The following is a 57,671-nucleotide window of genomic DNA, read 5'->3' as shown; positions in this document are numbered from 1 at the left end:
CTGGACCGTCAGCGCGTCCGCGCCGTTCGGCGCGATCCGCACGCGCAGTGCCGAGGCACCCGAGGCGTGCAGCACCAGCCCGTTCCACGCGAACGCCAGCACCGGTGCCGCGGAGTCGTCCGCCGCCGCGCCCGCCGCGTTCCCGATCGTGGCTGCCTGCAGCGCCGCATCGAGCAGCGCCGGATGGATACCGAACCGCCCGGCCTCCTTGCGCTGTTCCCCGGGCAGGGCGACCTCGGCGAAGACCTCCTCGCCGCGCCGCCACACCGCCCGTACGCCCTGGAACGCGGGGCCGTAGCCGTAGCCACGCTCCACCAGGTCACGGTAGAAGTCGCCGACCTCGACGGGCTCCGCACCCTGCGGCGGCCACGCGGCGAAGTCGGCCTCGGTCTCCTGCGCCGACGGCTCGGCCGACAGCGTGCCGGTGGCGTGCCGCGTCCACGTCTCCGCGTCGTCGGGAGCGTCCTCGCGCTGCGAGTACACCTCCACGGTGCGCGAACCGCTCTCGCTCGGCGCGCCCACGGCGACCTGGACGCGCACACCGCCCTGCTGCGGCACCACGAGCGGCGCCTCGATCACCAGCTCGTCCAGGACACCGCAGCCGGCCTCGTCACCAGCGCGTACGGCCAGCTCGACCAGGCCCGTTCCGGGCAGGATGACGACTCCGCCGACAGCGTGATCGGCCAGCCAGGCGTGCGACTTGAGCGACAGGCGCGAGGTGAAGACCAGCCCGTCGGACTGCGGCAGCCGCACCACGGCACCGAGCAACGGGTGGTCGGCCGCCGCCTGCCCCAGGGACGCCGCGTCCGTCGCCGTGCCGGTCTCCTGCAGCCAGTAGTGCTTGTGCTCGAAGGCGTACGTCGGCAGGTCCACGCCCGCCGACATGGCTCCGTCCGGCAGCACCCCGGCCCAGTCCACCGGGACGCCGCGCACGAACACCTCGGCCATCGAGGCCAGGAGGCGACGCAGGCCGCCGTCCTCGCGGCGCAGCGAACCGGTCACCACCGTGGTGGTGTCGTTCTCGTCAAGGGTCTCGGTGATCGGCTGGACGAGGACCGGGTGGGCACTGACCTCGACGAAGGCGTTGTGGCCCTGGCGGATCAGCTCGGCGACGGCCGGTCCGAAGCCGACCTGGCCGCGCAGGTTGCGGTACCAGTAGCCGCCGTCGAGGACACCGGCCTCGTCGACCCAGGTGCCGGTGACCGTGGAGAAGAAGGGGATCGCCGGCGCCTGAGCGTCGATGCCGTCCAGCGTCTCGGCGAGGGCGTCGCGAATGTCCTCCACGTGGCGGGTGTGCGAGGCATAGTCCACCGCGACCCGGCGCACCCGGACACCGTCGTCCGAGAGAGCCTGAAGTGCCTCGTCCAGCGCCTGCGCGTCACCCGCGATCACCACGGAGGACGGGCCGTTGACGGCCGCGACCTCGACCCGGTCCGACCAACGCTCCAGCCGCTTAGCGGCCTCGTCCTCGGTCAGCGCGACCGAGGCCATGCCACCACGCCCCGCCAACCGCTCACCGATCGCCTGGCTGCGCAGCGCAACCACCTTCGCGGCATCCGCCAGCGACAGCGCACCCGACACACACGCGGCCGCGATCTCACCCTGCGAATGACCCAGCACAGCATCAGGACGAACACCCACCGACGACCACACAGCCGCCAGACCGACCATCACCGCGAAGCTGGCGGGCTGCACCACATCGACCCGGTCCAGCAGTTCGGGCTCGGCCTCGCCACGCAGCACATCGACGAGAGACCAGTCCACCCACCGCTCCAGCGCGACCGCACACTCCGCGATCCGCTCGGCGAACACCGGAGAAGACTCCAGCAACTCCCGGCCCATTCCGACCCACTGCGAGCCCTGACCCGGGAACACCCACACGACCTTGCCCGGCGTCCCCGAGCCGGATACGACACCCGCCGCGCTCTCACCGCGCGCCAGCGCACGCAGCCCGGCAAGCGCCTCCGCATCCGAGCCGGCCACGACCACCGCACGCTCGCTCAGCACCGCACGGGCGGAGGCCAGCGTCCCAGCGACACCCGACAGCGACGCCAGACCGGCGCTCTCGATGAACGCCGCGAGCCGCTCGGCCTGCCCCGACAGCGAGGCCTCACTGCGCGCCGACACCACCAGCGGCACCACACCCGCAGACACCAGCGGCTGCGCCGCCTCCTCGGGCGCCTCCTCCAGGATCAGGTGCGCGTTGGTCCCGCTGACGCCGAACGCGGACACGCCCGCACGACGCGGACGACCGTCGCGCGGCCACTCCCGGGACTCGGTCAGAAGCTCCACCGCACCCGCGGACCAGTCCACCTGGGACGTGGGCGCGTCCACGTGCAGAGTCGCCGGAAGCGTCCCGTGCCGCAGCGCCTGCACCATCTTGATCACACCGGCCACACCCGCAGCAGCCTGCGTATGCCCGATGTTCGACTTCAACGACCCCAGCCACAGCGGCTTCTCCGGGTTCCGGCCCTTGCCGTACGTCGCGAGCAACGCCTGCGCCTCGATCGGGTCACCGAGGACCGTACCCGTGCCATGGCCCTCGACCACGTCCACATCGGCCGGGCTCAGACCCGCGTTGGCCAGGGCACCACGGATGACTCGCTGCTGCGCGGGCCCGTTCGGAGCCGTGAGGCCGTTCGACGCGCCGTCCTGGTTCACGGCGCTGCCGCGCAACACCGCCAGGATCTTGTGCCCGCGCTCCCGCGCCACCGACAGACGCTCCAGCACGACGACACCCACGCCCTCGGCCCAGCCCGTGCCGTCCGCGCCGTCCGCGTACGCCTTGCAGCGGCCGTCGGTGGCCAGGCCGCGCTGGCGGGAGAACTCCACGAAGGCGCCGGGGTTGGCCATGACCGTGGCGCCGCCGGCCAGCGCCATGGTGCACTCGCCCTGCCGCAGCGCCTGCGCGGCCAGATGCATCGCCACCAGCGACGACGAACACGCCGAGTCGATGGTGACGGCCGGGCCCTCGAAGCCGAATACGTACGACACCCGGCCCGATGCGACGCTCGTCGACCCGCCCGTGCCCGCGAAGCCCTCCAGTTCCGGAGTGACCACGCTGGCGCCGGGTGCGACATAGCCCTGGCCGAAGACGCCGGAGAACACGCCGACATCGGTGCCCTTCAGCGAGACCGGGTCGACACCGGCGCTCTCCAGGGCCTCCCAGGAGGTCTCCAGGAGCAGTCGCTGCTGCGGGTCCATCGCCAGCGCCTCACGCGGCGAGATCCCGAAGAACCCCGCGTCGAAGAGGCCCGCCTCGTGGAGGAAGCCGCCCTTGCTGGTGTACGTGGTGCCCGCGCGCTCCGGGTCCGGGTCGAACAGGCCCTCCAGGTCCCAGCCGCGGTCCTCGGGGAACTCCGTGACGGCGTCGCGGCCGTCTCGCACCAGTCGCCACAGGTCCTCCGGACCCGCCACCCCGCCGGGCAGCCGGCACGCCATGCCCACCACGGCCACCGGCTCCCGGGAAGCGTCGATGAGCTGGCGGTTCTGCTTCTTCAGCGAGCCGACCTCTTCGAGCGATGCCCGGAGCGCCTCGACGACCTTTTCGTACGACGCACTCACTTGAAATCCCCAATCATTCAGGTGTCGCAGGGTTAGTTGTCGCCGAGCGCCAGCTGCACGAGATCGTCGACGTTCAGGTCGGCGATCGCCGTCTCGTCATCGGCGTCGTCCAGCGCGCCGGTCGCCGGTTCGCCGTCGCCGAGGGCGACCAGCGCGACCAGGGCGTCCAGCACTCCGGCTGCCCGGAACCGGGCGAGCGGGAGCGACGCGAGTGCGCGCCGCAGCTGTGCCTCGTCCACGTCCGGGTCGGCCGCGCCGCCGTCCGGGAACAGTTCGGTGTGCAGATGGCGGGCCAGGGTCTGCGGGTTCGGGTAGTCGAAGACCAAGGTGGCGGGCAGTTTCAGACCCGTGGCCTCGCGCAGCCGGTTGCGCAGTTCCACGGCCGTGAGCGAGTCGAACCCGGTGTCCTTGAACGCCGTGTCCGGCCGGACCCCGTCCGGCCCGGCGTGCCCGAGCACGACCGCGGCCTGGGTACGCACCAGGTCGACGAGGGCCTTCTCCTGTTCGGCGGCGGGGAGCCCGGCGAGGCGGCGCATCGGCTCGCCGTCCCTGGCGGACCCCGTCCGTGCCTGCTGCCGGCCGGCGCGGACCAGGCCGCGCAGCAGGTGCGGCACGCCGCCGCTCGTCGCCGCGTCGGCGCGTACGGCCCGCAGATCCAGCTTGGCCGGCACGAGGAGCGACTCCTCGGATCCGACGGCGGCGTCGAACAGCTCCATGCCCTGCGCCAGGGTCATGATCTGGAGGCCGCCGCGGCGGCTCATCCGGGACCGGGTGAGGTCGTCGGTGCCCGCGGCCATGCCGCTGGTCTGCTCCCACAGGCCCCAGGCCAGGGAGAGGCCGGGCAGTCCGGCCGCCCGGCGCTGGGCCATCAGGCCGTCCAGGAAGGCATTGGCCGCCGCGTAACTGCCACTGCCCGCACCCATGAAGACCGCCGAGACGGAGGAGTAGACGACGAACGCGTCCAGCTCCAGACCGCGCGTCAGCTCATCCAGATGCCGTACGGCGTCCACCTTCGGCCCGAACACCCGCGCCAGGCGCTCGGGGGTCAGTGCCCCGATCACACCGGCGTCCAGGACACCGGCCGTGTGCACCACTGCGCGCAGGCGGTGCTCGTCCGGCACCGAGGCCAGCAGGGCCTGCGCCTGGTCGCGGTCGGAGACGTCACAGGCCACGACGGAGACCTCCGCGCCCTGCCCGGTCAGCTCGGCCACCAGCTCCCGCGCGCCCTCGGCGTCCGGGCCGCGACGGCTGGCGAGGACCAGGTGGCGTACGCCGTACCGGGAGACCAGGTGCCGGGCCGCCAGCGCGCCCAGCGAGCCGGTACCACCCGTGATCAGAACCGTCCCCTCAGGGCCGAACACCGGTTGCGCGTCCGCGACTTGGGCGGTGACGCGGGCCAGCCGCGGTACGGAGACAGCATCGCCGCGCACCGCGAGCTGAGGCTCGCCGCTCGCCAGCGCCACGCCCAGCACGGGCACCGCAGCGTCGCCGGAGACCGGAGCCGCCGGATCGGTGTCGACCAGGACGATCCGGTCCGGGTTCTCGGCCTGCGCGGCACGCACCAGACCCCACACGGCAGCTCCGGCCGGGTCCGTCACCGCACCCTCGCTGCCGGCGGGGACCGCGCCCCGCGTGGCCACGACGAGGCGCGACTCCTCCAGACCGACGGCGCTCAGCCACACCTGGACCACTTCCAGGACCTGAGAGGTCAGGGCGAGCACAGAGTCCTCGCCGTCACCGCCGACGGCCTGGAGGACCGCCACCGCCGGAATCTCCTCAGCACCTGCCAGATCCGCCACGTCATCGGCCGAGGCCACCGGCGCCCACGACGGCGCGGGCTCGGCACCCCGGTCCGGGGGCAGCTCGGTCCACTCCACTCGGAACAGCGAGTCGGCGACCGCCGCGTCACCGGAACCCGCCAGGTGCTCGGCGGACAGCGCCCGCATCACCAGCGAGTCCGCCGACACCACCAGGCCACCGGTCTCGTCCGCCGCCTCCAGCGAGAGGACGTCGGACCCGTCGAGCAGCAGCCGCACCCGCAGCGCCGAGGCGCCCGAGGCGTGCAGCACCAGGCCGTTCCAGTCGAGCGGCTGACGCACCGTGTCGCCGTCCGCCGACGCACCGCTGAGCGTGTGGGCGTGCAGGGCGGCGTCGAGCAGCGCGGGATGGATGCCGAACTTCACGGCGTCCTTGCGCTGCTCCTCGGCCAGGGCGACCTCGGCGAACAGCTCCTCGCCACGCCGCCACAGGGCGCGCACGCCCTGGAACGCGGGACCGTACTCGTAACCCTGCCCGACCAGGCCGGTGTAGAAGTGGCCGACCTCGACGGACTCCGCGCCGGGCGGCGGCCAGGCCGCGAAGTCGAACTCCGCGCCCCGGTTCGCGGCCGAGTCCGACAGCGTGCCGGTGACGTGCCGCGTCCACGTCTCCCCGTCACCGGGCGCGTCCTCGCGCTGCGAGTACACCTCCACGGTGCGCGAACCGCTCTCGCTCGGCCCGCTCACGGCGACCTGGACCCGTACGCCACCCTGTTCGGGCACCACGAGGGGCACCTCGGTCACCAACTCGTCCAGGACACCGCAGCCGGCCTCGTCACCGGCCCGTACGGCCAGCTCGGCCAGGCCCGTGCCGGGGAGGACGACGACTCCACCGACCAGGTGATCGCCCAGCCAGGGGTGGGACTTGAGCGACAGGCGCGAGGTGAACAACAGCCCGTCGGTTCGGGGAAGCCGCACCATGGCGCCGAGCAGCGGGTGGTCGACCGCCGCCTGTCCCAGCGACTTCGCGTCGGTGGCGGTCGGTGCCGTGTGGAGCCAGTAGTGCTGGTGGTCGAAGGCGTACGTCGGCAGCTCGACCCGCGCCGACTCGGCCGCGCCGCCCGGGAGTACGCCGCTCCAGTCCACCGGCACGCCGCGCACGAACACCTCGGCCATCGAGGCCAGGAGACGACGCAGGCCGCCCTCTTCACGCCGCAGCGAACCGGTCACCACAGTGTCGGCGTCGCTCTCGTCGGCGGTCTCGGTGACCGGCTGGACGAGGACCGGGTGGGCACTGACCTCGACGAAGACGCCATGGCCCTGACGGATCAGCTCGGCGACGGCCGGACCGAAGCCGACCTGTCCCCGCAGGTTGCGGTACCAGTAGTCCCCGTCCAGAACCCCGGCACCCTCCACCCAACCGCCTGTGACGGTCGAGTAGAACGGCACCAGCGGCACCTGAGCATCGATACCGGAAAGCGTCTCGGCGAGCGTGTCGCGGATGTCCTCCACATGCCGGGTGTGCGAGGCGTAGTCCACCGCGACCCGGCGCACCCGGACACCGTCGTCCGAGAGAGCCTGAAGGGCCTCGTCCAGCGCCTGCGCGTCACCCGCGATCACCACGGAGGACGGGCCGTTGACGGCCGCGACCTCGACCCGGTCCGACCAACGCTCAAGACGCGCGACCGCCTCGTCCTCGGTCAGCGCGACCGAGGCCATGCCACCACGCCCGGCCAACCGCTCACCGATCGCCTGGCTGCGCAGCGCGACGACCTTCGCGGCATCCGCCAGCGACAGCGCACCCGACACACACGCGGCCGCAATCTCACCCTGCGAATGACCGACCACGGCATCCGGCAGCACACCCACCGAGGACCAGACGGCAGCCAGACCGACCATCACCGCGAAGCTGGCGGGCTGCACCACATCGACCCGCTCCAGCAGCTCGGGCTCGGCCTCGCCACGCAGCACATCGACGAGAGACCAGTCCACCCACCGCTCCAGCGCGACCGCACACTCCGCGATCCGCTCAGCGAACACCGGAGACGACTCCAGCAACTCCCGGCCCATACCGACCCACTGCGAGCCCTGCCCCGGGAACACCCACACAACCTTGCCCGGCCCACCCGAACCGGAGACGACACCCGCCGCACTCTCACCGCGCGCCAGCGCACGCAGCCCGGCAAGCGCCTCCGCATCCGAGCCGGCCACGACCACCGCACGCTCACTCAGCAGCGCCCGGTCGGCGACCAACGCCCCGGCGACACCCGACAACGACGCCAGACCGGCGCCCTCGATGAACGCCGCGAGCCGCTCGGCCTGCCCCGCCAGCGAACCGGCACTGCGCGCCGACACCACCAGCGGCACCACACCACCGGGCGCCGTCTCCGCAACAGCCGCCTCCTCGGGCGCCTCCTCCAGGATCAGGTGCGCGTTCGTCCCACTGATACCGAACGAGGACACGCCCGCCCGGCGCGGACGACCGTCGCGCGACCACTCCCTGGCCTCGTTCAGCAGCTCGACGGTGCCGTCCGCCCAGTCCACCTTCGTCGTGCGCTGCTGTGCGTGCAGCGTCGGGGGCAGCACGCCGTGCCGCAGCGCCTGCACCATCTTGATCACACCGGCCACACCGGCGGCGGCCTGCGTGTGACCGATGTTCGACTTCAACGAGCCGAGCCACAGCGGCCGTTGGGGATCGCGGTCCTTTCCGTAGGTCGCGATCAACGCCTGCGCCTCGATCGGATCGCCGAGGACCGTACCCGTGCCATGGCCCTCCACGACGTCCACGTCCGCCGGGGCGAGCCCCGCGTTGGACAGCGCCTTGCGGATCACCCTCTGCTGCGAGGGACCGTTCGGAGCCGTGAGACCGTTCGACGCGCCGTCCTGGTTCACCGCGCTGCCGCGCAGCACCGCCAGGATCTTGTGCCCGCGCTGCCGCGCCACCGACAGGCGCTCCAGCACGACCAGGGCCACGCCCTCGGAGAGCACGGTGCCGTCGGCGTCGTCCGCGTACGCCTTGCAGCTGCCGTCGGCGGCCAGACCGCGCTGGCGCGACATGCCGAGAACGCCGATCGGTGATCCCATCACGGCGACGCCGCCGGCGAGTGCCATGGAGCACTCACCCTGCCGCAGCGCCTGCGCGGCCAGGTGCATGGCCACCAGCGACGACGAGCACGCCGTGTCCACCGTGACGGCCGGGCCCTCGAAGCCGAAGACGTACGACACCCGGCCCGAGGCCACGCTTCCGGCGGTGGCGGTCGTGGCGAAGCCTTCGAGTTCCGCGGGCATGCTGGTCAGGGACTCGACGTAGTCGTGGATGGAGACACCGGAGAACACGCCGATGTTGTCGCCCCGGGCCGCGGTCGGGTCGATGCCCGCCCGCTCCAGGGCCTCCCAGGTGGCTTCGAGGAGGAGCCGCTGCTGCGGGTCCATCGCCAGCGCCTCGCGCGGCGAGATCCCGAAGAAGCCCGCGTCGAAGAGGCCGGCGCCTTCCAGGAATCCGCCCTTGGTGGAGTACGACGTGCCCGCGTGGTCGGGGTCGTCGTCGAACAGGCTCTCCAGGTCCCAGCCGCGGTCGTCCGGGAAGGTGGACATGCCCTCGCGGCCCTCCTGCACCATGCGCCACAGGGAATCGGGGCTCGTCACCCCGCCGGGCAGTCGGCAGGACATGCCCACGATGGCGATCGGCTCGTCGGGGTCCGCGACGGGGGCCATGGCCTGGGCGGGCGTGCCGGCCGCCGCGGTGTCCCCGAGTTCCTCGCGCAGATAGCGGGCGAGGGCCTGCGGGGTCGGGTAGTCGAAGATCAGGGTGGCGGGGAGCTTCACTCCGGTCGCCGCGCTCAGCCGGTTGCGCAGTTCGACGGCGGTCAGGGAGTCGAAGCCGATGTCGCTGAACCCCTTGGTGCCCTGTGCCAGTTCGGGGCTGGTGAAGCCGAGCACGGCTCCCGCCTCGGCCTGGACGACGGACAGCAGGACGGTCTCCTGCTCGTCCGGGGACAGCCCGGCGAGCCGGCGGACCAGCGTGCCGTTGTCCCCGGCGGCCGCCCGCGCCGTGCGCCGGCCGGCACGGACCAGGCCGCGCAGCAGGTGCGGTACTCCCCCGCCGGCCGTGGCCTGGCCGCGCAGTGTCTTCAGGTCCAGCTTGATCGGTACGAGGAGTGCCTGGCCCATGTGCAGGCCGGTGTCGAGGATGCGCAGGCCCTCGGCCTGGGTCAGGGCGAGGACGCCGCCGCGGCTCATGCGGGCCTGGTCGACGGCGCTGAGGTGCGCGGTCAGGCCGTCGCTCTGCTCCCACAGGCCCCAGGCCAGGGAGAGGCCGGGCAGGCCCGCCGCGCGGCGCGCGGCCATCAGCCCGTCGAGGAAGGCGTTCGCGGCCGCGTAGTTGCCCTGGCCCGCCGACCCCATGAGGGCGGCGGCTGACGAGAACACGACGAACGCGTCGAGGTCCAGGTCCCGGGTCAGCTCGTCGAGGTGGCGTACGGCGTCCACCTTCGGCGCGAACACTGCGGCGAGGCGCTCCGGGGTGAGCGTGGCGATCACTCCGTCGTCCAGCACACCGGCCAGGTGCACCACGCCGGTCAGCGGGTGCTCGTCCGGTACGGATGCCAGCAGTGCCTCGACGTCGCGGCGCTCGGAGACGTCGCAGGCCACCACGGAGACCGCCGCGCCCTGCTCGGTCAGCTCGGCGACCAGTTCCCGCACGCCCTCGGCGTCCGGGCCCCGGCGGCTGGCCAGCACGAGGTGGCGTACGCCGTAGCGGGTGACGAGGTGCCGGGCGACAAGGCCGCCCAGGGAGCCGGTGCCGCCCGTGAGCAGGACCGTGCCCTCGGGTGCGAACACGCCCGGCGCGTCCGGGACTTGGCCGGTCACGCGGGCGAGCCGGGGCGCCGACAGTGCCGTACCGCGCACCGCGACCTGCGGCTCGTCGCCGGCGAGGACCGCGCCGAGGACGGCGCCCGGTCCGTCGGTGCCGGTGTCTGTGTCTGTGTCTGTGTCGAGGAGGACGATCCGGTCCGGGTTCTCGGCCTGCGCGGCGCGCACCAGACCCCACACCGCCGCGCCCGCCGGGTCGGTCACCACGCCGTCACCGGCGGGCACCGCGCCCCGGGTCACCACGACGAGGCGGGACTGCTCCAGCCGGTCCGCGGCCAGCCATGCCTGCAGCACGCCCAGCACCCGTGCGGACAGGGCCAGTACGGCGTCCTCGCCGCCATCCCCGCCGTCGCCGCCGACGGCCTGGAGGACCGCCACCGCCGGAACCTCGGCAGCAGCGGCCAGGGCCGTCACGTCCTCGGCCGTGGTCACCGGCGCCCATGCCGGCGTGGGCACTCCGCCCTGGGCCGGGGGCAGCTCGGTCCACTCGACGCCGAACAGCGCGTCGCGGCTCTCGTCCGCCGCCGCGGCGTCGAGCTGGTCGGCGGAGACCGGCAGGGACACCAGCGAGTCCATGGTCACGACCAGGCCACCGGACTCGTCGGCGGCCTGGAACGACAGCGCGTCCGGGCCGCACGGCGCGACCCGCACGCGCAGCGCCGAGGCACCGGCGGCGTGCAGCACGAGGCCGTTCCACGCGAACGGCAGCACCTTGCGGTCGTCGTCCGGGTTGGCGAAGGCGTTCGTGTGCAGGGCGGCGTCGAGGAGCGCGGGGTGGATGCCGAACCTGCCCGCCTCCTCGCGCTGTTCCCCGGGCAGGGCGACCTCGGCGAAGACCTCCTCGCCACGCCGCCACACCGCCCGCATGCCCTGGAACGCGGGCCCGTAGGCGTAACCGCGCTCGACCAGGTCGCCGTAGAAGTTGTCGATGTCGACCGGCTGCGCGCCCGGCGGCGGCCATGCGGCGAAGTCGATGTCGGCCTCAGGGGTCTTCGGCGCGGCCGACAGGAGTCCGGTGGCGTGCCGCGTCCACTCGCCCGTGCCGCCCTCGCCCGCGTCGTCCTCGCGCAGGGAGTAGACGTCCACGGTGCGCGTGCCGGTCCCGCCCGCTCCGCTCACCGCGACCTGTACGCGCACCCCGCCGCGCTCGGGCAGCACCAGCGGCGCCTCGATCACGAGTTCTTCCAGGACGCCGTAGCCGAACTCGTCGCCGGCGCGAATGGCGAGGTCGACGTACGCCGTGCCGGGGACGATGACGACACCGCCGATCGCGTGCCCGGCGAGCCAGGGGTGCGACTGCAGCGACAGGCGCGAGGTGAAGACCAGGCCGTCGGACTGCGGCAGCTGCACCACGGCGCCGAGCAGCGGGTGGTCGGTCGCGGCCAGTCCCAGCGACGCCGAGTCCGTGGCCGAGCCGCCCATCTGCAGCCAGTAGTGCTGCCGGTCGAAGGCGTACGTCGGCAGGTCCACGCGGGCCGACGCGGCCCCGGCGGGCAGCGCCTTGGCCCACTGCACGGGCACGCCGCGCACGAACAGCTCCGCCATCGAGGCGAACAGGCGGCGCAGGCCGCCCTCCTGGCGCCGCAGCGAACCGGTCACGACCGTGGCGGCGTCGCTCTCGTCAGCGGTCTCGGTGATCGGCTGGACGAGGACCGGGTGGGCACTGACCTCGACGAAGGCGTTGTGGCCCTGGCGGATCAGCTCGGCCACGGCCGGGCCGAAGCCGACCTGTCCCCGCAGGTTGCGGTACCAGTACCCGCCGTCCAGGACACCGGCCTGGTCGACCCAGGCGCCGGTGACGGTCGAGTAGAAGGGGATCGCCGGCGCCTGGGCGCTGATCCCGGCCAGTGCCTCGGCGAGGGTGTCGCGGATCTGCTCCACGTGCCGGGAGTGCGAGGCGTAGTCCACGGCGATACGGCGCACCCGTACGCCCTGGTCCTCCAGCGTGTCCAGCGCCTCGTCCAGCGCCTGCGCGTCACCCGCGATCACCACGGAGGACGGGCCGTTGACGGCCGCCACCTCGACCCGGTCCGACCAGCGCTCCAGCCGCGCGACCGCCTCTTCCTCGCTCAGCGCGACCGAGGCCATGCCGCCGCGTCCGGCCAGCTGCGAGGCGATGGCCTGGCTGCGCAGTGCCACCACGCGCGCCGCGTCCTGAAGCGACAGCGCACCGGACACGCACGCGGCGGCGATCTCGCCCTGCGAGTGACCGACGACCGCGTCGGGCTCGACTCCCACGGACGACCAGAGGGCGGCCAGACCGACCATCACCGCGAAGCTGGCAGGCTGCACCACATCGACCCGGTCCAGCAGTTCGGGCTCGGCCTCGCCACGCAGCACATCGACGAGAGACCAGTCCACCCACCGCTCCAGCGCGGCAGCGCACTCCGCGATCCGCTCAGCGAACACCGGAGACGACTCCAGCAACTCCCGGCCCATACCGACCCACTGCGAGCCCTGACCCGGGAACACCCACACAACCTTGCCCGGCGTCCCCGAACCGGAGACGACACCCGCCGCACTCTCACCGCGCGCCAGCGCACGCAGCCCGGCAAGCGCCTCCGCATCCGAGCCGGCCACGACCACCGCACGCTCGCCCAGCACCGCACGGCCGGTCGCCAGGGCGCCCGCGACGTCCGTCAGCGACGTGCCCGCGGCGCCTTCGACGAAGTCCGCGAGCCGCTCCGCCTGGGTCGCCAGGGAAGTGGCGGTCTCCGCCGAGACCACCAGCGGGACCACACCCGCAGACTCCAGCGGCTGCCGCGCCTCCTCGGCGGGCGCCTCCTCCACGATCAGGTGGGCGTTGGTCCCGCTCGCGCCGAACGAGGAGACACCGGCCCGGCGCGGACGGCCCTCGTGCGGCCACTCCCGTGCCTCGGTCAGCAGCTCCACCGCACCCGCGGACCAGTCCACCTGCGGGGTCGGCGCGTCCACGTGCAGGGTCGCCGGAAGCACCCCGTGCCGCAGCGCCAGCACCGTCTTGATCACACCGGCCACACCGGACGCCGCCTGTGTGTGCCCGATGACGGACTTCACCGAGCCGAGCCACAGCGGCTTCTGCGGGTCCCGGCCCTTGCCGTAGGTCGCGAGCAGCGCCTGCGCCTCGATCGGGTCGCCGAGGACCGTACCGGTGCCGTGTCCCTCGACCGCGTCGACATCCGCCGGGGAGAGCCCGGCGCCGGCCAGGGCCTTGCGGATCACGCCCTGCTGGGCGGGGCCGTTCGGGGCGGTCAGGCCGTTGGACGCGCCGTCCTGGTTGACGGCGCTGCCACGGATCACCGCGAGGATGCGGTGGCCGCGCTCCTTTGCCACCGACAGCCGCTCCAGGAGCAGGACGCCGACGCCCTCGGCCCAGCTGGAGCCGTCGGCCCCGGCGGCGTACGACTTGATGCGCCCGTCGAAGGCGAGGGCCCGCTGCCGGGCGAAGCCGACGAACCCGCCCGGCGTCGCCATCACCGTGGAGCCGCCCACGAGGGCCATCGAGCACTCGCCGCGGCGCAGCGCCTGCGCGGCGAGGTGTGTCGCCACCAGCGAGGAGGAGCACATGGTGTCGACGGTGACCGCGGGGCCCTCCAGTCCGAGGGTGTAGGCGACGCGTCCGGAGGCGACGCCGCCCGCGGTGCCGAGGGCGCGTTCCAGGCTGAGGAAGTCCTCGTGGCCGCTCAGGTCGGGGGCGTAGTCCTGGTGCACCATGCCGGCGAACACGCCGATGTCGCTGCCCCGCACCGAGTGCGGGTCGATACCGGCCCGTTCGAGGGCCTCCCAGGACACTTCGAGCAGCTGCCGCTGCTGCGGGTCCATCGCCAGCGCCTCACGCGGCGAGATCCCGAAGAACGCGGCGTCGAACCGGCCCGCGTCGTGCAGGAAGGCGCCCTCGCGCACATACGTCGTACCGGGGTTGTCGGGGTCCGGGTGGTAGAGGCCCTCAAGGTCCCAGCCCCGGTCCTCGGGGAAGGGGGTGTAGACGTCGGCGCCCTCGGACACCACCCGCCACAGGTCCTCGGGGCTGCGGATCCCGCCGGCGTACCGGCAGGCCATGGAGACGATCGCGATGGGCTCGGTGGCCGCGGCCGCGAGATCGCTGTTCTCCTGCTGGAGCCGGGCGTTCTCCTTCAACGAGGCCCGCAGTGCCTCAACAACCTGCTCGTCCGGCGCGGACATACCCATCCTCCACGACTCCTTCGCCATCAGTGGTCAGCTCGTCTTGCCCAGGGCCCGTTGCACCAGGCCGGCCAGATCCATCGCGTCGATCAGTTCCTCGTCGCCGGCGGTCGCCGACGCCCCGGCAGCCGACGCGTCCGCGTCCGGGTTCTCGTCGTCGCCGCCTCGGCCGTCGCTCTCGTCGGCGAGGCCCAGCAGGGTCTCCAGGACGCCGGCCTCCTTGAACCGGGCCAGCGGAACGGAGGCCAGGACCCTCCTGAGGTCGTCCTCACGCGCCTCCGGACCGTCGTCGCCCTCCCGCAGCAGCTCGGCGCGCAACAGGCCGACCAGTGCCTCCGGGGTGGGGTAGTCGAAGATCAGCGTCGCGGGCAGCCGCAGTCCGGTGGCCGCGTGCAGGCTGTTGCGCAGGTTCACCGCGGCCAGCGAGTCGAAGCCGACGTCCTGGAAGGCCTGGCGCGGACCGATGCCCTCCGCGCCGCCGTGGCCGAGGACCGTCGAGGCGTGGCTGCGCACCAGGCGCAGCAGGATGCGGTTCTGCTCGGCCTCGGGGACCGCCCGCAGGGAGTCCGCGAGGGACGAGGCCGCGTCGCTGTTGTCGCTGTCGCCCTGCGCCGCCTGGAGTACCGCCTTCGCCTCGGGCAGGTCGGCGAGCAGGGGGCTGGGGCGGACCGAGGTGAACGCGGGGACGAACGCCCCCCAGTCCATGTCGGCCACCGCCACGAACTTCTCGTTGCCCCGCACCGCCTGCACCATCGCGGTCACCGCGAGCTGCGGCGCCATGGGCAGGATGCCCCGTCGGCGCAGCTGGGCGAGGGCCGCCTCGTCCATGCCCACGCCGATCTGGTCCAGCGCGCCCCAGGCGAGCGACGTCGCCCGCAGCCCCCGGGCGCGGCGCCACTCGACCAGGGCGTCCAGGACGGAGTTGGCCGCTCCGGACGGGCCCTGTCCGCCGCCGCCCCACACACCGGCGATCGAGGAGAACACCACGAACGCGTCGAGCGGCGTGTCCCCGAACTGCTCGTCCAGCCACAGGGCGGTGTCCACCTTGGCCGCGAACACCTCGGCGAGGTCGGCCGCTTCGGTGTCGTCGAGGGAGCTGGTCCGCGTGATGTCGGCGGCGTGCACCACCGCGGTGAGCGGCTGCCCGCCCGCGGACACCAGACGCGCCAGGGCGTCCCGGTCCGCGTCCGCGCAGGACTCCACCATCGTGGCGGCGCCGAGCGCGGCCAGTTCGGCCCGCAGCTCCGGCACGGCCTGGTCGGGCGCGTGCGCGGTGGTGGTGATGACGAGCCGGTCGGCGCCGGCGAGCGCGAGCCACACCGCCGCGTGCCTGCCGAGTCCCTCGGCGCCACCAGTCACCAGGACGGTGCCCCGGGGCTGCCAGCGGGCGTCGGCGGCCGTCGCCTCCGGCACGGGCTTGCGGGCCAGCCGGCGGCTGTAGACGCCCGAGCGGCGTACCGCGAGCTGGTCGTCGCCCCCGGCGCCGTTCAGCACGCCGAGCAGGTACTGGGCCGTACGCGCGTCCGTCCTGGCGGGCAGGTCGACCAACCCGCCCCACCGGTCGGGGCGTTCGAGCGCGGCGGCCCGGCCGAGGCCCCACAGCGCCGCCTGGGCGGGCGAGGTGAGGGTGTCGTGGATGCCGATGTTCACCGCGCCCTTGGTCAGGCACCACAGGGGCTGGCTGACATCGGCGTCCGCCAGGGCCTGGACCAGCGCGAGCGTCGACGCCGTGACCGCGAGCGGATCCTGCGGACCGCCCGCCGCCTCCAGAGCGAGCAGCGACAGCACCCCGGTCACGTCGTGTCCGGCCAGCGCACCGGCCAGCCGCCCGGCCAGCCGCTCCCGCGTACGGTCGCGCTCACCGACCTCCAGCAGGACCATGCCGAGCCCCTGGCCGCTCAGCTCCTCCAGCAGTGCGTCGATCGCGGTGTCGTCCGGACGCTCGGACGGTACGACGACCAGCCAGCGCCCGCTCGGCACACCGGCGGCCTCGCGCTCCAGCGGCTGCCAGGTCACGTGGTAGCGCAGCTTCTCCGCGGTCGACTGCTCACGCCGCTTGCCGCGCCACTGAGCGAGGACGGGTATGACCGTGCCGAGCGCGGTGCGCTCGTCGGCCGACGCCATCTCCAGCAGCTCGGTGAGCGAGTCCAGATCGGTGTGCTCGACCGCCTGCCAGAAGTCGGAGTCCGCGCCTTCGGAGACATCGGCGGCGGCATCGGCCACGTCCGCCTCCCGGAGCCAGTAACGCTGCCGGTCGAAGGCGTACGTCGGCAGGTCCACGCCCGCCGCCGTGGCTCCGTCCGGCAGCACTCCGGCCCAGTCCAGACGCACACCACGGACGAACAGCTCGGCCATCGAGGCCAGCAGGCGTGACAGCCCGCCGTCCTCGCGGCGCAGCGAGCCGGTCACCACCGTGTCGGCGTCGCTCTCGTCGGCGGTCTCGGTGATCGGCTGGACCAGCACCGGGTGGGCACTGACCTCGACGAAGACGCCATGACCCTGACGGATCAGCTCGGCCACGGCCGGTCCGAAGCCGACCTGGCCGCGCAGGTTGCGGTACCAGTAGTCCCCGTCGAGGACACCGGCCTGGTCGATCCACGCGCCGGTGGCGGTGGAGTAGAAGGGGATCGCCGGTGCCTGGGCGTCGATGCCGTCCAGCGTCTCGGCGAGGGCGTCGCGGATGTCCTCCACGTGGCGGGTGTGCGAGGCGTAGTCCACCGCGACCCGGCGCACCCGGACACCGTCGTCCGAGAGAGCCTGAAGTGCCTCGTCCAGCGCCTGCGCGTCACCCGCGATCACCACGGAGGACGGGCCGTTGACGGCCGCGACCTCGACACGATCCGACCAACGCTCCAGCCGCTGAACGGCCTCGCTCTCGGTCAGCGCGACCGAGGCCATGCCACCACGCCCGGCCAGCCGCTCACCGATCGCCTGGCTCCGCAGCGCAACCACCTTCGCCGCATCTACCAGCGACAGCGCACCCGACACACACGCGGCCGCGATCTCACCCTGCGAATGACCCAGCACAGCATCAGGACGAACACCCACCGACGACCAGACAGCAGCCAGACCGACCATCACCGCGAAGCTCGCGGGCTGCACCACATCGACCCGCTCCAGCAGCTCGGGATCCTCACCCCGCAGCACGCCCACGAGCGACCAGTCGATCCACGGCTCCAGCGCGGCAGCGCACTCGGCGATCCGCTCGGCGAACACCGGAGACGACTCCAGCAACTCCCGGCCCATACCGACCCACTGCGAGCCCTGACCCGGGAACACCCACACGACCTTGCCCGGCCCACCCGAACCGGCGGCGCCGACCACCAGGTTGGCCGCACTCTCGCCGCGCGCCAGCGCCTGGAGCCCGGCGACCGCGTCCTCGTCCGACCCCGCCACGACCACCGCACGCTCGCCCAGCAGCGCCCGGTTCGACACCAGCGCCTCGGCGACACTCGCGAGCGGCGCCCGACCGGCGTCCTCGATGAACGCCGCGAGCCGCCCGGCCTGCCCCGCCAGCGCACCGGCACCGCGCGCCGACACCACCAGCGGGACCACACCCGCAGACTCCAGCGCCTGCCGTGCCTCCTCGGCGGGCGCCTCCTCCAGGATCAGATGCGCGTTGGTCCCGCTCGCACCGAACGAGGAGACACCGGCCCGCCGCGGTCGGCCACCACGCGGCCACTCCCGCGCCTCGGTCAGCAGCTCCACCGCACCCGCGGACCAGTCCACCTGCGTCGTCGGCTCATCCACGTGCAGAGTCGCCGGAAGCATCTCGTGCCGCAGCGCCTGCACCATCTTGATCACACCGGCCACACCCGCGGCCGCCTGCGTATGCCCGATGTTCGACTTCAACGACCCCAGCCACAAAGGCTTCTCCGGGTCCCGGCCCTGCCCATACGTCGCCAGCAGCGCCTGCGCCTCGATCGGGTCGCCCAGAGCCGTACCCGTGCCGTGCGCCTCCACGACATCCACGTCCGCCGGGGCGAGCCCCGCGCTGGCCAGCGCCCTGCGGATCACCCGCTGCTGCGAGGGCCCGTTCGGAGCCGTAAGGCCATTCGACGCGCCGTCCTGATTGACGGCGCTCCCCCGCAGCACCGCGAGAACCCTGTGCCCGCGCTCCCGCGCCACCGACAGACGCTCCAGCACGACCACGCCGACACCCTCGGCCCAGCCCGTGCCGTCGGCCGTGGAAGAGAACGCCTTGCACCGGCCGTCGGCGGACAGGCCGCGCTGGCGGGAGAACTCCAGGAAGGCGTCCGGGCTGGCCATGACCGTCGCGCCGCCGGCCAGCGCCATGGAGCACTCGCCCTGCCGCAGCGCCTGCGCGGCCAGGTGAATGGCCACCAGGGAGGAGGAGCAGGCCGTGTCCACAGTGACCGCGGGTCCCTCGAAGCCGAAGACGTACGAGACCCGGCCGGACGCCACACTCGCCGCCGTACCGGTCATGAGGTAGCCCTGGACGTCTTCGGGCACCTGGTGGAGCCGGGTCACGTAGTCGTGGTGGACGATGCCGGTGAAGACGCCGATGTCGCTGCCGCGGGTGGACAGCGGGTCGATGCCCGCCCGTTCCAGCGCCTCCCAGGAGGTCTCCAGGAGGAGCCGCTGCTGCGGGTCCATCGCCAGCGCCTCGCGCGGCGAGATCCCGAACAGGGCGGCGTCGAACTGCGCGGCCTCGTGCAGGAATCCGCCCGAGCGGGTGTAGCTGGTGCCCGCGTGGGCCGGGTCCGGGTGGTACAGGCCCTCCAGGTCCCAGTCGCGGTCGACCGGGAAGCCGGACACCGCGTCCCGGCACTCCAGCACGAGGTTCCACAGCTCCTCGGGGCTGTCCGCGCCGCCCGGCAGCCGCGTGCTCATGGCGACGATCGCGATCGGCTCGTCGGAGGCCACCGCGGCCGGGGCCGTGACGGGCACCTCCTCGTGCTCGCCGAGCAGTTCGGCGCGCAGGTAGCGGACCAGCGCCGCCGGGGTGGGGTAGTCGAAGACGAGCGTGGCGGGCAGCTCGACGCCGGTGAAGTCGTGCAGCCGGTTGCGCAGCTTGACCGCGCCGAGCGAGTCGAAGCCGAGGCTCTTGAAGGGCTGTTCCGCGTCGAAGTCGAACGCGTCCGCCTCGCGGTGGCCGAGCACGACCGCGACGCTCTCCTTGACGAGTGCCATCAGCACCCGGTGCTGTTCCTCGGCCGCGAGTACGGCCAGCCGTGCGGCGTACGCCTCGCCCGCGCCTTCGCCGCGGTCGACCACGCGCCGGGTCAGGCCGGCGGGCGCGGTGCGGGGGGTGTCGGAGGCGTCGGGGGCGTCGTCGTGCGCGTACGCCGGCGGTGCGTGCTCCTCCGCGGCCTCCCGGGCGACGGTGTCCAGGGTCAGCGGGCCCAGCGCGGCGACGGGTTCGCCGGCGGAGTCCGCCAGTTCGACGAGGTACCGCTCGCCGTCCACCACCGGGGTGATCCGCAGCCGCAGCGCCGCGGCGCCCTGCGCGTACACCGCCACAGCGGCGCAGTCGGACAGGTCGCGGGCGGGCTGCCCGGTGCCGCTCGCCTCCGCTGCCGTACGGGCCTCCAGGACGCGCAGCGCGGTGTCGAGGAGTACCGGGTGCAGGGTGAACTCGGCTGCCTCGTCGGCCAGTTCGTCCGCAAGCGCGATCTCCGCGAAGATCGTGCCGTCCTGCTGCTGCCAGACGCGGTGCGCGCCGGGCAGGGGTGCGGCGCTGTCCGCGGGCGGCGCCCAGGTTCGCAGGTCGAAGGCGGGCTGCGGCATTCCGGGGGCGAGGACGGCACGGGCGTGGCAGGTCCAGGTTCCCTGGTCCGGGCCGAGGGGGCGGCCGTGGACGGCGGCGCGGCGGCGCCCGTCCGGGCCGGGGCCGTCGACCGTGACCCGTATCTGGGTGTGGCCGTGCGCCGGGATGGTCAGCGGCGCCTCAACGGCGATCTGTCCGAGGTCTCCGCACTCCACCTCGTCGCCGGCCCTGAGGATCATCTCCAGGAGGGCGGCGGCCGGGACCCTGGTGGTGCCGTCCGTCGCGGTGGGCGCGCCGAGCAGGCCCCGGCTGCGCGGCGACAGGCGTCCGGTGAGGACGACGCCGCCGATGCCGTCGTGGCCAGTGCCGTCGCCGCCGGTGCCGTCGCTGCCGGTGCCGTCGCCACCGGTGCCGTCGTCGCCGGGTACCTCGACGACGGTGCCGAGCAGCGGGTGCCGGGCGCTGGCGGTGCCGAGGGCCTCGGCTCCGCCCGCCGTGGCGGCGTCGGTCTCGACCCAGTACCGCTGGTGCTGGAAGGCGTAGGTGGGCAGTTCGGTCCCGGCCGCGGTCCCGGTCCCGGTCTCGGTGGCCGGGTGTCCGAGGACGGCCGACCAGTCCAGGTCCACTCCGCGTACGTGCAGGTGCGCGAGCGCCGTCAGGACGTCGGCGGGCTCGGTGCCGTCCTTGCGGAGGGTGGGGACACAGCCGTTCTCCTGGACGCCGGGCGTGCCGAGCGCCATCGCGGCGAGGACGCCGCCGGGGCCCACTTCGAGGAAGGTCGTCACGCCCTGCTCGACGAGCGCGGTGAGGGCGTCGCCGAACCGCACCGCGTTCCGTACCTGGTCGGCCCAGTAGCCGGGGGCGGCGAGCTGTCCGTCCCGGGCGAGTTCACCGGTCAGGGTGGAGACGACGGGAACGGTACCCGGCTGGTACGACAGGCCCTCCGCGACCGTGCGGAACGCGTCGAGCATGGGCTCCATCAGCGGGGAGTGGAAGGCGTGGCTGACGGTCAGCCTGCGCGTCTTGCGGCCCCGCTCGGCCAGTTCACCGGCGACGGCGAGCACGGCGTCCTCTGCGCCGGAGAGCACCAGAGCGTCGGGGCCGTTGACCGCCGCGACGCAGACCACTCCCGGCGCCCGGTCGAGCAGGGGCGCGAGTTCGGCCTCGGTGACCTGGACGGCGACCATCGCGCCGCCTTCGGGCAGGGCCTGCATCAACCGGCCGCGCGCGGCGACGAGTTCGCCGGCCTGGTCCAGGTCGAGGACTCCGGAGACGTGCGCGGCGGTGATCTCGCCGATCGAGTGCCCGGCGAGCAGGTCCGGTCGCACACCCCAGGACTCGAAGAGCCGGAACAGCGCGGTCTCCAGGGCGAACAGGGCACCCTGGGTGTACATGGTGCGGTCGAGCAGCTCGCTGTCGGGCGATCCCGGCGCGGCGAGGACGACATCGCGCAGCGGGCGTTTAGCGTGCCCGCGCAGGTGTGCGTCCACGGCGGAGCACGCGGCGGCGAAGGCGTCCCGGAAGACCGGGAAGGTGTCGGCGAGTTCGCGGCCCATGCCCGCCCACTGGCTGCCCTGGCCGGTGAAGAGGACGGCCAGCTTGCCGGCGGCGGGGGTGCCGGTGACGACCGTGGGGCTCGCCGCGCCCTGCCCGAGGGCGGTGAGGTCGGCGCGCAGCCGGTCCCGGTCAAAGGCCAGGACGACGGCGCGGTGGTCGAGTTGGGCGCGGGCGGTGGCGAGGGCGTACGCGGCGTCGGGCAGCCGTACATCGGGCCGCTCGTCGAGGAAGCGGGCGAGCCGGTCGGCCTGGCCGCGCAGTCCGGCCGCCGTCCGCGCGGCCACCGGTACGGGCACGGGGGCGTCGGCCGGGTACGGCGCGGGCCGCGGCGCGGTGGGCGCCGGCTCGTCGGGGGCCTCTTCGAGGATGACGTGCGCGTTCGTTCCGCCGATGCCGAAGGAGGACACTCCGGCGCGGCGCGGGCGGCCGTCGCGCGGCCACTCCCGTGCCTCGGTCAGCAGTTCCACGGCTCCGGACGACCAGTCGACGCTGGTCGAGGGCCGGTCCACGTGCAGTGTCCGGGGCAGGACGCCGTGCCGCATCGCCATGACCATCTTGATCACGCCGGCGGCGCCCGCCGCGGCCTGGGTGTGGCCGAGGTTCGACTTCACCGATCCCAGCCACAGGGGCCGCTGCGGATCGCGGCCCTGCCCGTACGTCGCGAGCAGCGCCTCCGCCTCGATCGGGTCGCCGAGCGTGGTGCCCGTGCCGTGCGCCTCCACGGTGTCCACGTCCGTCGTCGACAGACCGGCGTGGGCCAGGGCCTTGCGGATCACCCGCTGCTGCGAGGGCCCGTTCGGAGCCGTAAGACCGTTCGACGCGCCGTCCTGGTTCACGGCGCTGCCGCGCAGCACCGCCAGCACCTGGTGCCCGTGCCGGCGGGCGTCCGAGAGCCGCTCCACCAGGAGCAGCCCGGCGCCCTCGGACCAGCCGGTGCCGTCCGCGCCGTCGGCGAACGCCTTGCACCGGCCGTCGGGTGCGAGACCGCGCTGCCGGGAGAACTCGACGAACGTCTCCACGGTGCCCATCACCATCACACCGCCGGCCAGCGCCATGGTGCACTCGCCACGGTTGAGGGCCTGCGCCGCCATGTGCAGGGCCACCAGCGAGGAGGAGCAGGCCGTGTCGACGGTGATGGCGGGGCCCTCGAAGCCGAGGTGGTACGCGATACGGCCGGACAGGACACTCCCCGAGCTGCCGGTGAGGCGGAATCCCTCGACACCGGACGCCTGGTGCATGCGCACGCTGTAGTCGTGGCTGTTGACGCCGACGAACACGCCGACGTCCTGCCCGGCCAGGGTCGTCGGGTCGATCGCGGCCCGCTCGAAGGCCTCCCACGACGTCTCCAGCAGCAGTCGCTGCTGCGGGTCCATCGCCAGCGCCTCGTTCGGCGAGATACCGAAGAAGGCGGCGTCGAATCCGGCGGCGTCGTCGAGGAAGGCGCCGTGGCGCACATAGGTGGTGCCGGCGTGGTCGGGGTCGGGGTCGAAGACCCGGTCGGTGTCCCAGCCGCGGTCGTCGGGGAACTCGGTGACGGCGTCGACGCCGTCGGCCACCATCCGCCACAGGTCCTCCGGGCTGTGCACCCCGGCGGGGAAGCGGCACGCCATCGCCACGATCGCGATCGGCTCGTCACCCGTGACCGGGGCGGCGGCGGTCTCGGCCGTCGGCTCGGGCGTACCGCCGAAGAGCTTGGTGCGCAGGTGCTCGGCGAGCAGCGTCGGCTTCGGATAGTCGAAGACGACCGCCGGGGAGAGGGCGCCGCCGGTCGCGGCGACGAGCCGGTTGCGCAGCTCCACCGCGGTCAGCGAGTCGAACCCGGCGTCCTTGAACGACCGGTCGGCGCGTACGGCGTCGACGGAGCTGTGTCCGAGGACCTCGGCGGCGTGCCGCCGCACCAGACCGACCAGGGCCTCGGTCTGCTCGGTACCGCTCAGCGGGGCGAGGCGCTCCGCCAGGGACCCGGCCGCGGACGGGGCCGCCGCCCGGGCCGCCGGCCGCGGTGCGGGCGCGAGACCGCGCAGCAGCGCCGGCACGGGACCGTCGGCCGCCGCGCGCCGCAGCGCCGGCACATCGAACTTGGCCGCCACCAGCGTGCCGTCCGTGCCCGTCCCGCTGCTCAGGGCGGCGTCCAGGAGGGCCATGCCCTCGGCGGCGGTCAGCCCGGCCATGCCGATGCGCTGGTTGCGCCGCAGGTCCGCGGCGCCCAGGTGCTCGGTCATGGCGCTGACCGTCGACCAGTAGCCCCAGGCGAGGGACACGGCCGGCAGGCCGAGCCGGTGCCGCTGCCGCGCCAGGGCGTCCAGGCAGGCGTTCGCGGCGGCGTAGTTGCCCTGTCCGGGGTTGCCGAGGACGCCCGCCGCCGAGGAGAACAGCACGAACGCGGCGAGGTCCAGGTCCCGGGTCAGTTCGTGCAGGTGCAGGGCCGCGTCCAGCTTGGGCCGCAGCACGGTGTCGACGCGTTGCGGGGTCAGCTCGGTGAGCACCCCGTCGTCCAGTGTCCCGGCGGAGTGCACGACGGCCGTCAGCGGATGCTCGGCCGGTATCTCCCGTATGAGGGCTTCGAGTTGGGACCGGTCCGAGGTGTCGCAGGCGACGACGGTGACCGTCGCGCCCAGCGCGGTCAGCTCCTCGCGCAGCCGCGGGGCGTCGCCACGGCGGCTGGCCAGCACCAGGTGGCGGATGCCGTACGCGGTGACCAGGTGCCGCGCCGTCAGCGCACCGAGCGTTCCGGTGCCGCCGGTGATCAGTACGGTGCCCTCGGCATCGAGCGGGCGCGCGAGCGCCCCGGCTTCGCCGGCCACGCCCGGCACCCGTACGAGGCGGGGCACCTCGGCGACACCGCCGCGCACCCTCACCTGCGGTTCGCCGCTCAGGACCACGGCCGGCAGAGCCGAGCGGGAGTCCTCGTCGAGGTCCGCCAGGACGATCCGGTCCGGGTGCTCCGACTGCGCCGAGCGCACCAGCCCCCACACCGCGGCCGCCGCGAGCCCGTCGCAGTCCCCGGTGACCACGGCCAGCCGGGTCTCCTCCAGGGCGGGCTGCGCGAGCCATGCCTGAAGGACGGCGAGGGCCGCGCCGACCGCCGCACGAGGGTCACCCTCCACGAGCGCGGCCCGGGCGTCGTACAGCAGGATCTCGGGAGCGATCCCGTCCCCGCCGGCCGACGCGGCGACGTCCTCGCCACTCGCGACAGGCACCACGGCCAGGGCCCGGTCCACGGCGGGCAGCGGCACCCGCGTCCAGTCGACACGGAACAGTGAGTCGGGCGGCAACACCCCGCCGATTCCGGCCTGTTCGGGCGAGAACGGCACTCCGCGCACGCCCTCGACCGTCATGACGGGCTGCCCCGTGGGGTCGGTCAGCAGCAGCGGCGTACCCTGCGCCGACGTACCGCCCTGGCGCACCCGCAGTGCGGCGGCGCCCGACGCGAGGAGGGACACACCGGTCCACACGGACGGCAGCATGCCGCTCGGGACGACCGTGCGAACGGCGGCGTCGAGCAGCGCCGGGTGTACCCCGTAGCGGCCCGCGTCACGCAGCGCGGCACCGTCCAGGGCGACTTCGGTGACCTCGCTGACCTCGGTGTCCGGCCCGGCGGGCGCGAGCACCTCGCCGGTGGCCGCGGGCACCAGCGTGCCGTGCGCGTGCCGCGTCCACTCCGCGTCCAACGGGGCGTCCCCGGCGCGGGAGTACACCTCCACCGGCCGCCGCCGCGTCTCGTCGGCCTCGCCGACGACGACCTGGACGCTACGACTGCCGTGCTGCGGCAGCACGACGGGCGTGCCGACGGTCAGTTCGTCGATGACGGGGGCCGAGGCCAGGTCACCGAGCCGGATGGCCAGTTCGACCAGGGCGGCGTTCGGCACGACGACCGAATCGGCCAGGAGGTGATCGGCGAGCCAGGGGTGCGTCTTGAGGGACCACCTCGACGTGGCCATGAGACCACCCGAGTTCGGCATGCTGACGACCGCACCGAGCAGCGGGTGATCGGCCCCGGCGAGCCCGAGAGAGGTCGCATCGGTCGCGGTCCCGGCCGGCTGGAGCCAGTAGTGCTTGTGCTCGAAGGCGTACGTCGGCAGGTCCACGCCCGCCGACATGGCTCCGTCCGGCAGCACCCCGGCCCAGTCCACGGGGACGCCGCGCACGAACACCTCGGCCATCGAGGCGAACAGGCGCCGCAGTCCGCCGTCCTCCCGGCGCAGCGAGCCGGTCACCACCGTGTAGGTGCCGGCATCGGCGTCGTAGGCGGTTTCGGTGATCGGCTGGACGAGGACCGGGTGGGCACTGACCTCGATGAAGGCGTTGTGGCCCTGGCCCAGAAGATCCGCTACGGCCGGTCCGAAGCCGACCTGGCCGCGCAGGTTGCGGTACCAGTAGTCCCCGTCGAGGACACCGGCCTGGTCGACCCAGGTGCCGGTGACCGTGGAGTAGAAGGGGATCGCCGGTGCCTGAGCCTCGATGCCGTCCAGCGTCTCGGCGAGGGCGTCGCGGATGTCCTCCACGTGGCGGGTGTGCGAGGCGTAGTCCACCGCGACCCGACGCACCCGGACACCGTCGTCCGAAAGGGCCTGAAGCGCCTCGTCCAGCGCCTGCGCGTCACCCGCGATCACCACGGAGGACGGGCCGTTGACGGCCGCGACCTCGACCCGGTCCGACCAACGCTCAAGACGCGCGACAGCCTCGTCCTCGGTCAGCGCGACCGAGGCCATGCCACCACGCCCCGCCAACCGCTCACCGATCGCCTGGCTGCGCAGCGCAACCACCTTCGCGGCATCCGCCAGCGACAGCGCACCCGACACACACGCGGCCGCAATCTCACCCTGCGAGTGCCCCAGCACCGCATCGGGACGAACACCCACCGACGACCACACAGCCGCCAGACCGACCATCACCGCGAAGCTGGCGGGCTGCACCACATCGACCCGCTCCAGCAGTTCGGGCTCGGCCTCGCCACGCAGCACATCGACGAGAGACCAGTCCACCCACCGCTCCAGCGCGGCAGCGCACTCGGCGATCCGCTCCGCGAACACCGGAGACGACTCCAGCAACTCCCGGCCCATACCGACCCACTGCGAGCCCTGACCCGGGAACACCCACACAACCTTGCCCGGCCCACCCGAACCGGAGACGACACCCGCCGCACTCTCACCGCGCGCCAGCGCACGCAGCCCGGCAAGCGCCTCCGCATCCGACTCGGCCACGACCACCGCACGCTCGCCCAGCACCGCACGGCCGGCGACCAGCGCCCCGGCCACCGACGCCAGCGACACCCCGTCGCCGCCCTCGATGAACGCCGCGAGCCGCTCGGCCTGCCCCGACAGCGAGGCCTCACTTCGCGCCGACACCACCAGCGGCACCACACCACCGGGCGCCGCCTTCGTAGCAGCCGTCTCCTCGGCAGGCGCCTCTTCCAGGATCAAATGCGCATTGGTCCCGCTGACGCCGAACGCGGACACGCCCGCACGACGCGGACGACCGTCGCGCGGCCACTCCCTGGCCTCGGTCAGCAGCTCCACCCCACCCGCGGACCAGTCCACCTGGGACGTGGGCTCATCCACGTGCAGGGTCGCCGGAAGCGTCCCGTGCCGCAGCGCCTGCACCATCTTGATCACACCGGCCACACCCGCGGCGGCCTGCGTGTGACCGATGTTGGACTTCAGCGAGCCCAGCCACAGCGGCTTCTCCGGGTTCCGGCCCTTGCCGTACGTCGCCAGCAACGCCTGCGCCTCGATCGGGTCACCCAGAGCCGTACCCGTGCCGTGCGCCTCCACGACGTCCACGTCCGCCGGGGCGAGCCCCGCGCTGGCCAGCGCCCTGCGGATCACCCGCTGCTGCGAGGGCCCGTTCGGAGCCGTAAGGCCATTCGACGCGCCGTCCTGATTGACGGCGCTCCCCCGCAGCACCGCGAGAACCCTGTGCCCGCGCTCCCGCGCCACCGACAGGCGCTCCAGCACGACCACGCCGACACCCTCGGCCCAGCCCGTACCGTCGGCCGTGGACGAGAACGCCTTGCACCGACCGTCGGCGGCCAGCGCTCGCTGCCGGGAGAACTCCACGAAGTGGTCGGGGGTCGCCATCACCGCGACGCCGCCGGCGAGTGCCATGGAGCACTCGCCCTGCCGCAGCGCCTGCGCGGCCAGATGCATCGCCACCAGCGACGACGAGCAGGCCGTGTCCACCGACACCGCCGGGCCCTCGAAGCCGAAGACGTACGAGACCCGGCCCGACGCCACGCTCGACGCCAGCCCTGTGGTCGCGAAGCCCTCCAGCTCAGGTGTGGGTACGCCGGTCCCGTACCCCTGGCCGAACAGCCCGGAGAACACGCCGACATCGGCGCCCTTCAGCGAGACCGGGTCGATGCCCGCCCGCTCCAGGGCCTCCCAGGAGGTCTCCAGCAGCAGCCGCTGCTGCGGGTCCATCGCCAGCGCCTCACGCGGCGAGATCCCGAAGAACCCCGCGTCGAAGAGGCCCGCGTCGTGGAGGAAGCCGCCCTGGTTCGCGTACGAGGTGCCCGGGTGAGCAGGGTCCGGATGGAACAGGCCCTCCAGGTCCCAGCCACGGTCCTCGGGGAAGTCGGAGACGGCGTCGATGCCGTCGACGACCAGCTTCCACAACTCCTCGGGCGAGGAGACACCGCCCGGCAGCCGGCAGGCCATGCCGACGATGGCGAGCGGTTCGTTCGGGTCGGCCGCCAGGACCGTCCCGGTCACCGGTGCGGGCCCCGGGTCTCCGAGGATCTCGGACCGCAGGAAGGCCGCGAGGGCCGCCGGGGTGGGGTGGTCGAAGGCGGCCGTGGTGGGCAGGCGCAGTCCGGTCCTCTCCGTCAGCCGGTTGCGCAGTGCGACGACGGCCATCGAGGTGAAGCCCAGGTCGCGGAAGGCGCGGTCGGCCGGTACCCGTTCGGGACCTGCCTGCTGGAGCACCTCGGCAGCCTGCGTGCGGACCAGGTCTTCGACGTGTGCGAGCTGCGCGCGCTCCTGGAGTCCGGAGAGCCGGTCGCGCAGGGCTGCCGCGAGGGCCTCGTCCGGCTCGCCCGGTCGAGCGGGCTCCTCGACCAGGGAACGCAGGATCGCGGGCATTCGAGTGTCACCTGCCGGTGCGCCGGGCAGCACCGCCAGCGGCGACCGGGGGTTCGTCGTCAGCGCGATATCGAAAGCGGAGAGCAGATCCTGAGGCAGTCGGCCCGCGTCCTCGCTGGTCGGGCCGGATGCGTCGGTCTCGCCGGGGCGTCCGCCCCAGGCGAGGTACGAGCCGGGCAGGTGCCGCAGTCGGCGGTTGCGTATCACCGCGTCGCACAGCAGCGCGTCTACGGCCGCGGCCGGGTCGTCGGGAGAGCCCAGCAGCCCGGCGGCACCGGACGACACGATGACGAAGGCGCAGAGGTGCTCCTCCCCCGCCGTCATGTGGTCGAGTTGCAGGGCCAGTTCGGGGTCGTCGGCGGCGTGCACCACCGCGGTGACCGGATGGCGCAGGTCGGCCAGGGCGTCCCGCAGCGACTGGGGACGGGCTGCGTCAGCGGTGATCCGGACGACGCTCGTCCCGGCGAAGGCCAGTTCGTCGCCGGGGGTGGTGCCGGGGGCGCCGGGGGCGTTGACGAGGAGCAGGTTCCGCGCTCGGTGGACGGTGGCCAGACGGTGTGCCAGCGCCGCGCCGCGCTCGGTGTCCGCTCCGGTGACCACCACGGTGCCGGTGGCTCCGGGCCAGGGGTCCGGCTGCGGGCGGTCGGCGACAGGCAGGCGCATCAGCCGGGGAACCAGCAGGGCGCCCGAACGTACGGCGATCTGGGGCTCGTCAGAGGCTAGCGCCGCCACCAGGACGTCCGGGAAGTCCGGGAAGTCCGGGAAGTCCGGGGAGTCCGGGGAGTCCAAGGAGTCCGTAGCGGCCTGGCCTTCGTCCAGAACGTCCACGAAGGTCAACGACTCCGGCCGGCCCTCCTGGCGGGAGCGCGCGACAGCCCAGAGGGGGGCCTCGGCGAGCTGCTGGGCGCCGTCCGCCGCGTCCGCCGCTTCCACGGCGACGGCTCCGCGCGTGAGGATCACCAGCCTGGCGGCCGCCAGTTCCGGTCGCGCCAGCCAGGCGTCCACGTCCTCGGCCAGCAGCCGGGCCCGGCCACGCCCCACGCCGATCGCGTCCGCATCCGCCTCCGTGGCCGTGGCCGTGGCCGTGGTCGTCGTCGTGGCCGTGGTCGTGGCCGCGTCCTGCCCGTCCTCCGCTCGGGTCGGCGGCACCAGGAGGGTCACGTCCGCAACCGGCTCGCCGTCGGCCACGGCGGCGCGCACCGCCGCCAGGTCCGGGTAGTGGCGCACCACGCCGCCCGCTGCTTCCAGCGCACCGGCGAGCCGGCCCGCCCCGGGACCGGCGAGCGCCCAACTCCGCGCCAACGTACCGGCGTTGTGCGGCCGCGGCGCCGGAACCCACTCGACGCCCATCAGCGTGTCGTGGTGCCCGCTCGCCGCGTAGCGCAGGCGGCCCGGCTGCTCGGCCAGGAGACGTCGCTTGATCTTCCCCGAGGCGGTGCGGGGGATGTCCGTGACCTCGTGGATCCGCTCCGGCACCTTGTAGGCGGAGAGCTGCTCGCGGCAGCGGGCGATCAGGGAAGCGGGGTCGAAGCCGGTGGGGCCGGGGATCACGTACGCGACCGGTACTTCACCGAGCGTCTCGTGCGATGCGCCGGCGACCGCCGCGTCCGCGACGCCCTCGACGCCGCGCAGGACCGCCTCGACCTCCTCGGGGTGGATGTTCTCGCCGCCGCGGATGACGAGTTCCTTGATCCGGCCGCAGATGGTGAAGTAGCCGGCCTCGTCGCGCCGGGCCAGGTCTCCGGTCCGGAACCAGCCGTCCTGCAGCGCCTCGGCGGTCGCCTCGGGGCTGTTGTGGTAGCCGGCCATAACGTTCGGCCCGCTGACCCAGACCTCGCCCTCGTGCCCCGCGGGGACGTCGGCTCCCGTGGTGGGGTCGACGATGCGGACGTCGACGCCCGGCACGGGCAGGCCGCAGGAGCCGTCGACCCGGGCGCCGTCCGGCGGGTTGATGGTGATGGCGCCGCAGGTCTCGGTGCTGCCGTAGGCGTCGACCAGCGGGACCCCGAAGGTCTCCTCGAAGTCGCGGCGCAGGCCGGATCCGGTGACCGCGCCGCCGACCAGCCCGATGCGCAGGTCCGGCGCGCGGAAGCCGCTGTGGCGGGCGGCCGTCACCAGGTGGTGGTAGGTGGTGGGGACACCGGCCAGGAAGGTCGTGCCGTCCTCGCGCAGCACCCGTATGACGTCCTCGGCGGAGCTGCCGTCCATGAGGCGTGCGGTGGCACCGGCGACGGTGACGGACAGCACGCACGCGATGTGCGAGAGGCTGTGGAAGAGCGGCAGCGGCCACAGCACCCGGTCCTGGTCCGTGAGCCCCGGGATCGGTATGTAGCAGGAGGCGACGGACCACAGGCAGTTGGCCTGCGTCGACAGCACGCCCTTGGGCCGGCCGGTCGTCCCCGACGTGTAGAACATCCAGGCCACGTCGTCCAGGGCGAGATCGTCCCGGGCTGGCACGGACGGCTCGCGCTCGGCGAGTTCGTCGTACGCGTGGACTCCCGACCCGCCGAGGAGACCCTCCGGAACCCCGCCGGTCACGAGGATCACGGTCTTGGACGTCTCCCCCGGCGCGCCCGTGAAGCGCTCCGCCCGCGCGGCGTCGGTGACGACCAGCGTGGCGCCGCTGTCGGCGAGGAGGTACTCCAGCTCGGCCGGTGCCGAGGCGGGGTTGAGCGGCACCCCGATGGCCCCGGCGCGCACGATCGCCAGGTAGCTCTCCACGGTGGACACCGTGTTGCCGAGGCAGATGGCCACGCGGTCGCCGCGCTCGACGCCGAGGTGCGCCAGATGCCCGGCCAGGCGGCGCGTCCGTGCCTCGAGGTCCCCGTAGGTGACCGCTCGCCGGTCGTCCGCGAATGCGACCTTGTCGGGGAAACGGGTCGCGTGCTCTTGGAGTACGACGGGCAGGGGCTTGATGAGGTCGGTGCGCACGGTGCCGCAGGTCCTTTCGGGGAAAAGGGAGTTCACCAGGAGACGGGCAGGCTCTTCACCGCGAAGACGGATCCCTTGAGCCGGAGCGGCACCTCTTCGAAATCAACGGCAAGGCTGAGGTCGGGAAATGCGCGGAGGAGAGCGGAGAAGCCGGCGCGCAGTTCGACGCGTGCCAGGTTCTGGCCCAGGCACTGGTGGATCCCGAAGCCGAACGCCATGTGACCGGAGGTCTCGCGGTCGATGTCCAGCTCGGCGGGGCACCCGAATTTCGCCGGGTCGCGGTTGGCGGCGGGCAGGGAGACCGTGACGCTGTCGCCCTTCTTGACCGTCTCACCGGCAAGTTCGATGTCCTCGAGGGCGGTGCGGTACGTGTCGTACTGGTTGACGGTGAGGTAGCGCAGGAGTTCCTCGACGGCGGCGTCGAGCTTCGACGGGTCCGCGCGCAGCGCCGCCAGCTGGTCGGCGTGGTGCAGGAGCGCGAACACGCCGACGGCGAGTGCGCTCTCGGTGGTCTCGTAGCCCGCGAAGAGGAGCAGCGTGACCATGTTGCACAGCTCTTCGGTGGTGAGCTGCCCGCCGGCGATGAGGCGGCTGATGAGGTCGTCCTCGGGCTCCTTGCGCCGGCGCTCGATCACCTCGGCGAAGAAGGCGACCGCCTGCTGCATGGCGGCCGCGGCCTCCTGCGGGTCGGCGTCCGAGTCGTGCAGGAGCGTCGGTGCGTGGCCGTAGCGGTCGGCTTCGCCGTAGGGCAGGCCGACGAACTCGGACAGGATCCGCAGGGACAGCGGCTTGGCGAAGTTCGCCACGAGGTCGGCGGGCGAGCCGTGTTCCCGCATGACGCCGATCTGCTCGGCGGCCACGGTCTCCGCCCGCGCCATGAGCTGACCGGCCCGACGGGCGGTGAACTCGCCGGTGAGCAGCCGCCGGTAGCGGGTGTGGTCGGGCGGGTCCATGTGAATGAACATCCCGGGAATCCGCGGATGGTTGGGCATCACCTGTCCGCGGTGCGTCACCGGGAAGTGGCCGATCTCCGTGCTGTGGCTGAACCTCAGGTCGCTGAGGACCTTCCGCGCCAGTTCATAGCTGGAGACGATCCAGCCGACATGTCCATCGGGATACACCATTTTCGCGAGCGGTCGTTCTTTCCGCAGCGCGTCGAATATCGCGGGAGGGTCGAACTGGTGGGTGCGCGCCCATGGTTCCTCGAAGGATATTGCGTCGCTCATGGAATCCTTCCCCGGTTTTTCATGCCCGCCATTCCGGCGTCTCCGCAGCCAGATTAGGCGAGCGGCCACGGGCGGTCACCCCTCGGCCTGGTAGGGGGGCATGGATCTCGAGCGGTCCTGAAACGCACTTCGAGTGCGGGCGGTGTCCTTGAATTCTGATCCAGATCCGCTTGAGGACAACTCCAGTTCCCTCGCTCGGTCCGAGGGCGACGGACCGGCCCCTACCAGCTTGAGGGATGTTGCGCCGTCAACGACCCACATAGTCTGGCCGCAGAGATCAAGACCATGCTGTCGCGGCGAATTGAAAGCCGCCGCGGGTCGATCACACGCGCATTTCGCGACCGTTAAGGGGATGTCCGCATGTCGCACCTTCTGCATGTCGATTCGAGTCTCGGTACTGAATCCGTATCGAGGCGACTGTCGGCCTATTTCGCCGAAGAGTGGCGCAAACAGCACCCGGACGGTGGGTACGTCTACCGCGATGTCGCGGCTCAGCCGATCCCGCACATCACCGAGCCCGTGCACCAGTCGCTCATCTACCCGGACACCGACCACGGCCAGAGTGCGCAGGAGCGCGAGCTGACCGCGGCGATCACGCGGGAAGTGCTCCACGCGTCCGTGATCGTCCTCGGCGTCCCCATGCACAACTTCACGATCCCGTCGACGCTCAAGGCGTGGCTGGACCGCATCGTCCACCCCGGCCACATGGCGGTTCCGAGTCCGCTCAGCGGAAAGAAGGTCGTCGCCGTGCTGACGCGGGGCGGCTCCTACGCCCCCGGCACGCCGCGCGAGGCCTTCGACTACCAGCAGACGTATCTGAAGGCGATCCTCGAGGCGATCGGCCTCGGCGACGACCTGACGTTCGTGACCGCCGAGCTGACGATGGCCACCGTGGCGCCGCAGATGGCGCAGTTCAAGCCGCTGGCCGAAGCCTCCCTGGCGAACGCGCACGAAACCCTGGAGAAGCTGGCCCAGTAGCCCCGGCCATCCCCTGTCCCGATGGAGAAGAACTCCACGGGTGACGCAATTTCCTTCGAGGAACCGTGGGCGCGGCCCCATCATTCCCGACGGACACATCCGCTGGATCGCCACTGGTCACGAGCGCGGCAGGTACGGCTTCCGGTGATCGCAGAGTGTCGAACTCGCTGATCACCACAGCGGAGGACCGTGCCTGCCGCGTCGGCCATTCCGTTCCCAACCTGCCGAAGAGCCGGGTCGGTTGTGGTGAACGGCGCACTGGGAAACACGGGTACGCCGTTTCATTCGGTCCGCCTTTTCTTTGACGCAGAAGGGGAACATCCATGACCACCACCATCGGGAACCCGACCGCTGCGGTCGAGCTGCTCTCGCCGGAGCTGACGGCCGATCCGTTCGGCGAGTACGCCAAGTTGCGCGAGCAGGCCCCGATCCTGACCGGCACGTTGATGGGCGGGCCACCGATGTGGCTGGTCAGCCGCTACGCCGACGTGCGCCGGCTCGTGACCGATCCCGTGTTCGTCAACAACCCGGCATCGGTGCCGGGGGCCGCGCCGCGCGACCGGTTCACGATCATGAAGAAGCTCAACATCCCGACCGATCTGGTCGACTACCTCGCCGACAAGATCTTCGAGATCGACGGCGCCGACCACCGCCGCCTGCGGCGCCTCGCCTCCCGCGCCTTCACCGCGCGCCGCGTGGCCCGGCTGCGCCCCCGGATCGAGGAGATCACCACCTCCCTGCTCGACCGGATGGCGGAGGCAGGACGCGACGGTGCCCCGGTCGACCTCATGGAGGCGTTCTCCTACCCGCTGCCGATCACCGTCATCTGCGAGCTGATCGGCATCGACGAGGACGACCGCCCGCAGTGGCACGACTGGGGCAGCGTCCTGTCCACCCCCATGGCGCACGTCGAACGGCTCCCCACCGTCTTCCGCGACAGCGTCGGCCAGCTGCTCGACATCATCGCGCGCCGCCGCGCCGAACCCCGTGACGACCTGATCAGTGCGTTCATCCAGGCCCAGGAGGACGACGGCGACCGCCTCTCCGACCGGGAGATGGTCTCCCTCGTCTTCACCATGGTGATCGCCGGGCACGAGACCACGACGTACCTGCTGGGCAACTCCGTGCTCGCCCTGCTGGAGAACCAGGACCAGCTCGCGCTGCTGCGCGAGGACCCGTCCCGCTGGCCGCAGGCGGTCAACGAGCTCATGCGCCTGGGCCCGGCCCAGTTCGGGCAGCCCCGCTATCCGGTCCAGGACGTCGAGCTGGGCGGCGTGACCATCCCGAAGGGGGAGCCGATCATTCCGCTGCTCCTGTCCGCGAACACCGACCCGCGCAAGTACGAGGACCCCCGGCGCCTGGACGTCGGCCGCGACACCGGCCACGCCCACCTCGGGTTCGGACAGGGGGCGCACTACTGCCTCGGCGCCCCGCTGGCCCTCCTGGAGGCCGAGGTGGCGCTGAACGCGCTGTTCACCCGGTTCCCGGACGTGTCCCTCGCTGTGGCCCGCGACCAGATCCCGTGGACGCTGCGCCCCGGCTTCACCCGGGCCGAGCGGATCCCGCTGAACCTCGGCTGAGAACCGTCGAGTCGCGCATCGGCCTGCCAGACCGAGGCCGCCCCGCCGACACAGCCCGTCCCACGACGCCCAACACATCATTCGCTGGAGACTCACGTGACCGAACAGAAGTACACGCTGCGCAACGTCACCCTGGAGAACCTCAACCTCGAAGCCGTGTACGAGGGCTACCGCGAGGACACCCCGGACGCCCTGCCCACCCCGTGGGACATCGGCCGGGCCCAGTCGGCCCTGGTGGCGCTGGAGGACGCCGGCCAGATCGAGGGCGAGGTCATCGACGTCGGCTGCGGACTCGGCGACAACGCCATCTTCCTCGCCTCGCGCGGCTACCGCGTCACCGGCGTCGACGGGTCGGCCAACGCCATCGACGAGTGCCGCAAGCGCGCCCGCGCCCAGAGCCTCGACGTCGAGTTCGCCGTCACCGATGCGGCCACCCTCGACGGCTTCGAGAACCGTTTCGACACCGTCGTCGACAGCGCGCTCTACCACTGCCTGAACGAGGAGAACCAGCAGAAGTACGTCGCCGCGCTGCACCGTGCGACCAAGCCCGGCGCGCGACTGCACCTCTTCTGCTTCGCCAAGGAACTGCGCTCGGCCTTCCCCGTCCTGCAGCGGATCAGCGAACAGAACCTCCGCGAGACCGTCGGCAAGCTGTGGAACATCACCTCGATCAAGCCGGCCCTGTACGACACCTCCCTCACCCCCGAGATCCTCCGCCAGCTGACCGGCAAGGCGCCGGCCGACGACCTGGAACTCGACGCGCAGGGCCAGATCCTGTCGCAGGTCTGGCAGCTCACCGCCGAACGCATCGACTAGCCGATGCGCCGACCTGGCGCACGCGAAGACGCGGGCCCGTCGCCGGTAAGGCGACGGGCCCGCTCCGCTCATTCCACCTGGCTACGGCACTGGCACCGGCACCTCGACCGGCTGCCCGGTGCGCGCCGACTCCCGGGCCGCCCGGATGACCCGCAGCGTGCGCAGTCCTGTCGCCCCGTCCGGTCCGACCGCGTTCCCGTCGCGGACCGCGGCGAGGAACGCGCCGAGCATGACGGCGTACGGATCGTCCCCGCGCGTCACCCAGCGTTCCCGGGAGCCCGCGGCGTCGTATCCGCCGAGCAGTCGCGGCCAGGCGGTGAACTCCACGCTCGCCTTGTCCCCGATGACGCTCAGGGTCGGTCCGGCCGTGGCCGACAGGTCGCCGTCCGCGCCCCAGCTGCAGTCGAGTGACACGACGGTTCCGTCGGCGTAGCGCACGGTGACGAGGGCGGCGCTCTCGACGTCCGGGGCGGTGCTGAGGACGCTGTTGGTCTGGGCGTAGACCTGCTGGGCGGGTGTGCCGCCGAGCAGCAGGTCCACCATGTCGAGCAGGGCGGGCGCGTGGGTGTCCAGGGCTCCGCCCTGTGCCGGTCGCGGGCCGGTGCAGGCCCCGTGCACGGTCGTCAGAGCGCCGAGGACCGCACCGTCCGCGATCTGCTTGCGTACGGCGGCGAAGGCCGGGGCGTAGCAGGCCGGGGAGGCGAGGCTCAGCCGTACACCGGCGTCCGCGCAGGCCCGCACCATGGCCGCGGCGTCCGACTCGTCGGCCGCCAGGGGGTGTTCGCACAGCACGTGCGCCCCGGCCGCGGCCGCCCGCTCGACCAGCTCGCGGCGGCGGCCGGTCTCGGCGGTGACGATCACGGCGTCCGGACGCTGCGCGAAGACCTCGTCCAAGCTCTCCGCGTACGCCCACCCGGTGTCCCTCCCCCGGGCCGCGCCCTCGGGGTCGGCGACGACCAGCTCCACGTCCGGCAGGGCGTGCAGCAGACGGGCGTACGTCTCGGCGCGCTCGTGGGCGAAGGACAGGACGGCGACCCTCATGCGGCGGTTCCCTTCACGGGCAGTTCGACGGCGCGCCCCGTCCAGGCGGAGCGTGCCGCGGCTTGGGTGATGCGGACGGCGGCCAGGGCGTCGTGGGACACCAGACGCGGCTGGGGCCCGCCTCTGAGCGCATCGGCGAATTCACGGATCTCGGCGAAGAACGGGGACTCCCCGTAGTAGGCGAAGGCGCCGGCCGGGCCGCCGGACACCGTGATCTCCTGGGGCCACTCGGAGTCGTGGACGATCGTGCCGCCGGTGCCGCAGACGTGGTAGGCGACGCGGATGGGCGGCTGCGGGGTCGGAGTCCACCGGGCGACGACCTGGCTGAGCGCGCCACTGGCGTGGGTGAGGACGGCCGTTCCGGTGGCGGCGGTGCCCTGTGGGGCCGGTGCGGCGATCTCCCCCTGGTAGTGCGCGTGTACGCGTACGACGTCCCCGAACAGCCAGTAGGCGATGTCCACGCCGTGCAGCATCTGGTCGGTCAGGATTCCGCCCGACTCCGCCGAGGCATGACCGGCCCAGGCCCGAGGGTGGTATCCGGCCACGGTGAACCGGGCGACCGTACCCGCTCCCAGACGGCCGTCGGCCACCAGCTCGTGGAGCCGGGCGAAGGCGGGGGCGAAGCGGATGTCATGCGCCGGATAGACCGGCACGCCGGCCCGCTCCGCCGCGCCGACGATCTCCTCGGCCTCGGCGACGTCGGCCGCGAGGGGCTTCTCGCACACCACCGCCACGCCCCTGGCGATGGCGGCCAGGGCGATGTCCCGGTGGGTGCCCGTCGGCGAGCAGATGTCCACGGCGTCCGCGCCGTCCAGCGCGTCGGCCAGGGAGTCCACGGCCTTGGCCCCGAACTCGTCGGCCAGGTCCGCGGCACGGCCGTCCAGGGAGTGGATACGCACGGACGCCCCGGCGGCGACCCACGCCTCCAGATGCATCCGTGCGATCAGCCCTGCGCCGATCAGTGCTATCTCAAGCTGCCGCATGGCATCCCCAAGCTCTTCTTCCCTAGTGATCGTCTGCACAGGCGAGCCCAGCCACGGGGACCGTCGCTGCGCCTGTCGCCACCGACCCCCCACAGGTCCACAGCCTGATCAGTCTCACCCGCACCACCGACCGGGACCATCACCAACGTGGGTAGTCCCAAGCGCGGCCGACGACGGCAAGGCCGGCCCGCGCCCCGCGAACGACCGCGCCCATCACCGGCACTGACCCCGGTCAGCGACCGAAGCGACTCACGAGCCGAGTCCGGTCCAACTCCGGGCACACGGCACCCAGCACACGGCACACCGAGGGCGACCCGCCGGGGGAAACGGTCCGCCCGGGCCGCCGATGCCCTCGCTCACAGCGGCAGCGTGGTGCCCGGCTCGTGCATCTGCGGCGACTGGGGCGACTGCGGCCCGCCCTCCGAGCGCTCGGTCTTACGGCCTTTGCTGCCCGGTGCGAGCGTGCGCGGGTCGACGGCCTCGGCGGGCGCCCCGGTGGCGTAGAGCCCGTCGGGGGCGGTGTCACGGTCGTGCGGGAGCAGCCAGAACACACGCCGGCGGAAGGTGCCCGACGAGCGGGAGGGCTTGGCCTCCGGGCCGAGCAGCGCGTATCCGACCATGCGTCCGTCGCGGTAGTAGGGAGGCCTGCCGCGCCGTGTCGGAAGCCGGTCGAGACTCTGGCGCACATAGTCGAGCGCGCCTGTGTCCTCCAGCCAGATGAGTTCGACCTCGTGGCTGATCTCGTCCTCTGCGATGAGGGCGCTCATGCTGTCTCCTCGTCGGCGACCAGTCCGATGCCCGGGTAGTACTTCCGCTGGTTGGACAGGATCATTTCCTTGGGCGACGCCAGTCCCACCACCTCACGGACCCGGGCCGCGAAGCCCCGGGACGAGACGGCCGGGGCTCCCTCATTCTGACACCATGATTTGTAGGCCGCGTAGAGCGCGGCTTGTTCCGCCCTCAGGGATGGCTCGATACGGCAGGATTCACTCAGGAACCGTCCGGTGTGGTCCTCCGTCTCCGCATAGGCCGTCGTGGCGATCCGGACCCGCTCGGGCCCGATGAGATCCTTCTCGCCCGCCAGATAGCGGCGTGCGCCCACGATGAGCCAGTTCAGGATGCCCGGCCCCTCCTCGGTGACAAGGATGTCCGCCAGGTTGTCGACCTTGCGGTGATCGGGGACGACCCGCTCGAACGGGATGAGCCGCATACGCCGCCAGAACGCGAACCCGCCGGTCCCCACCTCGGGCCGGTGGTTGCCCAGCAGCCACAGCTTGTGCGTCGGCTGGAAGCTGAAGAAGTCCTGCCGCATCCGGCGTGCCTTGATGCGGTCGCCGCCGGTCAGCAGCTTCACCCGGGCCTCGTCGAAACGGTCCCCCGGCTTCACCTCACTGCACACGATGACCCGGCGGCCGTGCAGTTCGGCCAGATCCGTGGGGTGTCCCTCGTACGGGCGGGCCATCAGGAAGCCGGGCGGCGCGGCGTCGGCGTAGTCGCCGAGAAGCTTCATCAGCACGTCCAGCAGCACCGACTTGCCGTTCTTGCCGGAGCCGAACAGGAACGGCATGACCTGCGCGCCGACGTCACCGGTGATGGAGTAGCCGAGCAGCAGGTGCAGGAAGTCGATCATCTCCGCGCCCTCGGGTCCGTCGCCGAACGTGTCGGTGAGGAACCTCTCCCACCGGGGCGTGGGCACCGGCTCCGGAGCCGCGGTGGTGGAGCAGGAGTGGAAGTCCTTGTTCGGGTCCGGTGTACGGATCCGCCCGGTGCGCAGGTCCACGATCCCGGCGGGAGTGCACAGGGCGTACGGATCGGCGTCCAGCAGTGCCGCGTTCAGCACCATGCCGGGCGCGGACTTGGCCTGGGTGAGCATCGCGTTCATCCCGCTGGTGCTCAGCGCACGGCGGCGGTGCCGCTGGAGCGCTGCCGTGCTGTAGATGCCACGCGGGTCGTTGGTGGCGATGGACTCCGCCAGATCCCCGGCGGCCCACAGCACGGTGTCGTCCTCGTCCACCTGCCAGCGGGTGCTGTCCCAGCGGTACCAGCCAAGGCCCGGAACGTGCCGGTAGTCGTCGGCGTAGAGCTTGACGAACAGTTTGGCGTTGCCGCGGTCGCTGAGGCTGTCGGGCAGCAGTCCGTCGGCGGTGGCCTCACCACCGGGCGGGAGAGCGCCCTGATCCTCCGCAGGGGACGTGGGGACGGTCTGGGCCAGGATCTGCGCGGCGACCGCCTGGGCGTCGAAGAGGGTGTTGCTGTGGCCGTTGGTCATCGGCGGCCTCCTGGGGACAGCGGACGGGTGCGGCCCGCGTTCAGCCCGCCGCGTATGACTGTGCCGTAGCGCCGTTCCTGTCCGGGCCGGGCCTGCGCGGCCGCCTCGTTCAGGGCCCGCTCCGCCTCCTGCTCGGTCAGCAGACCGGCGGCGACGAGTCCGCCGGCGGTGTAGGCCGCCCGGTTGAGCTTCTCGGTGAACGCCGCTCCCTCGGGTACGGCCGCGCAGGCGACCACCTCGGCCAGCAGCCCGGTCAGGACCCGGCCGACGCCACCGAGGCCGCCCAGGCCGCCTTTGCGCGTCAGGACGGCCTGGCGGGCACGCGGGGGTACCGGCCGGGGCGCGGGCACGTGCGCGGGCGGCAGATGCCCGGTGCGCTCCAACTCCCGTGCGAGCCAGCCTGGCAGCGGCCCGGGCTCGCGCACCTCCCCCATCACCTCGTACACCCCCGCTTCAGTCACGGTGCCAGGGGCGACGATGTACCCGCCGTGCGCCCGTACGTCGACCTGCCAGGCCAGTGCCCGCCCGCCGCCGGAGCCGGAGGAACACTGCCACCGGTGCCCGTGCTGGCCCCGGTACCAGACATGCAGACCACCCGAGGGCGTACGGACCCGCAAAGTGGTCTCGTCGTCCGCGGGAGACATGACGCCGCGCAGCGCGGCCAGCACCCCGATGGTGTGGAAGCCGTTGGCGAGCCCGGTCAGGTCGACGGTGTCGGCGATGCCTATGCCCGGGAGCAGGCTGTCGCGCCCCGGCAACTGGCGTGCGTGCGCGTCGATGTCGATGACGACCAGACCCGCGGCGCCGCAGGCGATGCCGACGCCGAAGTCGGGCCGCCCGCCCCACCACTGTTCGATCCGGCCGAAGTCCAGTGTGGCGGCGCGGAATCCGTGGCACCAGCGCCCGAGCGTGGGACAGCGGCAACCCTGGTAGGTGTGCCCGGGCGCGCGGCAGTCCGCGCAATTGCCCGCAGGCGTCTTGCGTCCCGGTGCCAGCGGATGAACCGGCCACCCACGGCCGGCGCACCACCGGGCGACGGCCAGCGACTGCTGGACGCCTGCCTGGGCAGGAGCGGGCCGGGGTGAGTCACTGCGTAAAACCCGCAGCTCATCGGTCATGATTTCCCCCGTCAGCGACCGAAGCGACTCAACAACAGACACAGAGTAGCGAAGCATAGGTGAAAAGGAAGGGACACCTGTGTCACATGTGCGCTGTTGAGGCCGGGAGCGACTGTCCACGGAACCCCAGCGACCAAGCCCTGTTCAGTCGCTGCTTCGGTAGCTCAACAAAACCGCAGGTCACAGCCTTTCGAGCGACGGAACAGCGACTGAAGCGACTCAAGCCCTCTATATATGACGCCCACACGCGCAGGCGCACACACACGCGCACACGCGCGAATGTCCTTGCATATACGGACCTTGAGTCGCTTGGGTCGCTGCCACTTCCTCGAAACCACCTCTGAACTGGCCTTTTCACCAAGCGACTCAGCAGCGACCCAACTCCGCCCGGTCGCTGCCCTTTGGTCGCTGCCCCTTCAGTCGCTACGACGCCCCCCAGGCCCCCTCGTCGGGAAATGAGCGGTTCATATGCAATCCAACGAGCGATCCAGCATAAAAAGCAGGAGTGGTCTCGGCTAGGGTGGGTCATTGGAGGTGAGCCGGTGCCCACGCAGAACGAGCTGTTCAGCGCCGTCGATGCGCTGCTTGAACGGGTCTCCCAGGACGACCTGCCGTCGCCCGCCGAACGCAAACGGCTGCGCGAGGCCGCCGGCTTGACCCAGACCCAGATCGCGGCCGCCCTGGAGACGCGCCGCGAGACCGTGGCGAACTGGGAGCTGGGCAGAACCGACCCCCGGCCGCCCCAGCGGGCCGCCTACGCCCGGCTCCTGGAGAAGCTCACAGAACGCTTCCCGGCCCCGGAGGGGACCCCCGAGGTATCTGAGACGCCCGAGGCCCCCCACGCGCCCGATACGCACACCGAGCCCGCTGCCGCCGAGCCCGTCCGGGAACAGCTGGCTTCCGCTCCCGAAACCACGCGCACGACTCCTGAAGCCGCGCCCACGGCTCCCGAGGCACCGCCCGCCAAGCCCCTTCCCCGCCCGGCGCCCGGCGCCCGGGCCTCGTCGCACCGCCCGGCGGCGAAGAAGCCGGCCGCCCCACCAGCCGCCACCGCCACCGCCACCGCCGATCCACGCTTCGAGAACGGTCCGCTGGCCGTGGTCGATGTCGACGACGAGCGCCAGGTACTGGCGTACTGCGTCGGCGGCCTGGTCCTGGACGTGCCCGCCAAGTCCCTGCCCGCGCTGATCGAGTGGACGCTGACGGAAGCCAGGCTCGGTCAGGCCCGTCTGCATCGCAACGGCCGCGACGCGGACCCGGTCCTCGTCCTCACCCCGGCCGCGCTGGAGCGCTACGGCCTGCCGCCCGCCCTGTCGGAGGAGGAACGGCGTGCCGGACGGCTCCCCGACAGCCACAAGGCGGTCAGGCAACTGGCACGCGCGGACTGGAAGCTGACCCAGCGCGGCCTCGGCCCCTGGGCGCGGATCTACCGCCCGGCCGAAGGGGCGAAGCGCAACTGCGTACAACTGTGCGTCCCGGCCTGGCACGCGCTGGACGCGCGCGAGTGGGACAGGAAGGACGACCCTCGGCTGCCGACGATGCACCCGGCGGACCTGGCCCGGTACCTGGGCGCATACGCGGAGCGGGTGATGACGCCCCGTGGCACCACGGCGGTCACCGGGCTGGAGCTGATGACCGCTCTGCGGCCGCCGACCCGTGCGGAGAAGGACGAGGCCACCGGCGAGTTCCGGCAGGCGTTCAACGCGGACGCGCTGACAGCGGTGTACGAGGTAGTGGAGTGCGAGGTGCCGGACGAGCACCCGGTCCTCAAGGGCAGGTACGCCCGGCACCATCTGCGTACTCCGGCCGAGATGCTGATGGAGGAGCCGTACGACTGGTGCCGGGAACTCACCGACGACGAGTGCATGAAGCCGTACCTGGTCGCGATCGACGTCAACATGGCGTTCGCGGCGGCCGCCAACGGTCTCACGGTCGGGCTGAACGGACCGACCCATCTCACCCGCAGCCCGCGCTTCGATCCCACGCTGCCCGGCTCATGGCTCGTCGACCTCTCCCATGTCGACCTCTCCCGAGTGGAGATCAACGGCCGTACGGTCGACGGCGACCGGCTGCCGTCGCCGTTCACGCCGAAGGGCGACCGGCCCGAGGGCCCCGCCTGGTACGCGACGCCGACCGTGGCCTATGCGCAGGAGCTGGGCTTCGAGGTCACACCGATCGAGGCGTACGTGCGCACCCGGACCGGCCGCTACCTGGACCCCTGGTACAAGCGGCTGCGGGACGCGTACGTGACGACGATGGCCGACCTCGGCGTCACCACCGACCTGCGCGGCCAGGAGTTCTTGGAGGCGATGGCCCGCGCCAAGCAGGTGGACCCGACGATGGCACTGCTGGTGGGCGCGATCAAGGCGACGGCGAAGGGCGGCATCGGCAAGCTGCGTCAGCGCAACCGGGGCCAGGTGCCCTACTACGAGCCATGGCCCGCGCTCGCCCGGGAGACCTGGCGCCCCGACATCCGGGCCGCCGTGCTGTCCGCCGTCCGGATCGGCCTGCACCGCAAGTTGATGAAGACGGCCGCGACGGCCGACCTCTATCCGGTCGCGATCGGCACCGACGCCGTCGTCTACCCCTCCGCCGCTCCGAGCCCGCTCGACTTCCTGCCGCACACCGCCGACGGCAAGCCCGCGCCGGGTACGCTGCGACTCGGCGTCTCGCCGGGGATGGTCAAGCATCAGGGCACCCGGACCGTGCTCTGGGCCGAGCAGCAGTTCGAGGAGCACGGCGGCGTCTTCAACATCGCCAACCACATCAAGGACGACCGCGCCGCGGGCGACGGGGAGTAGACCATGGTGGACTCGGTCGGGGACGGCCTGGACCGCGCGCTGGAAGGGGCGTTCACCCGCCCGATCCCCAAGAGCGCCCAGGCGCAGATGAAGTACCTGGTCAAGCAGCTCAAGGGCACCAGGGCGACCGCCGAGTTGCTCGGGGTGTCCCAGCGCACCGTGGAGCGGTATGTGGTCGGCCAGCTGAAGCGACCGCGCCGAGACCTCGCCGCCCGCATGGAGCGCGAGGTACGGCGCCGCTGGCAGCCCCAGGTCCGGGCGAGGGCCAAGGAGCGGGCCGCCACCACCGACGGCCTGGTCTTCGCCACCAGGGCCAGGTTCGGCTTCACCGCCGCCCCGGGCACCACCGACGACGCCCGCGTCCGCGACATCACCCAGGCGCTCCCTCCCCGCTGGGCGGACCGCCTGTTCACCGCCCGGGACGAGGGCGCCACCGAGCAGCAGCTGCAGCGCATCGCCGCCGAAGGCCTGGCGGAGATGTACTTCCGGGCCGACAACACCCGCGCGCAGGGCCTGGGCGTCGAGTTCACCGACGTGGAAGAAATCGACTTCGAGCTGTAGCGAAGCTCAGCAGTCCGGGGTGTCAGGGGCGGACGGCGGCCACCAGCTCGGCGGTCGTCACCACCCGGGCGAAGCCCCCGCCGTGCAGCGAGACGGCACTCGCCCGGGCCAGTTCATCGGCCGTCAGACGCCAGCCGTTCGGGCCGGTCAAGTCGAAGGTGTGGGTGGCGTCGAGGGCGACCAGCACGTCGTAGCCGAGGTTGCCGCCCATGCGGGCGGTGGTCTCCACGCACATGTTCGTCTGAATACCGGACAGTACGACCTGGGTGATGCCCGCCGCCTTGAACCAGCTGTCCAAGTCGGGGGTGCCGTAGAACGCCGAGTTCACGGACTTGGTGACGAGCAGCTCCGGCCCGGCGCCCTTGCCGCGCCGCTCCTCGACGTACTCCTTGAAGTCGTTGCCCTCGTACCCGCTCCGCAGCGGCGAGCCAGGCTTCTCGGAGTCGTGCCGTACGAAGACGACCGGCCGGTCCGTGTCCTGCCAGGCCTCGATCAGGGAAGCGATGTTCTCGTCGGCGGCTGCGTTGTTGCGCGGACCCCAGAACTCCGACTCGTCGAAGCCCTTCTGTACGTCCACCACTACCAGCGCCGCGTTCTGTGTGATCTCCATGCCCACGATCCTGCCGCCCGCCCGCGCTCGCTCACAGAAGGCAGAAAGCCAGCGATCGATGGTTTACTGCCAAGATGACCCAACCGGCCGAGGCCCACCGCATCGCCCTGCTCGCCTTCCCCGGCATCCGGGCCTTCGACGTCTCGGTGATCACCGAGGTGTGGGGCGCGGACCGCACCGACCGCGGGGTGCCCACGTTCGAGCTGCGCCGGGTGGCCGCCGGCCCCGAACCGGTACCCATGCGCGGCGGGCTCGCGCTCACACCGGACCGCACCCTCGACTGGCTGCCCCGCGCCGAGCTGATCCTGGTACCGGGCCTGGACGACCATGTCACCCCGGCCCCCGAGCCGGTCCTCGCGGCACTGCGCCGTGCCCACGCCCGGGGCACCACCATCGCCGCGCTGTGCGGCGGAGCGTTCACGCTCGCCCAGGCGGGCCTGCTGGACGGCCGCCGGGCGCTGACCCACTGGGCACTGGCCGATCAGCTACGCGCCCGGCACCCACGGGTGCGGGTCGAACCGGACGCCCTGTTCGTCGAGGACAGCAATCTGTGGACGTCCGCCGGCACCGCCGCCGGCATCGACCTGTGTCTGCACCTGGTACGCGCCATGCACGGCGCGGAGGTGGCCGCGACGGTCGCCCGATCCATGGTCACCGCACCGTTCCGGACCGGCACCCAGGCCCAGTTCATCGAACATCCGACCCCGCACGCCGACCGCGACGCAGACGCGCTGGCCGAGGTACGCGCCTTCGCCCTGGCCCATCTCGACCAGCCGCTCACCGTCTCCGCTCTCGCCGCCCGTGCCGGTATGTCGCCGCGCTCCTTCGCCCGGCACTTTGCAGCGGCCACCGGAACCACCCCGCTGCGCTGGCTTCTGGACCACCGCATCGCGGCGGCCCAGAAACTCCTCGAACGCACCGACCTGCCCATGCCCGAGGTCGCCCGCCGGTCCGGTTTCGGCAGCGAGGTCACCATGCGCCAGCACTTCACAACCCGCCTGGCCACCAGCCCGCGCGCCTACCGCACCTCGTTCGCCGAACAGCCACCCTCCCCACAGGGGCGTTGATCGCGGGCCGGCCAGCTCAAGCGCTCACATTCAAACGGGAAGCGTGGCTGAGACCGGGAGAGGGTTGCTGCAACATACGCGCGCCTGCTCCTTCGGCTGCCGGCATCGTCGTTGCTGGCGTTCGGTGGTGCAGGTCGAACGGGTAGGAGGGTGCTACAGGTCCGGGTCAAAGCAACTGCGTCGGCTGGCGAGGGCGACCGGCGGGCCTCCTGTCCAGGACAAGAGAGCGCCCCCGCCAAAAGCCCTTTGACCTGCATAAACACCTCGAACAACCCAGTTCGGCGGAACTGGCAGGCAGTTCCGCCGAACGCTGAGCACGATCCTCAGGTCTGAGTGCCCGGTTCCCTCGGACGTACTACAGCGATCGAGGGGACTGCCAGTACGGCTGCAGGAACTGGGTACCCAGTTCCTGCAGCCGTGGCAGATTGACGTGACGTACATGAGTCCGGCATGAATCCGGCCCAGAGCGGCCAGCATCTGACGGCGTGAAACCTGAGCGAGAGGGCAGTCGACACGGCCGACAGGCGGAGTTGATTGACTTCCTGCTCATGTACGTTAGGTTCATGAGGTCGGCCTCACAGCCGTTCTCATGAACCACGCACCACCCCCCCTTGCTCGGAGGGCCCGTTGGGAGCACTACGCAGACTGGTCGACGCCGACACAGGCGAGCCGGTCCCCTATGCGCCGTACGCCTTCTCCGGCAGGCACACGCAGGTCGACAAGGCGCGCGTCGAGGCGATCACCGAGTCCAAGGCCTTCACGCCCAGTCAGAAGTTCCTCGTTCTGTGGTGGATCGGGGTCTCACCTGAAGGCATGGAGCCACTGAGGGCCACCGGGGCGGACATCGCCAAGCGAGTGGGCATGTCCACCGACGCCGTCGGAAAGATCAACAGGAAGCTGGCCAAACACCGCATCCTGGTCGTTCGAGGACGTATCGGCAACTACAACTTCTACCGCATCAGCCCGTACATCGCCTTCCATGGAACAGGCCTTGAGCAGCGTGAAGCGGTGAAGACGTGCAATCCTCCGGACATCCCCGGATTCAACGACAATGTCCCTGCACGGTGGGAGGTCCAGTGATCAGCAGCGACGACAAGCAGAAGAACCTCGAACTGCTCGAGAAGACGGCTGGTATGACTGCCAACCAGCGTCTCGTTGTCATGCTGTATGCCCTGCACCCGACCGACCGGTCCGGTGCCGTCCTGGAGACCGCCGCGAACCTGGCCAAGCTCGTCGGCATGGCTCCGCCCGTGTTCTCGCGGACCCGCAAGCAGGTCATCGAAGCCGGCTGGCTGGAGGAGACCGAGCGGATCGGCCACATCAAGTACTACCGGCTCGACCCGAAGCGCATGGGCGAGAACGTCGTCATCCCCCTTCTCCGCGCAACCTGACGCCTCCGGGAACGCACCTCATTGACGTCACGTACATGAGGTGCGTTCCGCAGGACGCCTTCCTTGCTCTCCCGTCATCAAGAAGAGCCCCCCGGCTGACCCCATGGGCGTCGCCGCCCCTCCCCCACACCTCGGAACCTATTACGGCGTAATAGCGGTACGAGGCTTCCCGCCGTGCCGGTACCTCGCAGACGCCGAAGGGCCGACCCCCTTCGTGGGAGTCGGCCCTTCACAGGATCTGTGATGTCAGTCGCCCTGCACGGTGGCTTGCTCGGCGAAGGACTGCGCCAGCTCAGCAAGCCGGGCCGGGTTCCGCTCCAGTCCCTTCTTGCTCAGGAACCGCAGCAAGTCGAAGAAGAGGTCGTCGTCTCCGATGTTCCTGTCCAGGAGCATGGCGAGGGTGCCCGGCTCGTTGTAGGGAACCCTGCGTGGGTTGGAGCCGCTCTCGACACCCTGGTGCGAGCCCGGAGTCGACGACTCCGTCCGCGGCTCTGGTACCGGCTGCTGAGCGGCGCGCTCACCGGTGTCCGCTACTGCCGGTGCGTCCGAGGACGACGCTCCCGACTCGCCATCCCCTATTACGCCGTAATAGCCATCGCCCGTCGCAACCGACTCGCCAGCGCCGACACCGGCACCGGCACTGGCATCAGCACCGGCAGCCTGTTCCGTACGCGAGGTGGCTACCGTCCCGCTCGGCTCACCATCCCCTATTACGCCGTAATAGCTCTCAGGCTCGCTCGCCTCGCGTGAGGCCGTGGTCAACGCCTCACTCCTCGGCAGGTTCTTCCGACTGCGCTTCTCTTCCTCCTTCCGGGCCCGCTCGTCCTTGAGTTCCTCAAGGGCTGTCGCCTGCTCCGCAGCCGGCTTGTTGGCCACGGCGCGCAGCAGGTCGATGGGCTCTTCACCGACCCGGCTCTGGAGTTCGGGGGTGAGGTTGAGCAGTGCGAGGCGTTGTGACACCCAGCCCTGGGAGCGGTGGAGCCGCTTGGACAGCGCGGTCTGGCTGCCGTGGATCGCCAGCAGGCGCCGGAGAGCACGGGCTTCGTCAAGCTCTCCCAGGTCGTGTCGGTGGATGTTGGCGACGAGGGCGGACTCGAGGAGCTCTTCGGAGCTGGTCCCCTGATCGTCGCTGACCATCACCTTCACGGCGGACAGTCGCGCTTCACGGGCGGCGGCGAGGCGGCTGCTGCCATCGATGACGACGTGGGTGGTGTCGGGTTCGAGGTCGGCCTCGCGCTCGGGATTGGCCCTGATGTAGGCGTCGCGGTTCATGACCGTGATCGCCTGCTTCTGGCCGTGGGTCTTCAGGCTGCCTGCGAGGTCGGTGAGGTCACCGAGATCGGAACGCGGATTGTCGGGGTTGAGGCTGATGCGGTCCGTGGGGAGTTCGGTGGGCGGGGCGACACCCTCGGTGGGCACACCGGTAGCGGCGGCCACGGCCTGGCGCCGTGCGCTGACGGTCCGCACTCCCCCACCGAAACGGCCGGCTCCCAGCTGGTCGGCCTTGCTCATACGATCTCCCGGGCCAACGCGCGCATACCGATCGCCTGCTGTGACTTGGCGGCGTAGGCCAGCAGCGGCCGCTTCATCCGGACTGCTTCTTTCTGTTCCTTGAGATCCCCGATGAGCCCGACGACCCGTGGATCCTTTATGTCGATCCACCCCTGGAGCGAGGAGGTGGCAATGAACCCGCGGCGCGAGTCGTAGAGGTTGACGACGATGCCGAGGTAGTCGATGTCGACCTGCAGGTCGTTCCGCAGATCCTCGATCTGCGTCGTGAGCAGCTCGTAGGCGTCGGCGGAGCTGTCCTCGGCCTGCACCACGATCAACGCCCCGGACTGGCCGGGCTTCTCGCCGTCGCGACGGCGGCCGTAGTACGCCGCGGCATCCATGCTCAGACCGAGGCTCGGCGGGCAGTCCACAAGGATCACGTCGTAATCGGTCTCAAGCGGCGCGAGTGCGCGTTCCAGCGCGGCTTCCCTGGCGCGCACGGCGGAGAGGCGGACATCCAGCAGGAAGGCGTCGTTGCAGGCGGGCAGAAGGTGGAGACGGCCGCCGAACGTCTCGTCATCGATGGAGACGATGAGGTCGCGGAGATCGCCCTTGGGATCGCCTGCCATGTGGTTGGTGAGGCTGTCGCCGTTCATGGGCAGGGGCCCCGCACCGAGCTGGTTGGTGAGGTGACACTGCGGGTCGAAATCGACGAGCAGAACACGCAGCCCGAGGCCCGGCAGGTTCTCGACATCCAGGGGGTCGTCGCTGCCCGACACCTCCCCGGACTGAGTCTCGCTCGCACGCAAGGCCTCGGCGAGCGCCTTGGCCACCCGGACGGCGTGCAGACGGTTGGCATCTTCGGCAAGTGCTTCGCCCACGCCTGCGGTGATCGCCGTCTTGCCGACGCCGCCCTTCTGGTTGCACACGATGATGCGACGGGTGATCTCAGGTCGCTCGACGCCAGGCGCAGGGTTGGAGTCGAGCCACAGCTGAACGGACTGCGCCAGTCCCTGAATGAGGGAGACACGACGCTCGGTGGCGACTTGGCGGAAGTCGTCCCACTGACCGTGCGGCAGGAACGTGGAGAACGACTCGGCACCTGAGGTGTCGATGGCCGCAGGCGTGGAGGCGAGGGTGCACCAGTCCCGCATGCCTTGCTCGACGGCTGCCTGGATCTCGATGCCGCGCTGAGCAGCTCTGACTTTGAGGTTCTGCCGGAGCCATCCCGGCAGTTTGGAGACGACCTTCTCGCGGTCGCTGGAAGTGGCTGGCGAACTCATGGATGACACCTTACTAACGTTCAAGATCTTTGGAAGCATCGACACGTTAGTTACTTGCTCTTGAGAGGACTTCAGGGGCCACACGAGCACCCCGCCCGGCTATTACGCCGTAATAGCGTCGCGCCACAGGCAGTCGGAAGTGAAGATCACTTGGCCTCCAGCGTAGGGGCCAGGCACAGCGCGAACACGCACATACGGGTCACCACCGTGGAGAAGTCGGCGCTGTCCTGTCAGCACGAATGTGTGCGCGTCCACTCCCGAGCCTCTGTTCAGGCCCCCCATTCACCTGACTGGGCGCGTTAGCTGTCAGTACCGATGTCAACCATCCCTGCATGACCACTACGTCGAACTCCTCTGACAACGCCTGGGTGTTGGAGGCCACCATCCGCACAACGCAAACCTCCGATCCTCCATCCCCGGAGCAACTCGCCAGCCTCCGCACGATCGCCTTGTACGACCCTCAGACCCGGACCTGGCATGCCCGCCTAGGCGCGCTCGACATGGTGGGACTGCAGACGCTGCAGACCCTCTTCGATACCGCGCGGGTCTACGGCACAGAGGTGAACCTCATGCCCGCGCCGGTCCCGGCGTCCTGGCACGGCCCCGTCTTCACGACGGCCCCGGACGTGGCCGCGATGCCGGAGCCGCAGACCGACCGTGGGCGGCGGCCGCTCGGCCAGTTACCTCTGGCCTGAGGACCCCGCGCAGACGGGCACTGGCCTCGGGTCGGTAGCTCCTCAGCCCTGGCGGGCTTGCGGTGCCCCGACGGGGTGGCGTTTCGCCATAGGCGGCCGACGGGTCCGTCGGGCCTTTCAAAGCGGCAAGCGTGGCTGGGGCCGGGTCGGGGTTGCTGCAACATACGCGCGCCTGCTCCGTCGCGGGACCGCATCGTCGTTGTTGACGTTCGGTGGTGCAGGTCGAACGGGCGGGAGAGTGCTATAGGTCCGGTCCAAAGCAACTGCCTTCGCCGGCGAAGGCCGCTGGACCCCGCTTACGGGACTGTTCCGGGACTTCCGGGACTCTTCGTTGCGTCAGTCCCGTTCAGTCCCGTGGGGAAAACCGCTGGTCAGGGGCCTGCAGTGCCTGCGAACGGGACTGACGGGACTGAGTGTGCAAGTTATGCCGATCAGGCGCGCGCGTATGCGCGCGTACGTATGTCTGTAGTACTACCTACTCTGTACAGCTCATATATAGAACCTTGAGTCCCGTCAGTCCCGTGGCGCGCGGATCCAGGCCTCTGACCAGCTCTTTTGTGTGCGGGACTGAAACGGGACCGAAGCCACGCCCAGTCCCGGCCGGTCCTGACGCTCCCGCAGAGTGAAGGTTGCGCGGGGCTGACGGGACTGAATATTCGACACGCGGACACCGCGTGTACTGCCACAGCGAGGTGTGCGCTAGCCTCTGATCACGAGCGGAAACTTCAGTCCCGTCAGTCCCGTTGATCCCGCCCCTGAGACGGGTCACGACACAACGGACACGGTGTCAGTGGGGTTGATGCCGCAGACGAAGAAGATCAGCTAGGACAAGGACTCTCTAGTGCCCGGCCAGGTTGCGGCAGGCTCGTCAGGACGCCGAGGTGTCCGCTGCGGTCGGGGTATGCACGAGCCCTGCAGCACCATGCGTTGCGGTCTCGCTCGTTCTACCGGCCTTTTCCACCAGGGCCTTCGTAAGGGACGCTCATGAGCAGCGCTGAGCCGACACGCTTCGACGCCGTGGCCGCCGCCGAACAGATCCGCCAGACGAGCCTTGACCTCGGCCTGCCTGGAGATCAGGTGATTCTGCCCGCGCAGGCAGGGAGCGAGGGAGGCCGACGTGTTGCCCCGGCGGGCCTCCTGCCGGACGAGCTGACCGACCGGGGCAACGCCAAGCTGTTCGCGCGCCTGCACAGCGACCGTTTCCGGCATGTCGAGGGCCTGGGCTGGTACTCGTGGGACCAGTACCGGTGGAGGCGTACAGGCGGTGAGAAGGGTGCCATGTGGGCGGCAGGCGACATGGCCGAGCAGATGCCGCGCACCGACCCGCACGGATTCTTCAGCGATCGTGAAGTAGCGGCGCACCGGCGCCGAACCCAGTCGACTTCGGGGGTCAAGGCCCTGCTTCAGCAGGCGCAGGCTGCCCCGGGCCTCAGTCTCGACCCGGACTCCATGGACGGGGACATGTACGCCCTGTGCACCCCGGGCGGCGTCGTCGACCTGCGGACGGGGGATCTGCGCAAGCCCGACCCGCTGGTGGACATGCACTCACGCGCCACCACGGTCGGCCCGGAGGAAATGCCTCTGCCTCGGTGGCGCAGTTTCCTGCGCGACACCTTCGGCGACGACGCCAAAGGCCGGGAGACCATCGGGTTCCTGCACCTGCTGCTCGGTTACTCCGTCACCGGTGACGTGGGCGCCCAGATCCTGCCGTTCCTCTACGGCTCCGGTGCCAACGGCAAGTCCGTGCTGCTCGAGGTGATGATGCAGATCCTCGGCGACTACGCCAACGCGGCGCCACCCGGCTTCCTGATGGAGAAGGGGAAGTTCACGGAACACAGCACCGAGCTGACGGAGCTGCACGGCCGACGCATCGTCGTGTGTTCCGAACTCAAGCCGAACGACAAGTTCAACGAGGCCAGGGTCAAGCTCCTCACTGGCGGCGACACCATCACCGCCCGCCGCATGCGCCAGGACTTCTTCACCTTCCGGCCCACGCACAAGCTGTGGCTCCTGGGAAACCACCGGCCCGAAGTCGGCACCGGCGGCTATGCGTTCTGGCGTCGCATGAGGATCATCCCCTTCGAGCGGAAGGTCCCCGACGAACTCAAGATCGACAACCTTGCTCAGGAGCTGGTCCGCGACGAAGGCCCCGGCATCCTGAACTGGCTCATCCAGGGCGCCCAGACCTACCTCGCCACCAGGGACCCGCTCCACGGACCGGCCTCCGTACGACTGGCCACCGAGGCCTACGAAAAGACCGAGGACCACATCGGACGGTTCATCGCCGAGCGGTGCACCAAAGGGGAAGGCGGACAACCCAATCCCGAGCTGCGCGTAGAGCAGAAACTGCTCTACGAGACCTACGGTCGCTGGTGCTCCGACGAGGGGATCCGCCCGGCCACGAGCCGCGCGTTCGCCAGCCGCATCCGTCAGGACCTCGGCCTGGCCTCCCCAGCAGAGATGATCAAGAACAACGACCGCAAGCTCTACCCCGGCCTGGCCCTCCTCGCCGACGCCGGGGCAGAGCCCGGCACATGATGCTCCGGACGGAGTCCGACAGCCACGCGCCCAGGACTCTTGCGATACTTGCCAGAACCAGACGACCAGCGGTGAGCGTGCCGCACGATCCGGCCAGAGGCCGGCCCACGGGACAGGAGGGGCTGCGGCCATGAGCTCGATGCTGCAAGACAGCCAGCTCACCGACGAAGCTGAAGTGGTCTGGCTCGAGGACCCGGAAAGCCTCGACTACGTCCGGCAGGCCCTGGACAAGGTACCCACCCGCAGGGGCAAGCCCCGCTACTCGCGAGACGGCCGGCTCGTCGGCTACACCAACCTCCAGCCGGGCGCCGCCAGCGATCCCGACTCCGGACTCTTCCCCCGGCGAGCGTTCTTCCTCCTGCCCCACGACCGCGACAAGCAGCCTCACGGGCCGTACTCGGTAGGCGCCCCGGGCGAAGCCGTCGACCCGCGCACCATCCAGCCGGGCAGAGTCGGCGCCAAGACACCGCGCTCGCAGCGGAGCCAAGCTGCGGAGATAGCACCGGTCGGCCCGTAAGCGACGTCAGCGCGACCTCGTGACACGGGACTGACGGGATCGACGCATCAAGATGACGACGAGTTGCCCGAGGGACGTCTCCGTCCTGATCGACCCGTATGTCCGACCTTCAGTCCCGTCAGTCCCGTGACCGCACTTCCACATGGACCGGCCAGCCCAGGTGAGGGCGGCGCCATGGGAATCTGCGGAACCTGCCCGCAGCTCCGGGCGTCTGACGAGTTGCCTGCAACGATCACGAAACGCACTGAGTGACTGAGGATGACGGTCACGCTGGCCGAGGAAGTCATGCTGCTGTCCCTGGACGACAAGTCCGGGGGTGCCGGAGCAGCGGCACGCGGCATTGGCTGACAAGGGCCCATTCCAAGGCCGGCAAGGCGGCCATGGAAAGCCTCTGCGGGTTACTGGCGTGCTGATCGGCACGGCCGGCCCGGCGAACCACGCGTACCTGCGCTCACTGGGGGCCGAGCCCGTCGCCTACGGTGAGAGCCTTGCCGAGCGGGTTCACACGCTCGCTCCCGACGGGGTCGACCTGGCACTCGACGTCGCCGGGAGCGGGGTGCTGCCCGACCTCATCGGGCTCGCCGGCGACCCGGAGCACGTCATCACGATCGCCGACTTCACGGGAGCCAGGAGGCACGGGGTGACGTTCAGCCGCGGCGACGACGGCCGCGCTGTCCACGCGCTCGCCGGGATCGGCGAGCTGATCGACGACGGACGCTTCTCGCTTCCCGTCGTGCGGACCTTCCCCCTCGACGGCATCGCGGAGGCGCACCGCTTCGGCGAGGCCGGCCGTGTACGCGGGAAGATCGTCCTGGTGCTCGGCTGACGCGACCGCAGCGTACGGGCCGGGCTGCAACGCATCTGGAACACGTGAGCCCGCCAGTGGGCCGGTATCGGGTGGTTGTCGGGCGGTGGCCGGTGATCTGTCGGTGATCTGTCGACGGCTGCCGGGACATTGGAGCTACTTGGCGCCGGCCATCAACGGCGCCATCCACCAGCATCGTCCCGACTTGCTGGAACGGCGCTCCCGGCGTGACCTGCCGCGTGCCCGCCCAGCGGTCCACGACCAGGAAGGAAGCCCCCATGACCACTGACATCACGATCATCGGCGCCGGGCTCGGCGGCCTCACGCTCGCCCGCGTCCTGTACGTGCACGGAATACCGGCCACGGTCTACGAGGCGGAGCCCTCCCCAACTGCGCGTTCGCAGGGCGGGATGCTCGACATCCACGACTACAACGGACAACTCGCCCTCGAGGCAGCCGACTTGATGGACGAGTTCCGTGGCCTCATCCTGGAGGGCCGCCAGGCAATGCGGGTCCTCGAGCCGGACGGGACCGTCCTGTTCGAGAAAGCAGACGACGGCACGGGGGGACGCCCGGAGGTACAGCGGGGCGAGCTGCGACAGATCCTGCTCGAGTCACTCCCGGACGGCACCGTCCAGTGGGGGCACAAGGTCAGCAGCACCCGTACCCTCGGCGAGGGTTGCCACGAGGTGACGTTCGATGACGGCAGCACCGTCGTCACCCGCCTGCTGGTCGGCGCGGACGGCGCCTGGTCACGGGTCCGGCCGCTGCTCTCCACCGCCACACCCGAATACATCGGCAAGTCGGTCGTCGAGACCTACCTGTTCGATGCCGACACTCTCCACCCAGCCGCCGCAAAAGCGGTCGGCGGTGGGTCGATGATCGCGCCTACGCCGGGCAGGGAGATCTTCGCTCACCGGGAAAGGGACGACACTCTGCACGCCTACGTGGGGCTGTCCGAGCCGCAGGACTGGTTCGCCGCCATCGATTTCGCCGATGCCGCCGTGGCCACCGCGCGGATCGCGCAGGAGTTCGATGGCTGGGCGCCGGAGCTCACCGCGCTGATCACCGACGGCGACATCGCGCCGGTCCTGCGCCCCCTCTACGCTCTGCCGACCGGGCACTGGTGGGACCGGGTGCCGGGGGTGACCCTGCTCGGAGACGCCGCCCACCTCTCGGCCCCGAACGGCGAAGGCGCCAACCTAGCCATGCTCGACGGCGCCGAACTCGGCCAGGCCCTCGCCGCGCAGCCCGACGACATCGAGGCCGCGCTCACCGCATACGAGCAGGCCATGTTTCTCCGCAGCACCGAGGCCGCCACCTTTGAAGGCGCCGAGGCCCACGGGACCGACCCCGACAACAGCACAGCCCACGCCCTGATCACCGCGTTCACCCGGCACGAGCAGCCCCAATAAGGCATTCAGTGTGCCCCCTGTTGGGCAGGGGGCACACTGGGGCTTTACCTCTTGAGGAGGTGGAGCAGGAGGCCGATCACCCCCGCTCCTACAAGGATCGCCGCACCCAACACGGGGTTGGCATAAGCGACATATCTACGACTAGGGCTTTCGGGCCGTGGCCACGAAGTACGAACCAGCGCGCGTACGTCTTCCACGGCACCGTTGCCGCGATCCGACTGTGGCTCAGGACGTGATCGGGCGGGCGGGCTTCAGAGCCACCGCTTTGCCGCCTCGACGCTGTCCCCGCCATTGGTGTTGAACGCGACAGCGGCCTGGGGCGCATGGCGGCGGATCAGGTTAACGATTTGTTCGAAGAGCGGAAGCAACTGCTCGGTCTTGCGGATCCCGCCGCCGACGACCACGACATCCCACGGGTGCTTGGTCAGCGACGCGACGAGGGTGGACTCGGCCGATTCATCGAACACGACCAGCGTCATGGCCGCGTCGATGCCATGCTCGCCGAACCGGACGAGCTCCGCATCGAGAGCCGCGCGAAGAGCCGCCCCGTCGACGCCGGGTATCCCTTGCGGGTCGTATCCAACGACAAGTGCAGAAGACATACGGGCAACCTACAGGGCCCACTAAGCATGATCCGCCGGACAGTCCCTAGGAACCGGAGCCTGCGCCGGGGGGTGGACCCGCACCGAACTCTTCACCTGCACCGCCACCAATGATTTCCGGCAACGTCCCCACCTGTGAGGTTCGGTCGTGATGTCACTGGGATGTTCGGCTTTGTGTGTCACTGGCGTGTAGGTGTGTTGGTGCTGCTCAAGGGGTAGTTGGGGCGAT

The 57,671-nt window shown here is 71.5% G+C and carries 25 protein-coding genes and 1 pseudogene (1 of these 26 running past the window's edge); 13 read left to right on the top strand and 13 right to left on the bottom strand.

All coding sequences use genetic code 11. The features are described from left to right. The 4 genes in view from AB0L75_RS30850 to AB0L75_RS30835 are tightly spaced (at most 32 nt apart) and all read right to left on the bottom strand, a layout consistent with a single transcriptional unit that may run on beyond the window. Positions 1-3,564: the 5' end (the start) of a type I polyketide synthase gene (locus AB0L75_RS30850; RefSeq protein WP_365187442.1), read on the bottom strand. It extends 7,275 nt beyond the left edge of the window; only the first 3,564 of its 10,839 coding nucleotides appear in the window; it begins with the start codon at positions 3,562-3,564; its stop codon lies off the left edge, out of view. Between the two features lie 32 nt (positions 3,565-3,596). Then, positions 3,597-14,360, bottom strand: a complete 10,764-nt coding sequence (locus AB0L75_RS30845; RefSeq protein WP_365187440.1) for a type I polyketide synthase — start codon at positions 14,358-14,360, stop codon at positions 3,597-3,599. Between the two features lie 27 nt (positions 14,361-14,387). Continuing rightward, positions 14,388-31,655 (bottom strand): type I polyketide synthase, encoded by a 17,268-nt coding sequence (locus AB0L75_RS30840; protein WP_365187437.1) that lies wholly within the window; start codon positions 31,653-31,655, stop codon positions 14,388-14,390. A 32-nt stretch (positions 31,656-31,687) separates the two neighbouring features. Next, complete coding sequence (locus tag AB0L75_RS30835) at positions 31,688-32,881, bottom strand: cytochrome P450 (RefSeq protein WP_365187435.1); 1,194 nt, start codon at positions 32,879-32,881, stop codon at positions 31,688-31,690. A 360-nt stretch (positions 32,882-33,241) separates the two neighbouring features. Here AB0L75_RS30835 and AB0L75_RS30830 point away from each other — a divergent pair, with 360 nt between their 5' ends. The 3 genes from AB0L75_RS30830 (at position 33,242) to AB0L75_RS30820 (ending at position 36,255) form a co-directional block, all read left to right on the top strand. After that, positions 33,242-33,859, top strand: coding sequence for an NAD(P)H-dependent oxidoreductase (locus AB0L75_RS30830; RefSeq protein WP_365187432.1), 618 nt, complete (start codon positions 33,242-33,244; stop codon positions 33,857-33,859). 323 nt (positions 33,860-34,182) lie between these two features. Beyond that, positions 34,183-35,439, top strand: a complete 1,257-nt coding sequence (locus AB0L75_RS30825; RefSeq protein ID WP_365187429.1) for a cytochrome P450 — start codon at positions 34,183-34,185, stop codon at positions 35,437-35,439. 96 nt (positions 35,440-35,535) lie between these two features. Further along, positions 35,536-36,255: a class I SAM-dependent methyltransferase gene (locus tag AB0L75_RS30820; protein ID WP_365187426.1), complete on the top strand. Its 720-nt coding sequence runs from the start codon at positions 35,536-35,538 to the stop codon at positions 36,253-36,255. Between the two features lie 81 nt (positions 36,256-36,336). Here AB0L75_RS30820 and AB0L75_RS30815 read toward each other — a convergent pair whose 3' ends face one another. The 5 genes from AB0L75_RS30815 to AB0L75_RS30795 all read right to left on the bottom strand — a co-directional run bounded on the left by AB0L75_RS30815 (position 36,337) and on the right by AB0L75_RS30795 (position 41,666). Then, on the bottom strand, positions 36,337-37,296 hold the full coding sequence (locus AB0L75_RS30815) for a Gfo/Idh/MocA family oxidoreductase (RefSeq protein ID WP_365187424.1): 960 nt from the start codon (positions 37,294-37,296) through the stop codon (positions 36,337-36,339). Further along, positions 37,293-38,279 (bottom strand): Gfo/Idh/MocA family oxidoreductase, encoded by a 987-nt coding sequence (locus tag AB0L75_RS30810; RefSeq protein WP_365187422.1) that lies wholly within the window; start codon positions 38,277-38,279, stop codon positions 37,293-37,295. The genes AB0L75_RS30815 and AB0L75_RS30810 overlap by 4 nt, the downstream gene beginning before the upstream one ends. 356 nt (positions 38,280-38,635) lie before the next feature. Next, positions 38,636-39,046, bottom strand: coding sequence for a DUF6009 family protein (locus AB0L75_RS30805; protein ID WP_365187419.1), 411 nt, complete (start codon positions 39,044-39,046; stop codon positions 38,636-38,638). Further along, positions 39,043-40,548 (bottom strand): phage/plasmid primase, P4 family, encoded by a 1,506-nt coding sequence (locus AB0L75_RS30800; RefSeq protein WP_365187416.1) that lies wholly within the window; start codon positions 40,546-40,548, stop codon positions 39,043-39,045. The genes AB0L75_RS30805 and AB0L75_RS30800 overlap by 4 nt, the downstream gene beginning before the upstream one ends. Then, positions 40,545-41,666 (bottom strand): bifunctional DNA primase/polymerase, encoded by a 1,122-nt coding sequence (locus tag AB0L75_RS30795; protein ID WP_365187413.1) that lies wholly within the window; start codon positions 41,664-41,666, stop codon positions 40,545-40,547. The genes AB0L75_RS30800 and AB0L75_RS30795 overlap by 4 nt, the downstream gene beginning before the upstream one ends. A gap of 542 nt (positions 41,667-42,208) precedes the next feature. On the opposite strand from AB0L75_RS30795, the gene AB0L75_RS30790 reads away from it, so the two are divergent. Further along, the gene (locus AB0L75_RS30790) at positions 42,209-44,467 is read left to right on the top strand and encodes a helix-turn-helix domain-containing protein (RefSeq protein ID WP_365187410.1); all 2,259 of its coding nucleotides are present in this window, start codon (positions 42,209-42,211) and stop codon (positions 44,465-44,467) included. A gap of 3 nt (positions 44,468-44,470) precedes the next feature. Further along, the gene (locus tag AB0L75_RS30785) at positions 44,471-45,028 is read left to right on the top strand and encodes an XRE family transcriptional regulator (protein ID WP_365187408.1); all 558 of its coding nucleotides are present in this window, start codon (positions 44,471-44,473) and stop codon (positions 45,026-45,028) included. Between the two features lie 22 nt (positions 45,029-45,050). On the opposite strand, the gene AB0L75_RS30780 is transcribed toward AB0L75_RS30785, so the two are convergent. Beyond that, positions 45,051-45,638: a cysteine hydrolase family protein gene (locus tag AB0L75_RS30780; RefSeq protein ID WP_365187406.1), complete on the bottom strand. Its 588-nt coding sequence runs from the start codon at positions 45,636-45,638 to the stop codon at positions 45,051-45,053. A 74-nt stretch (positions 45,639-45,712) separates the two neighbouring features. Here AB0L75_RS30780 and AB0L75_RS30775 point away from each other — a divergent pair, with 74 nt between their 5' ends. The 3 genes from AB0L75_RS30775 to AB0L75_RS30765 all read left to right on the top strand — a co-directional run bounded on the left by AB0L75_RS30775 (position 45,713) and on the right by AB0L75_RS30765 (position 48,096). Next, entirely contained in the window at positions 45,713-46,705 is a 993-nt protein-coding gene (locus AB0L75_RS30775) for a helix-turn-helix domain-containing protein (RefSeq protein WP_365187403.1), read from the top strand. Between the two features lie 627 nt (positions 46,706-47,332). Further along, positions 47,333-47,785 carry a MarR family transcriptional regulator gene (locus AB0L75_RS30770; RefSeq protein ID WP_365187400.1) on the top strand — a complete coding sequence of 151 codons (453 nt, stop codon included), beginning with the start codon at positions 47,333-47,335 and terminating at the stop codon, positions 47,783-47,785. Beyond that, on the top strand, positions 47,785-48,096 hold the full coding sequence (locus AB0L75_RS30765; protein WP_365187586.1) for a replication initiation protein, RepL2: 312 nt from the start codon (positions 47,785-47,787) through the stop codon (positions 48,094-48,096). Before AB0L75_RS30770 ends, AB0L75_RS30765 begins: the two co-directional genes overlap by 1 nt. Before the next feature lie 246 nt (positions 48,097-48,342). On the opposite strand, the gene AB0L75_RS30760 is transcribed toward AB0L75_RS30765, so the two are convergent. Beyond that, a complete protein-coding gene (locus AB0L75_RS30760) occupies positions 48,343-49,608 on the bottom strand; it encodes a ParB/RepB/Spo0J family partition protein (RefSeq protein WP_365187397.1) in 1,266 nt (421 codons plus the stop codon). Further along, a complete protein-coding gene (locus AB0L75_RS30755) occupies positions 49,605-50,870 on the bottom strand; it encodes a ParA family protein (RefSeq protein WP_365187395.1) in 1,266 nt (421 codons plus the stop codon). The genes AB0L75_RS30760 and AB0L75_RS30755 overlap by 4 nt, the downstream gene beginning before the upstream one ends. Before the next feature lie 332 nt (positions 50,871-51,202). Between AB0L75_RS30755 and AB0L75_RS30750 the strand changes: the two genes are divergently transcribed. From AB0L75_RS30750 to AB0L75_RS30730, 5 genes and pseudogenes are all read left to right on the top strand, one after another. Continuing rightward, positions 51,203-51,565 carry a hypothetical protein gene (locus tag AB0L75_RS30750; RefSeq protein ID WP_365187392.1) on the top strand — a complete coding sequence of 121 codons (363 nt, stop codon included), beginning with the start codon at positions 51,203-51,205 and terminating at the stop codon, positions 51,563-51,565. A 984-nt stretch (positions 51,566-52,549) separates the two neighbouring features. Further along, a complete protein-coding gene (locus AB0L75_RS30745) occupies positions 52,550-54,103 on the top strand; it encodes a phage/plasmid primase, P4 family (RefSeq protein WP_365187389.1) in 1,554 nt (517 codons plus the stop codon). A 130-nt stretch (positions 54,104-54,233) separates the two neighbouring features. Beyond that, entirely contained in the window at positions 54,234-54,620 is a 387-nt protein-coding gene (locus AB0L75_RS30740; RefSeq protein WP_365187386.1) for a DUF6009 family protein, read from the top strand. A 409-nt stretch (positions 54,621-55,029) separates the two neighbouring features. Further along, a pseudogene (locus AB0L75_RS30735) lies at positions 55,030-55,446 on the top strand (zinc-binding dehydrogenase); the annotation flags it as partial. A gap of 257 nt (positions 55,447-55,703) precedes the next feature. Next, the gene (locus AB0L75_RS30730) at positions 55,704-56,840 is read left to right on the top strand and encodes an NAD(P)/FAD-dependent oxidoreductase (RefSeq protein WP_365187383.1); all 1,137 of its coding nucleotides are present in this window, start codon (positions 55,704-55,706) and stop codon (positions 56,838-56,840) included. 251 nt (positions 56,841-57,091) lie between these two features. Here the strand turns inward: AB0L75_RS30730 and AB0L75_RS30725 are convergent, their stop codons facing one another. Next, the gene (locus AB0L75_RS30725) at positions 57,092-57,442 is read right to left on the bottom strand and encodes a hypothetical protein (protein WP_365187380.1); all 351 of its coding nucleotides are present in this window, start codon (positions 57,440-57,442) and stop codon (positions 57,092-57,094) included. Positions 57,443-57,671 lie beyond the last annotated feature (229 nt).

The organism is Streptomyces sp. NPDC052101 (assembly GCF_040680235.1).
Taxonomy (GTDB): domain Bacteria; phylum Actinomycetota; class Actinomycetes; order Streptomycetales; family Streptomycetaceae; genus Streptomyces.
Note: the sequence above shows the minus strand (reverse complement) of the source record. Positions and strands in the feature narration are given on the sequence as shown.

Bases quoted from the DNA above. Each gene is read 5' to 3' on its own strand.
- AB0L75_RS30845 (WP_365187440.1), bottom strand. From the start codon at position 14,360: ATGGGTATGTCCGCGCCGGACGAGCAGGTTGTTGAGGCACTGCGGGCC.
- AB0L75_RS30835 (WP_365187435.1), bottom strand. From the start codon at position 32,881: ATGAGCGACGCAATATCCTTCGAGGAACCATGGGCGCGCACCCACCAG.
- AB0L75_RS30830 (WP_365187432.1), top strand. From the start codon at position 33,242: ATGTCGCACCTTCTGCATGTCGATTCGAGTCTCGGTACTGAATCCGTA.
- AB0L75_RS30825 (WP_365187429.1), top strand. From the start codon at position 34,183: ATGACCACCACCATCGGGAACCCGACCGCTGCGGTCGAGCTGCTCTCG.
- AB0L75_RS30815 (WP_365187424.1), bottom strand. From the start codon at position 37,296: ATGAGGGTCGCCGTCCTGTCCTTCGCCCACGAGCGCGCCGAGACGTAC.
- AB0L75_RS30810 (WP_365187422.1), bottom strand. From the start codon at position 38,279: ATGCGGCAGCTTGAGATAGCACTGATCGGCGCAGGGCTGATCGCACGG.
- AB0L75_RS30805 (WP_365187419.1), bottom strand. From the start codon at position 39,046: ATGAGCGCCCTCATCGCAGAGGACGAGATCAGCCACGAGGTCGAACTC.
- AB0L75_RS30800 (WP_365187416.1), bottom strand. From the start codon at position 40,548: ATGACCAACGGCCACAGCAACACCCTCTTCGACGCCCAGGCGGTCGCC.
- AB0L75_RS30795 (WP_365187413.1), bottom strand. From the start codon at position 41,666: ATGACCGATGAGCTGCGGGTTTTACGCAGTGACTCACCCCGGCCCGCT.
- AB0L75_RS30785 (WP_365187408.1), top strand. From the start codon at position 44,471: ATGGTGGACTCGGTCGGGGACGGCCTGGACCGCGCGCTGGAAGGGGCG.
- AB0L75_RS30780 (WP_365187406.1), bottom strand. From the start codon at position 45,638: ATGGAGATCACACAGAACGCGGCGCTGGTAGTGGTGGACGTACAGAAG.
- AB0L75_RS30775 (WP_365187403.1), top strand. From the start codon at position 45,713: ATGACCCAACCGGCCGAGGCCCACCGCATCGCCCTGCTCGCCTTCCCC.
- AB0L75_RS30760 (WP_365187397.1), bottom strand. From the start codon at position 49,608: ATGAGCAAGGCCGACCAGCTGGGAGCCGGCCGTTTCGGTGGGGGAGTG.
- AB0L75_RS30755 (WP_365187395.1), bottom strand. From the start codon at position 50,870: ATGAGTTCGCCAGCCACTTCCAGCGACCGCGAGAAGGTCGTCTCCAAA.
- AB0L75_RS30750 (WP_365187392.1), top strand. From the start codon at position 51,203: ATGACCACTACGTCGAACTCCTCTGACAACGCCTGGGTGTTGGAGGCC.
- AB0L75_RS30745 (WP_365187389.1), top strand. From the start codon at position 52,550: ATGAGCAGCGCTGAGCCGACACGCTTCGACGCCGTGGCCGCCGCCGAA.
- AB0L75_RS30740 (WP_365187386.1), top strand. From the start codon at position 54,234: ATGAGCTCGATGCTGCAAGACAGCCAGCTCACCGACGAAGCTGAAGTG.
- AB0L75_RS30730 (WP_365187383.1), top strand. From the start codon at position 55,704: ATGACCACTGACATCACGATCATCGGCGCCGGGCTCGGCGGCCTCACG.
- AB0L75_RS30725 (WP_365187380.1), bottom strand. From the start codon at position 57,442: ATGTCTTCTGCACTTGTCGTTGGATACGACCCGCAAGGGATACCCGGC.